Origin of the sequence: Algoriphagus marinus (assembly GCF_001936475.1) — a bacterium.
Taxonomy (GTDB): domain Bacteria; phylum Bacteroidota; class Bacteroidia; order Cytophagales; family Cyclobacteriaceae; genus Algoriphagus; species Algoriphagus marinus.
On the sequence record NZ_MSPQ01000001.1, the window covers coordinates 807,400 to 865,070 of the forward strand.

Here is a 57,671-nt window from a genome sequence, read left to right on the forward strand (position 1 = left end):
CACAGAATATTCAAAAGAGGTCCTAGGTTCCTCAGCTTTCGCCCCTTGGTTGAAAGTATATACTGCCTACCAGGGGGAGTTTAAAGAAGGCTGGATGCCAGACAATTACTTTGGGAGAGTAGTCTGTCCAAAAATAAATGGGGAATTTAGAAGGCTTGGGGATCTAAAGACTCTATCGAAACGAATACTCCAGACAGATACAATCCCTGATTTGGCCTATTATATCAATCGGGTATGGACTTCGGTAGAAGGGGAGATTTTGGTGAAAAGCAATTTGACCAACTTCTTTTTTTCAGAGCGTGAGTATGTTTTTCTGAAAAAGAATTATTCGCTTCAGGGAAACGGAATCATAAAACTCAACCGAGAGAGTTTTGAAAATTTAGATTTTCAAAAACTTGGGGATTTTGTAATACAGGAGCCCATTCAACAAGCAGATTGGTTTGATCAGATTGTGACTGGAAGTGTAGCTACACTTCGAATAACTACGGTGAAGCTTATTGGAGAAAAAGCTAAAAACAGGGTTTCTCAGCTTCGTGTAGGTAGAATTTCAAACGAATATATTAAAACAAAGGATTGTCTTAGAATTCCGATAGACCGACAGACAGGAACTTTTTATCCCAGAGCATTTGGTTCAGACTTTACCATTTTTGAAAAACATCCGGATACAGGCTATTCATTTGAAGGTAAAATATTACCAGAGCATGAGAAGGCGGTCAGGCTATGTGAAAAGCTTCATGATCAGGTGGGGATGTTTCAGATCATAGGTTGGGATGTGGCAATCAATCAAAAGAACGAAATCCAAATCATGGAGTGGAATACAGATCATCCCGGAGTAGTTTTTTCCGAAATGGCAACTGGACCTCATTTTCAGGGGTTGGGATGGGAGAACCTCTTGGTATGATTGCCTATTTAGATTCTGTATTTAGAAAGTTTTTAAAGCTTTTGGCTAAGTTTGGTTCGTGGAATTTTTCGCCATCGATTTATGAGTCTAAAACAAACTGTTAAGAACAAAATTAAAGCCCATCGACAAAAAAAATGGAGTAAAGACTTTGACTTACAGATCAACCAAAAAGAGAAAAAATTGTATCAGTCTCTGATCTCTCAGGATAAGAGCAGAATGGTTCTACCAATGCAGGAAAAAATGATTCGACAGTATTCGATGGATGTACTGGGATCATTGGATTTTGTCCCAGGATTGAAGTCCTATACTGCCTATTCACGCGAATTTAAAGAGGGTTGGATTCCTAATAATTATTATGGTAGAGTAGTATTGCCTTCCATCAAAGGAGATTTCTGTTGTATAGATAACTTAAAAACTCATTCCAAAAGGCTCTTGCAAACTGATTTAATCCCAGATTTAGCCTATTGTTTAGCAGGGGATTTTATGTTGACAGATGGTACCAAGGTTTGTGAAAATGAATTAGAAAGAATCCTTTTTGAAGTCAACGATTTCGTTTTTCTAAAAAAAAATAATTCCATGAGGGGTTATGGAGTTATCAAATTAGACCGTGAAAAATTTAAAAATTGTGATCTAAATTCTTTTGGAGATTTCGTAATTCAGTCTGCATTGACTCAGCACCAATTTTTTGAAAATATTGTCTCAGGTAGTATTGCAACATTGAGGGTGACCACAGTCAAGGCAAAGGGAGTGCTTACTAAAAATCGCCTTAGTTCACTTCGAGTGGGAAGGTATGGGGATGAATTTATTCGAGATACCACCACATTGGTAGTGGGTGTTTCCCCGAATGGCTTTTTGAGTGAAAATGCACTGGGGGAAAATTGGGAAATGTACCCTGCTCATCCTGATACAGGATATGTTTTTAAAGATCAGCAAATCCCTTTTTTCGAACTTGCTGAAAAGGTTTGCGAGGATTTACACGATAAGTTGGGTTTGACAGGAATCATAGGTTGGGATATTTGCATTACACCAAATGGTTCGGTTCAGATTTTAGAATGGAACGCACAATATCCTGGCATAAATTATTCTGAAGCTTTGGTAGGTCCAAATTTTAATGGACTCGGCTGGGAGAATTTGTGGAAATGAAAATAGTCGTATCTATCTCTCTTTTCGAGACTCCGTCCAATTGAAGAATTAAATTGATGTGTTGGCAACTTGATCTCTTATTTTAAGTTGAGTAACCACAGAAACCTAATAAAACTGAGATTTAAAAAACTGCTTTTTTACTTTGAAATCCTCTCATATTCGCCTTAACCAAAAAAACATCTCCACTCATTGGAAATTCTTTCAGTTGGATATCACTAAGGTTTTCCTGAGCCGTGGTAATCAACAGCATGTCAAGATTCTCTCCTCCAAAACAACAAGAAGTAACATGAGGGACTGGTAATTCGATTTTATCTAATAGTTCTCCAGAATTTGGATTCCATCGATACACGCCCGATCCACCATAATGTGCAACCCATAGCATTCCTTCTTGGTCTATACACATCCCATCTGGAAACCCCAACTCTTCCGGAATCTCAACGACTACTCTAGCAAATTCTATTTCACCGGACACTAGATCAAATTGAAATGCCTTGATCTGTCTGGTCGGCGTATCGATAAAGTAAAATGTCTGATTGTCTTCCGTCCAGGCCATTCCATTAGAAATGGTCAGATTAGTTAGTTTTTTTTGTGGTTTCAGATCCTGCTCGATGCAATAAAGTGAGCCAGCCCCTTCAGTAAATAAAGTGCTCAAAGTTCCAATCCAAACTCGACCATTGGAATCCACTTTTCCATCGTTAAATCTGTGCAGTGGAAGCTCAGGTTCTACTTCAAAAAGCCAGGTCAATTCTTCGCTCTCTAAATTAAATCTTGCCAGTTTTCGGTCTAATCCTAGAATAAGGTTGCCCTCCTTATCCTCTAAAACCACTGCCAAACGATGAGGGAAAATTCGTGTTTTGGTTTCCGCGGTCTCGAGATGATGTTCAAATAATTTTCCTGTTTCAATATCTACCCAGAAGAAACTTTGTCGTCCTGCATGCCAATAAGGCCCTTCACCGAGGAAGCATTGGGAAGGGATGGAAGTGTAGTTGTAGGTTTTCAAGGTTGTTTCGATTAAATGTTTTATAAACCTTCGAGGAGATTCCTCAGTCGTTCCTCCTTCGAAATGACACCTCAAAGGTTACTTAAAGAGCGTATTTCGTATTTCCCATTTCGTAAATCACTGATGCCAATACTGAGCAATTTTCTTTTTCAAAAATGCCACAGATCGCTGAAGTTGATCCATGCCATCGACACCATCCTCAATGCTGATCCAAGAATCAAAACCTACTCTTTTCAACTCGGCGAAAATGGCATCATAATCATTCATTCCTTGTCCGATTTCTCCATGACTCAATCGCTTAGCATATCCCAGTGCTCCTCCTTCTTCTTTTCTCAAATCTTCGATGGTCCCGTATTTTAAAAAACGGTCGCTTGCATGCATCGTAAGTACCCGCTCTGAAACGTCATACAATAAATCCAGAGGATCTTCGCCAGCCAAAAATGCATTGCTTGGGTCGTAATTCACTCCAAAATTTGGATGATGGATGCTGTTTACCAGTTTGGTGAAAATGGCTCGCTTTTGGGCAAATTCAGGAAATTCCCAAAAATCATCCTTGTAATGATTTTCAATAACAAGGGTAATTCCAAGTGATTTGGCGTAAGGGAGACAAGCTTCAATACAGTCTTTTGCTAGCTTGATTCCTTCCTCTACAGTAAGCTCGGGTCGATATTGCCCGGAAAGAACACGGCAATATTTTCCTCCAAGCTCGTCTGTCATTTCAATCCAACGCTTCTGCTTTTGGATTTCTTTCTCTCTGAAAGCTTTGTCACGGTGAGTAAAGTCAGGAGAGCAGCACATCATGGGAATGACCATTCCTTTGTCTTCTACCATTCTCCTGAAAACTGGCCAGTTTTTTTGATCCTCCATTTCAAGAAAACCGGCATACCACTCCAAACCGTCAATTCCCAGAGGGGCAGCAAGCTCGACCCATTCGGATATTTTCATTGTTCCGTCCTTGCAAAGTGCATTCATAAAAGCTTTTGGAAAGGCTGCTATTTTGGGCATTTGAGTTTTGTGTTAAGTTTAATTGTGTGGAATAGTCGTGGCGTCCTTTGGAACATTTCTGCCAATCATTGGATGTTGCTCAAGATCGACTACTTGACCACTGATTGGTCCTGATTCATCAGAAAGCCAATAAATAGCAGCGGCAGCAATTTCTTCAGGCTTTAAAATCCTTCCTGAAGGGGCATACATGGGAGGAATGTCTTCATACCAAGTATCTGAAAGTCCATGTTGTTTTTTTCGTTCCCGCTCCCTTTCGGTGAGCACCCAACCTGGGTTTATCTGGTTGACTTTTACACCATGCTCTCGCATCAAAACATCCCCTAGATTTTTGGTCATCGTCATCAAAGCTCCTTTGGAAATACTGTAAGCTAAAAGATTGGGCTCCCCACTCCAGGCATTTACCGAACCGATATTCAAAACGCATCCGCTGTTTTTACTCAATTCAGGTAAAGCAGCTTGAATCAAAAGGAATGGAGCAATGGTATTGATGTCCAGAACTTTTTGAAGGAATGCTCGATCGGTGGTATCGATGTTCGATGTTATGACCCAGGCGGCATTGTTGACTACTGCATCTAATTTCCCCCAGGTTTCTAAAGCAAGTTTTACAAGTCTTCCTGCACAGCCTTCCTCTGCCAGATCTTCATGATGAAAAACAGCTTTATCAGTTCCAATTTCCAGAAGTACCTCTTGTCCTAAGTTATACTCAAGTCCGTGTAAAACCACATTTGCGCCCTCTTCTATACAGCGTTTAGCGATTGCTTTTCCGATGCCAGTCGTACTACCAGTTACGATGATGACTTTTCCTTTGAGTCTCATATTAAACAGGTTTTAAAACAGATTTCACCACTTGGCCTTTATGCATTTTTTCAAAAGCTGCCTTCCATTCTGTAATCGGCCAGACTCCACCGATAATTGGTTTTACGTCTAAAGCACCGCTGGAAAGTAAGGCGATTACCCTTTCCCATATAGGCCAATTATGACTAAAACTCCCTTGGAGTCGAACGTTCTTTTGGATTATCGGGTCCAAGGAAAAATTACATGGCTGAGGTCCCCAGCCAACTTTGGTGATTTGTCCATTTGGGCGAACCAGTTTCATAGCGATTAGTAATGCATCACTGACTCCAGCCGCATCAACAACAAGATCTGCACCCATCCCATCTCTTTTTCTAGCCCAATTTTCCGCATCTCCGATGATGGTATCACATCCGTATTTTTTGGCGATTTCCAATCTGCCTTTATCAGCTTCCAAGCCTATAATAGCTACTTCAGCTCCGCATAGTCTGGCAACGGCTGCGCAAAGAATCCCAATGGTTCCCGGGCCAATCATGATCACACGATCACCGGGTTTGATGGATGAGTTTCCAACTACCGCATTGTAAGCCACGCAACAAGGTTCGGTAAGGCAAGCTTCCTCAAATGAGAGGTTATCGGGCACACTGTGTAGGCATCTTGCAGGGACTTTTACAAATCGAGTCATGGCACCATTGACACCGTAGCCAAATCCTTTTCGCGTTGGATCTAGATTATAAAGTCCCACTTTGCTCATGGGATTCTGACTATCTATCACGGCTGCCGTTTCACTGACTACGCGATCTCCAACTTTCCAGGTTTTTACATTTTGACCTAATGCTGCAATTTTTCCTCCAAACTCATGTCCCAAAACCACAGGATAATTTACAGGCCAACTGTGATCTGAGGTCCATTGGTGAAGATCACTTCCGCAAACACCCACATTTTCAACTTCCAATAAAATATCATCTGCTCCGATTTCAGGAATCGGAATTTCACGGATTTCAACCGAATGTTTTTTCTCAGAGAAGTTAACTACTGCTGCGTTTTTGGTGCTGGACATGGCTTAAGATCTTTTAGGTGAAATGGTTGTTTGTTTATGGATTGCTTCGCAAATCATCCGAAGTGAGGCTTCAAGGTCTCCGCTTGCCGTTTTGAATGAGTCAGCATCGATTGTCAAAGGAGCGCCAAGAACAACTAGCGGAGCCCCATATTGGGGACATTGAATTGCTTGTTCCAAGGAAAGTCCACCCACTGCCTGCACGGGAATGTTTACAGCTGCCACTACTTCTCGAAGTTGGTCCAATGGACTAGGCATCCTTTTTCCGGAGGCTGCAATACCCCGCCTTTCATCATATCCAATGTGGTGAATAACATAATCACAGCCTAAGTCTTCCAGAAATTTTGCCCCATCCACCATGCTTTCACAGACCATATTGTCTCCCATCACTTTTATTCCAAAGTCCTTACCGGCTTGGACCACACATTTGATGGTTTCGGCATGAGCTCTAGCCATTACGACCACATGAGTGGCTCCCGCTTTGGCCATCATTTCTGCCTCCAGATATCCTCCATCCATGGTTTTCAGATCCGCAACCAAAGGAACTCCAGGGAATGCCTCTCGTAGTTTTCTTACACCGTGTAATCCTTCGGCTAAAATCAGAGGAGTTCCAGCTTCCAGCCAATCTACTCCAGCTCTTATTGCCAAAGCTGCAGTTTCCAGAGCCTCATCAATATTTGTAAGATCAAGGGAAATCTGTACGATAGGTTTCATATGATTATAATTTATTTTTTAGCTATCGGGACATTCCCCTGTGTTAGAACTTTTCTAAAGGGCATTTCATAATTTTTGGGTTTAATTTTAAAAAAGTGAATGCTTAATATAATCCTTTTTTGAAAGTCAACTTTCTATCACTCACCTGAAAAAATAAGGTTTTGAAGATTTTTTCAGTTTTCCTCAAAATAAAAAACCTCAGCCATTTATGACTGAGGTTTTGGTTTTACATTGAATCTCTTACTGTTGGAGCCTTGCTTGAACTTCTTCGATTAGACCTTCATACTTTTTCAGGATTCTTGCCCAATCTTCGAATTTCTCATCGTCTTTGACGGTTACTTGATTTTGACCATCAAGATAAGCTTCCTGACTAATCAATTTAATCGCATATGCTAATTGATCAGAATTTCCACCGCTACTGACAATTACTCTAGTACGGATAATACTTGATTGGAAGTTCTGTACCTGCCAAGAAGTAGTCAAATAACCAGTGTTGTAATCCACTGTCTCCAAAATATCAAAATACCTTGTAATAATAGAACTCAAAATCCTCCAAGCTTCTTCGGAGCTATGGATGGTATTCACCGGGACTGTGATTCTTACATTAGCCAAATCCGATGAAACTGAAGAAGTGTAAGCTTCATCCACATTCATTTCTATGAAGTCCGTGGTAGGAGGCTCTTGCATATTGGTCTGGTTGCAATAGTTTTTCACATACCGGACAAATCCATCTTTGGATACTCTAACTTCAACGCAAGCATTTTTCGAAACTTTCAGATCATAGCTTCCAGTTCCTACTCTTTTTCCACCAATTTCGATTACCGCATCAGAGGGGTTGGTGGTGATTTTGACTAACCTGTCTTCCAATTTGGCTATTTCTCTGGTTGGTGGCTCTGGGTCAGATTCTTTGTTACAAAACACCTTGTTGTACTCCACAAAACCATCCTTATTCACAGTCACTGTGACGCAATCTCCCAGTGGAATTTGGATGTCCTGATTTCCTTTGCCCATAGAAATCCCATTTGAACTGACTACCGCATCGGCAGGACTTACTTCCAATCTTACTTCCCGATCCTTCAACTGAAAGTAATCTTTCATAGGAGGGGTTTCACGGTCAGAAGCGTTGTAATAGGTTTTTTCCATTTTGGCAAAACCAGGTTTTTTGACTTCAACAGTATGGAATCGATCTTTTTGAATAACCAGATAAATTGCTTTTTTCCCTATAAGACGTCCATCCACAAAAATTTCGGCATCATAAGGCTCTGCCGATATCTCTATTCTTCTGCTATCAAGGGAAACTCGCTGGTCTTTATCCCACTTTAAATCACGGTTATATTCCTTGATGACAGGTTCAAAACCAGGCTTAGTGACTTTGATGCGATTCTTTGAATCTTTCTCAAGTTTGTACTCTATTGTTCCTGTTCCAAGCTCTTGTTTGTCCGTATCATCATAGTCATTCAGCAAAATGAATTTTGCATCCGAATGATTAGCGGTGATTTGAATTTTTTGGGAGAAGGTGGGATGTATTAAAATAAAAAGTGAAAATAGGGTGAGTAGAAATCTATATTTCATAAGATTATTATTTGTTTTTTAAAGGACATATGGAATCTCGCAGCACTTAATCATCTCATTGTGTGACTTTTTAGTCATGCTCGATTTCATAAATATTTTTTATTGGAATGATTGACGCAAATAATTGATTAAAATGAACTTAAACAAAAAAACCAAAAGGATTAATTCAATTTTTCACCAAAAAACATAATTCCAAGGCTAGTATGATTGAAATAAGATCTTTATTTCCAGGAGGTTTCAAGAAATCTCAACCAATTTCCATGCATCACTTTTTCGATATCCTGAGGGCTGTACCCTCTTCCGGCTAAGATTGTTGGGATTTTTTGCAAATCAGCGATCGTATCCAAATCATGAGGAGATTGTTCTTTACCGAAAGCACCATCAAGATCCGAACCGATTCCTATATGATTCGCATTTCCTGCGATTTGGCAGATATGATCCATGTGATCAATAACGGTTTCCAAACTCACATTTCGTTCTTGTGGAGTAGACCTTCCCCGCTCCCAATTGGGACTGAGCATCCAGGCATCCATCGCTGATCCGATCACAGCACCACGCTCAATTAAGGCTTTGATCATCTCATCTGAAAATTGCCGGTTGTGATCCACTAAAGCCCGACAGTTATTATGACTTGCCCAAACCGGGCCTTTGTAGATTTCCAGTGCGTCCCAAAATGCCAAATCGCAAAGGTGGGTGACATCTAAAATGATTCCCAATTCATCCATTTTTCGGATTAAAGCCTTTCCGGTTTCACTTAGGGGCGCAGATGAATCTGTGCCAAAAGCATAGCGTCCTGGACCATAGTGAGCAGGTCCTAATGCTCGGAGTCCGCTTTCGTAGGCCTTTTCCAAATAATCCAGATTTACGATCGAATCGGCTCCTTCCAAAGAAAGAATAAAGCCAACTGGTTTCTTTTCTAGATTTCCCCCGTCTTTCCAATCTGCTAAATGCAGTTCCAATTCTGTCCAATTTCGGATCTGCCGCATTTCACCCTGGGCTACCATCGCTTGGTACCAAGCCAATTGTCCCTGCGTTTGTGCCCAAGCTTGTGCTGGAGAATTCCAGCCTGGAAGTGGATTATCCGGAGCCACAAAGCGAGCGATCTGGGTAGCTACGACTAAGCCGATATTTCCCTTTCGAAGTTCTGGCAAAGAAACCAGCGAATTTCCTCGATCAGGTTTGTCAGACATTCCTTTTTCACGGGCATTAATCTCGCTGGTAGGCCTGCTAAGGTCCCTGTTCCACTCGAGGGCATTCATACTGAGATCTAGGTGGGCATCGATCGTAAACATGGCTTAGAAACTTTGGAGGATAAAGACAGTGGGAATTTTATGCAGGTCAATCGGTAGTTTTTGCCATTCAGCTATGGTTTTGGTGAGAACCAACTCATCCGATGCGGTCAGATTTTTCGCAATGCAAAGCTTGGTTTGGGGAGCCAAAGTGCTCAGAATATCTTCCAAAAGTTGGTTATTGCGAAAGGGGGTTTCCATGAAAATCTGGGCTCGCTGTTCCTTGGCAGATTCAGTTTCCAGCTTTCGCAAAGCGGCAGTTTTCTCCTTTTTATCGATAGGTAAGTAGCCATGAAAAGCAAAAGACTGACCCGAAAAACCTGAAGCCATCAAGGCCATAAACATGGAACTGGGACCGGAAAGCGGCACGACTTGGATTCCCTTCACATGAGCGTGAGCCACTGCCAATGCACCTGGATCGGCAATTCCTGGGCAGCCTGCCTCGGAAATGATTCCCATATCTGCGCCATTGAGCAAAGGTTGCATTAGCCGATTAATGGTCTCTGGAGCGGTATTTTTATCCAAGATTTCCATATGGAGTTCTTCGATATTAACTCCAAGCTTTAGGCTACTAATGTAGCGTCGGGCAGTGCGTAGGTTTTCAACCAGATATACTTTAGTATGGCTGATGACCTCTTTGATCTGAGGACTGATGATGGATTGGGCAGTATTTTCTGCTAGTACATTGGGGATGAGGAAGAGTTTTCCTTTGGGCATTTCTTCGGATTCAAAAATTGAGCTTGACTCGAAAGTTAAAATTTAATGAGCAAAATCTTTAACTTATTCATTCAAATCCTCAAGTATCCATGAACATCAAAAATCTAATTATAACATTTTTGTCGCTCACCATTGGTTCGACATTAGTATTCTCACAAACTACCAAAGCCCTTGTCGGCGGTACCTTGATCGATGGTTTTGGAGGAGTGCCGATTCGAAATTCAGTGATTTTAATTGAGAATGATAAAATAACTGCGGTCGGTCAGGTTGGAAGTCTGGAAGTACCTGCTGGAGCAGAAGTGATTTCTACCGAAGGGATGAGTGTGATGCCTGGGCTTTGGGACATGCATGTGCACTTGATGATCAACGGGCATAGTGACTATGACCATTGGGATAAGACATACATTGATTTGTTTGAATCGGTAATTATGCCTTCTTCTGCGCATCAGCTTTTGATGGCTGGGGTGACGAGTGCTCGGGATTTGGGAGCACCCTTGGAAGCGAGTATTAATGTGCGAGATAAGATCAATCGCGGGGAAATCCCCGGTCCGACGATCTATGTGTCCGGGCCATTTATCCAAAAAACAGCTTATCCGGGGACTGAAGCTTTCCGCTGGGGAGTAAATGGCGTAGCAGATGCCAAAGCTAAAGTCAAAAAACTTGCAGATGCCGGAGTGGACGTGATCAAGTTGATTGATCAGGATCAGATGACTTTGGAGGAAGCACAGGCAGTGGTAGATGAGGCGCATAAATATGGCTTACCGGTCGTTGGGCATTCACATCGACCGGAGGAAATTCGTGTTGGATTGAAGATTGGTGTGGATTGTTTTGAACATACGGGGTTGAGTTCTGCTCCGGAATATCCTGAAGACATTATGTTGATGATTCAAGAGCGCTCAGCTCAAATGAATCGTGGTCCGCTCTTCTGGACTCCGACGGTGGAGGGTTTATACAATTATGAATCGGTGCGGAATAATCCCGAAAAACTGGATGATCCGAGTTGGCATTTGGGTTTACCTGATTCAATCATTCGAGACATAAGAGCTTCCCTTCGCTATCCAGGTAGGATGTCTTATTTCCAATTGACACCAGTGCGAAAGCCGACGCTGGAGCGGAAGTTTTCCCAACTCAAGCAAAGCGGCGTGGTGATGCTGATCGGAACAGATAGCGGGATTCCAATGAAATTTCACAGCCAAAGTACCTGGAATGAGTTGGATGTGTGGGTAAATGAGTTTGGCTATGATCCTTTATTAGCAATCAAGGCTGCGACCTATTGGCCGGCGGTGGCCATGAAAGTTGACCAAGATTATGGGACCATCTCCGAAGGAAAATATGCGGACATTATCGCCGTGCGCGGGGATGTGCTTCGACACATCTCCTTACTTCAGGATGTGGATCTGGTGATCAAGCATGGGAAGCGGGTGAAGTGATTATCCGAAAATCTCAATCACCTCTTGTTCTGCTGAGTTCAAGAACTCTTGTATCAATTCAAAATTTCTCAAAAGGATTTGAGTGATAGAATTTGTTGTCAAATTTCCGGTTCTCAGCCAAATAATTTTTGGAGGAGAACCGTACAAAATATTTAAATCAATAAAATCCGAATCGAAAGTTATAAGTGAAAAATCCAACTTTCTTGCAGTTTGGAAAATCAATAAATCTGAAGCATCCTCAAGTCCAAGAAACCTAACGTGGTTAGAGTTTGGGAAATTTGCCAAGAGTTGGTTGATTATTTTGGGGGATATGTTTTGATCAAAAAGTAATTTCAATTAGCTACAATTAATTTATGTTCTTTATCAGCTGCGAAAGCCAAGCATGCATTAATCATTTCCTCATTCAATTCCTCAAAATCATCAATGATTTCCTTTTTGGTCATTCCATTAGCAAGCCAGTTTAAAACATCATAAACAGAAATCCGGGTTCCTTTAATCGTAGGTTTACCAAAACGTTTATCTGGTCTGATTTCTAGAAAATCTTGATAATTCATATACTAAATATAAGTAATTCAGTTTGAAAATTTTAAGGCAATAGAAAGATTCAGAGCAAACAAATAAGCCCAATTGTTCTATGGGAAACTTTTGAAAGATTTTGGGCCTATTTCAAAAATAGAATCAGCTGGTTGATCCGATCTTCAATAATCCTTGCTCGGTCATTGTAAGCAAACATCAAATCATCCAATGGCACCGCCCCATTTGGTCCCGTAACAGAATCTAATTTTTGATTGATCAGCGAAAACTCGGGTTGTATTTCTATTTCCCATTCCTCTTGGCTTTCAAGAATTGCCTCTAATTTTTCTTGACTCGCATTTTCTTGAAAATCAAGTAAAATATGATTCATCAATTCTTCCAGTTGATCATAAAAATCCCTAGAACAATTCATCATAAACTTGCCCTCATCCAGACAATTCTGATAAGTCTCCTTCAGTGCTGCAAGTTGCTTTTTGTAGTCAGGAGCTTTTGTGAAAAACAACGAAAGGAGAAGAAGAAACTTAAGCATCATTTATTTCAAAAAACTTCGGATTTCTTCTACGACAGCTTTGGGTTGCTCCGCGTGAAGCCAATGGCCGGCATTGGAGATGGTTTTTAATTGGTAATTGGGGAAATGCTCCAAGATGCTTTCCATGTCTTTATCTTGAATGTACTTTGACTTTTCTCCTGCCAAAAACAAGGTTTCACCTTTATAGATCGCATCTTCTTCCAAAGCTTTTCCGACTTCCTCAATATTGGCGACAATTACCGGAAGGTTGATTTTCCAGTAAAATCCATCTGCGTTTCTTCCTAGACTTTTCAGTAGAAATTGTCTGGTCCCGAAGTCAGGAATATGTACGGCAAGTTTGTCATCTGCTTCTTTTCGGGATTGGATCTCTGGCAAATTAATCGCCCGAAGTCCATCCAAAATCACCTCATGATGAACTGGATAGTATCGAGGAGAAATATCGGCCACGATCAATCGCTCCACACGTTCAGGATTATTGACTGCAAAGGTCATGGCAACTTTCCCTCCCATGGAATGCCCCATCAAGAAGACTTTGTCCAAGCCTTCATCATCCAACAATTCCAGTATATCGGCTGCCATCACTTCATAGTTCCACTTATGGGAATGAGGTGAATCTCCATGATTACGCTGGTCTACCAAATACATGGTGAATTCTTTATCGAGCTCTCTGGAAATGCTGTACCAGTTGTCCGCCGAACCGAAAAGTCCGTGAAGAATAACTAATGGTGGCCCGGAGCCTATTTTTTTGAAGTTTAATTTCATCTGTTTATAATTGTTTTTTTAATGGTCAGATGGAATGCCCTGAATAATCATTCACCTGTGAGTCGACCGCTCGTCATGGGCATTTCATGTGTGATTTACGATTTACGAAGTGTGATTTACGAGATTTAGAGTAATCCCTACAATTTTCTAAATCAGTTTTTTTTTAATAAATAATGTGGAATGCCGAATAATGAATGTTGAAGTTTCAACCTTTCCCAACTTCCAACTTCCAACTTCCTACTCCTCCAACTTCCTCCGATACATCTGAATGGTATTCTCCAATCCATAATACAAGGCATCGCAGATCAAGGCATGGCCGATGGAAACTTCGTCTAAGTAGGGAATGCTTTTCTTCAAAAAGCCCAAATTGTGTAAGTCTAAATCGTGACCGGCATTTAATCCCAAACCCAATTCCCGAGCAATTTTAGACACTTCTATGTAAGGCTTTACTGCATTTTCAGGATTAATTGGAAAACCCACCGCATAAGGTTCAGTGTAGAGTTCCACTCGATCTGTTCCGGTAAGTTTTGCGGGCTCAAAGTATTTTGCCTCAGGATTGATAAAGATCGAAACCCGCACTCCAGCTTCTTTCAACTCAGCGACAATATCTTGGAGCATACTTTGGTGCTTAATCGTATCCCAACCAGTATTGGAAGTAATCGCAGTTGGCGGATCGGGTACCAAGGTGGCTTGAGCTGGCTTTACCTTTTTCACCAAATCCATAAATCGCGGGTCAGGGTAGCCCTCGATATTAAATTCTGTAGTCACGACTTTCGAAAGATCCATCACATCCTGGTAGCGAATGTGGCGCTCATCTGGTCTAGGGTGGACTGTAATGCCTTCCGCACCGAATCGCTCAGCATCCAAAGCGACTTGAACCACATTGGGATTATTGGCTCCACGGGCATTCCGTAGGGTGGCAATCTTGTTAATATTTACACTTAGCTTGGTCATATCCGATCTGAAAAGGTATTTTTGGATTAATTAATAACCTTGTAACACAAACTTAGGACTTATGAGTTTAAAGCAGAACATAGAAAGTGAAATTAAATCCGCAATGATCGCCAAGGATAAAACTCGACTGAGTGCCTTAAGAGCTATCAAATCCCTGATTTTGTTGGAAGAAACGAAGAGTGGAGCTAAAGCGGAAATCACTGAAGAGGACGAATTGAAAATCCTCACCAAAGCAGCCAAGCAGCGAAAGGACTCCGCAGAGATCTATGAGCAGCAGGGAAGAGCGGATCTTTTGGAAGTGGAAATGGCCGAACTAGCCATTATTCAGGAGTTTTTGCCAAAGGCAATGACTGAGGAAGAAATCACAGCAGCGATCAAAGCCATTATCACACAAACTGGAGCTTCAAGCCCAAAAGATATGGGAAAAGTAATGGGCGTTGCCAGTAAAGAACTTGCAGGAAAGGCAGATGGCAAGGTGATTGCTGAAAAAGTGAAAGCACTATTGAATAGCTAATTGGAAGCAGTTGACATTGTCATATTGATCATCTTGGGCCTAGGTGCTTATGAGGGATTCAAACAAGGGTTTCTCATGAGCATCGTAGGTCTAGTTGGTTTTGTGATCGCTATTGTTTTGGGTTTTTACTTCATGGACAGCATGGCCAATTGGTTGGGGGAAACAGTCAAAGAAGTCAATCTTGGATATCCTTTGGTGGGTTTCCTAGTTATTTTTATTATCACAATGCTATTGATTCGAATAGTGGGTTGGGCCCTGAAGCAAGTCATGGATTTGATCTTGTTGGGTGGAATTGACAGTGCTGCTGGAGGGATTTTAGGAATAGTCAAAGCAGGATTTTTTATTAGTTTGTTTCTTTGGTTTACCAACGAATTCAAAATGGATCTCCCTAAAAAGTGGCTGAAAAATTCAGAAATCCTGGGCTATATCAAACCTTTGGCGCCTGCGGTGATTGATGCTGTGGAGCCATTATTTCCTAGCGTAAAAAGTACCAGAGATAAGTTGGAGGAGTTTGTCGAAGACATTAAAGAAAAAGCCGAAGACATTTAAGAGCTCCGGCCATTTTTATTTCTCAGGACATGTTCAGTCAAACTGAAATCACTTAATTACCTCAAATCAATCACCTCTATTCCCGGATGCTGCTTCACATCAAAGCTGAAATAGTTTGCAGAAAGATTGACATTGGTTTTGAGATTAGTGAAGGCATAAGAGAAAACTCCACCTTGTCCATCATACATTTCCCAACCCAATAAGTTGTTGGTAGTCTTTTCGATTCTTAGCGTTACTTTTTCAAAAGGAGCTCCCGATTTGATCGCAGTAAGTTCTACAAGCTGTGCTGTTTTTCCTTGAAATTGTTTTTCCCCTAACAGTTTGTAATTGTATCCTGACTCATACATCCGATAAATGTTAGACGGAGTAAGCTCACCTTCCATTTGCGAAGCATCGTTGATCGTCACTTCCTTGTAGTCCTCAGTTTGGATGAAGGTCCAGACGGTTTTGGAATCATTGTAGATTTCCTGCTCTGGAAGCTTCAATCTGTATTGTTCACCTTTTACTGCTATCTCTCCTGTTTGGCGATCACTGGAACCTGTTTGATCCTGAAAAGTAAAATCAAAACTTGCCGTAAATCCATTCATTGCCTGAAATTTCTGGCTCATGGCATCTAAGAGGATTTTTGCTTTGGGGTCTTTTTGAGCGGTTGCTTCGAAACTGGATGAAACCGCAAGAAAGAGGAAAAAAAGAAGGATGATTTTTTTCATTGAATAGGTAAAGCGAAACTTTTGTAAGCTCCTACAAACTATTCAATAACCGTTCCAAACTAGCGTCATCTTGCACGAGTACCTCTCGCGCTTTGGAGCCTTCAAAGGATCCTACTATACCTGCAGCTTCCAATTGGTCAATAATTCTTCCAGCACGGTTGTATCCTAACTTCAACTTTCGCTGAATCAGGGAAGTGCTGCCTTGCTGGTGCATCACAATTAGTCTAGCCGCATCATCAAAAAGTGGATCTCTGTCCGAAAGGTCTATTTCACCAACGCCACTATTACCATCTTCACCTTCAAATTCAGGAAGTAAATAGGCGTCAGAATACCCTTTTTGCTCTCCGATCCAGTCACAAATTGCATCCACTTCCGGAGTATCCAAAAATGCGCATTGGATTCTTGTGATCTCCGATCCATGTGAAAGTAACATGTCTCCCATACCAATCAATTGATCTGCTCCCCCGGTGTCTAAGATAGTTCTTGAGTCAATTTTGGAGGTGACACGGAATGAAAGTCGAGCTGGAAAATTGGCTTTAATTATACCCGTGATTACGTTTACAGATGGTCTTTGGGTAGCCACTACCAAGTGAATTCCAATCGCTCTGGCCAACTGTGCAAGTCTGGCAATCGGACCTTCGATTTCCTTTCCAGCAGTCATCATCAAATCCGCCAACTCATCAATCACTAAGACAATGTAAGGCATGAAATAATGCCCTTTGTCCGGATTGAGTTTACGTGCAATAAACTTCGCGTTGTACTCCTTGAGATTTCTCGTACCAGCTTCTTTGAGCAAATTGTATCGATTATCCATCTCGATACAGAGGGAATTCAAGGTATAAATCACCTTCTTGGTATCGGTGATAATAGCCTCCTCAGAGCCTGGCAGCTTAGCCAAAAAGTGACGTTCTATTTTATTGAACAAGGTTAATTCAACTTTCTTCGGATCTACTAAGACAAACTTCAACTGGGAAGGATGTTTCTTGTAAATCAAGGAAGCTAGGATCATATTCAATCCTACGGACTTTCCTTGACCTGTTGCACCTGCCATGAGTAAGTGAGGCATTTTCGCCAGATCTGCCACAAAAACTTCATTGGAAATAGTCTTACCCAAAGCAATCGGAAGATCCTTGTCCGATTTCATGAATTTCTCTGTACCTAAAACAGCACGAGCAGGCACAAGCTCCCTGTTTTTATTTGGCACCTCGATACCGATCGTTCCTTTTCCTGGGATAGGAGCTATGATTCGGATTCCCAATGCCGCCAAACTCAAAGCAATGTCATCTTCTAGATTTTTGATTTTGGAAATCTTTACGCCGGGTTCAGGGACGATTTCATAAAGTGTTACCGTTGGACCTATGGTCGCTTTGATTTCCTGAATTCCAATCTTGAAGTTCTCAAGCGTCTCGACAATCTTGTTTTTATTATCCTCAAGTTCCTGTCTGGATACCGTTACTTTTTGGACATCGTACTCATTCAGTAAGTCCAGAGTGGGGTACTTGTATTTTGGAAGATCCAGAGTAGGATCATAGGCATCTAAGTTTTGGACTTCTTCAGCTGTTTTTTCTTCACCGGCAGGTTTTACGACAGAGAAGTTTTTGTCGGCTATTTCGAGCTCTTCTGGTACGTTATCTAGTTCAGGATCCAGGATATTTAATTGCGGTACCTCAAAAGCTATTGGAGCCTTTACTTTTTCTGTAGCTTTTTCTTCCTCTTTACCTTTGATTATCCAGGCACTACCATCGTCGTCGATAAGATCTTCGTCTTCTTCCTCCTCATTTTCTTCCAAGTCAAGCTCCTCCTGAAAAGGATTTTTGACCGGAAGGGGTTCTTCTAAAGAGGAATCGAAAGAATCTTCATCAGCTGTTTTGGAGCTGAACCATTCCAGTTTGTCTATGTCAAAAAAGAATACAACGAATATGAGTAAAGCGCCGCCAATGAGGATGAAAGTCCCCCAACCTAAAAAATCAGAGGATAATTTAGCAAGTTCGTAACCAAAGCCTCCTGAAAGAAAACTCCAATACGAGTAACCCTGTACCAAAATCACGATATAGCCTGTAAAAAGACCAATCCAGAAAGTAAAGAATAATGCAAATGTCGTGTAACGTGTCAAAGAAACCAGCGAGATTTTGAAAGCCCATCTGAATCCAAGCAAAAACAAGAAAGGTGGGAAAAGGAAGGCAGCGACACCAAACCAGCGGTAAATGAGCCAATTAGAAGCTTGAGCGCCTAAATACCCAAGCAAATTCTTGGTTTCTCTGGCAGTTTCTCGAATAGCCTCATCTGGATTATTCATGACCAAACTTTGATCCGTAGGTCCACTGAGCAGATAACTGATAAATGCAATAAATAAAAATATCGATGCTGACATCAATAAGATCCCCAAGGTTAAGACTAGCTTATTACTCTTGAATTTTCCGAATGAAAATCCAGTCCCATTAGGCTTAGACTCCTTCTTTTTTTGGGGTTCTCCTTTTTTACGAAAAGTATTGGTCCTGGGTGAATTGGTGGCCATGTATGCGATTCAGATCCGATTTTAGTTTAAGATTAGTGAAAATAAATTGACAATTTATCTCGAAAAATAAGCCAATAATCCTTTTTTAATCTTTTTAATCAACCCAGGTCCCTCATAAATCATGCCTGAGTAAACCTGAACTAAGCATGCTCCCGCCTTTAGTTTCTCGATAGCATCCTCAGCGGAATAAATTCCTCCCACTCCAATAATAGGAAAAGCACCAACGGATTTCCTACTCAGATAGCGAATTACTTCCGTGCTTCGTTTGGCAAGGACTTTACCGCTGACCCCGCCGGCACCGATCGCCTCAATTTTTTCTTTTGAAGTACTTAAACCTGATCGGTCAATGGTTGTATTGGTTGCGATTACTCCCGCAATATTGGTGTCCATTACTATTTCTACAATATCGTCAAGCTGTCCATCAGTCAAGTCAGGGGCGATTTTTAATAGTATAGGCTTTGGTTTTTCTTTCAGATCATTTGCGGATTTGACCGCTTGAAGCAAAGCTTTTAAGGGTTCTTTCTCCTGCAAATCCCGAAGGTTTGGCGTATTGGGTGAGCTGACATTGACTACAAAGTAATCCACATAATCATGAAGTGCTTCCAAGCAAAACAGATAATCGTCTACCGCATTTTCGTTCGGGGTGTTTTTATTCTTGCCAATGTTTCCACCAATGATCACATCCGATTTTCGATTTTTTAATCGTTCAACTGCCTCAAGGACTCCACCATTGTTAAAGCCCATTCGATTGATGAGTGCTTCATCTTGAGGAAGTCGGAAAAGTCTAGGTTGAGGGTTTCCTTCTTGAGGCTTGGGAGTTAGCGTTCCGATTTCTATAAATCCAAAACCCAGCATCGCCATCTCATCGATAAGTTTTGCATCCTTGTCAAAACCAGCAGCAAGTCCTACCGGATTTTTGAATTTCAATCCAAAAACTTCTCGCTCTAATCTCGGGTCATCAAACTGGAAAGTTGATTTGATCAATGACTTAATTATGGGGAGGTTAAAAGTCAGCTTAGTCAGATCAAAAGTGAAATGATGTGCGTCTTCTGGTTTTTTGAGAAAAAAGAGTGGCTTTAGAATGGATTTGTACACAGCTTATTCAGGTTGGGGTCAAACGCTCAAAGTTACTTATTCAGGGTTTGAAAAGGATTCTTTCCAGGAAAAAAGATGATTCAATAAAACAAAGAGTCCACCGACCACAGTCGATCGTCGACTGTGGTTGGTGGACAGTTTTACTTCTTCATTCCCATATAATCCACTACAAAATAACTCAAAGTCCGAACGCCAAGTTTGAATCCACTTTCTTCTAGATAGAAATCCGGAGTATGGTGAGAGGCAGTAGTCAAGGGGTCACCTCCGATTTTCATTCCACCTAGCATGATGAAAATTCCTGGCTTTTCCCGCTGGAAAAAGCTGAAATCCTCCGAACCCGTAATCGGATCCATTGCGATGACATTTTCTTCGCCTGCTGCAGCTTGGATTGAAGGAAGCATTTGTGCCATGAATGCAGGTGGGTTTACAGTAGAAGGATACAGCTTCCCAATATTGACATCCGCAGAACCTCCTGCACTTTTAGCGATATTGGTTGCTATTTCAGTGATTCGTTTGTGCACCAAGGCTTGTTGCTCATCACCGAAAGTTCGGATAGTTCCTATCATCTCCACTTTTTCAGGAATAATATTGGAACGAATTCCGCCATTTATCGCTCCTATTGTCACGATTGCAGGGTTTTGAGTGACATTGACGCTTCTGGAAAGAATGGTTTGAAGACCCATTATAATCTGGGAAGAGGTGACGATGGGATCCACTCCAGACCATGGAGTGGCACCGTGAGATTGTGTGCCATTGACAGTGATTTTAAGATTATCCACCGCAGCCATAAATGGGCCGGATCGATAACCTACTTTACCAGCTTCAACTTGTGCCCAGATATGTAAACCGAAGATCGCATCTACGTCCTTCATGACTCCTTCTTTCACCATTAGTTGAGCTCCTGCCAGACTTCCATCATAGACTCCTTCTTCAGCAGGTTGGAAAATAAACTTAACCGAACCCTCCAATTGGTCTTTCATTCCAGCCAAAACCTCAGCAACTCCCATCAGAATTGCCATGTGGGAATCGTGTCCACAGGCATGCATGACACCAGTTTCCTGTCCATTATAGGTGGTTGTCACGGTAGATTTAAAAGGGACATCTGCTCGCTCAGTTACCGGTAGCGCATCCATATCCGCGCGAAGGCCAACCATCGGTCCTGGCTTTCCACCTTTCAATACACCTACCACTCCGGTGACTGCTACGCCTTCGGTTACTTCCATGCCGAGAGAGCGGAGATGTTCGGCAATTACCTTTGCGGTACGAACTTCTTGATTACTCAACTCTGGATTTTCGTGAAAATCCCTTCGCCATTCGATGACCTTGGTTTCAATTTTATCTGCTGACTGATCAATTTTTGGTCTCAAACTGGATTGGCCGAAGCTTGCTATCGAAAGAAAGAGAAATGGTAAAACTAGCTTTTTCAAAATTTTATATTTTAATGTTTAGATAACTCGATTTAGAATTTTGCTTTTTGTGAATTTCTCTAAAAAGCAGTTTGATTTTCCAAGTTATATAAATCTGCTTTATTCTTAATGGATTTGACCTTTCTTGTTTTCGGCGAGGATTTTCATTTTTTGGAAATAAAAAATACCCAGACCACTTAGATCCGGGTATTTTTCAAAATCGACTTTATTAATTAGGACAAATCCGATGTCCAAAATCTAAAATCTTATATTATTTCATTCCCATGTAATCCACCACAAAGTAGCTCATCACGCGCATTCCAAGTACAAATCCGCTCTCATCAATGTAGAAATCCGGAGTGTGATGTGATGGAGTTTTAGTCGGATCGCCTCCTTTTTTCATTCCGCCTAAGCCAATAAATAATCCTGGCTTCTCTCTTTGGTAGAAGCTGAAATCTTCTGCCCCGGTTACCGGAGGATTGTAGTTGATATTTCCTTTGCCGGCAGCTGCTTCCAGTGTAGCCACCATTTTAGCTGTTAGCTCTGGATCATTTATAGTAGAAGGATAAAGCTTGGTAATATTTACCTCTGCAATCCCACCAGCACTCTTGGCGATATTTGTAGCAATCTCTGTAATCCGCTTATGGATTAAGGCTTGCTGCTCGTCCCCGAAGGTTCGAATAGTGCCAATCATTTCGACTTTCTCAGGAATGATATTATGGCGAATTCCGCCATGAATAGCACCGATAGTCACTACCGCTGGGTTTTGGGTAATATTAACATTTCGGGAAAGAATGGTTTGTAGCCCTGTAACAATTTGTGAGGAAGTTACAATCGGATCCACACCAGACCAAGGAGATGCCCCATGTGCTTGTGTACCATGTACGATGATTTCCAGATTATCCACGGCAGCCTGAGCTGGTCCCGAACGGTATCCTATTTTTCCAACTTCAGTCTGCGCTGAAATATGTAAACCGAAGATTGCATCTACATCCTTCATGACTCCCTCTTCCACTAGCTGTTTAGCCCCCCAAGATGTTACACCAGGTTCGTATATTCCTTCCTCTGCAGGTTGGAATATGAATTTTACATTTCCCTGTAACTGATCTTTCATACTGGCAAGGACTTCTGCCACTCCCATCAAAATAGCCACGTGGGTATCATGTCCACAGGCATGCATGATGCCTGTTTCTTGTCCGTTGTAGGTAGTGGTTACAGTGGATTTGAAAGGGAGGTCAGCGCGCTCAGTGACTGGAAGAGCATCCATATCCGCTCTTAATGCCACGGTTGGCCCGGGTTTCCCCCCTTTTAAAACCCCAACTACGCCTGTCACTGCCATACCTTCAGTGACTTCGATTCCTAAGGAGCGAAGGTGGTCAGCGATTTTTTTTGCTGTCCGGGTTTCTTGATTTCCCAGTTCGGGATTTTGGTGAATGTCTCTTCGCCATTCAATGACTTTTTGTTCGATGGAGGAAGCTTGTTTATCGATCGCTGGCCTTAGGCTTGATTGTCCAAAGGCTGTCCCCGAAATTAGGAGTAGAGGAAGTAGAAATTTTTTCATAGTTGAGGGTTTTGTTCTATTCCAAATTTAGAAAAATGATCAAGTCGACAATCAATTATGTTCAATTGTATCAAAAACTTGATCTGAAAGAACTATTTCGGCTCAGAATCCTTTTGTAAAGGCAAACACTAGAATTTAATTTTATGGAACTCACCAACAAAATCGCAGTAGTCACTGGAGTCAGCAAAGGCATTGGACTCGAATTGGTCAAACTTTTAATCGATAAAGGCACCGTAGTAGCCGGCTGGGGAAGAACTGCTCCAGAATTTAGTCATGCCAATTTTCACTTTTTCACTTGTGATGTAGCGAAAGAAGAATCAGTGGAAAATGCATTTCAGGAAACCACAAAGAAGCTAGGGACAGATATCCGCATCCTTGTGAATAACGCTGGATTTGGCGTAGCCGGAGCTACGGAGACTTTTTCCTCTGAAGATTGGAAGGCCATGTTTGACACCAATGTGCATGGGATTTTCTACACGGTCAAGCGGCTGATTCCTGGGATGAAGGCTGCAGACGAAGGACACATTCTTAATGTCGCTTCTATTGCAGGACTAAATGGAGTTAATCAATTTGCCGGATATGTAGGTACTAAGCATGCGGTTAGAGGGATTTCTCATTCACTCTATATGGAGCTTAGAGACTTTGGAATCAAAGTATCCACAATCTATCCTGGTTCAATCCAAACCAACTTCTTCGATGATATCCCTGGTGTTCAGGCGAATGAAAATATGATGCGTCCCATTGATGTGGCCACGACTATGCTTCAGACACTTGAAACTCACCCAAATTATTTTGTCGCAGATGTGGAGTGTAGACCACTAAGACCCAAAGGCAAGAAGTAATAGAGTACTTGGGAAAAAATTTAGAAGCGCTGAGTTTATTCTTAGGCTTGAGAATTCCTCCTGCGTTCCAGGATAGTTTTAAACTATATAAGTTTGAACTCAGCCTTTCTAAGACCCAATTCTTAAAGACATACTGGCCTAGAATTTTACCGCTTAAAAGGTTTTAAAATTGTTTTGATTAGGTTATGTGTTTACTTTGATCATTCATTTATCAAGTCCTTTCATGAAAAAACTTAATCTGATTATTTTAATTGCGGTACTGATTGGAGGTACTGCTTATATCAGTTTGCTGGCCAAGAATGAGCCTCCCGTACAAAAGCCTGAGATTGCAGCTCCTGGTATGCTTCCAGACTTCACGTTGAATGATATTAATGGGAAAATGAGCTCTATTCATCAACTAGCAGCAAATAAGCCAACTCTCTTTATTTATTTCAGCTCGACCTGTCATTTATGTCAGGATGAGCTTGGCGCAATCTCAAAGCGGATCGAGGAGTTTAAAGATTACAATCTAATCCTTACAACAGTGCAGCCGATTGAGGAGATGATCGGATTTGTGAATGGTCTGGGAATTAAGGACAAAAGCTATGTTCATTTTTTGCTTGATGCTGAAATGAAAGTGGCGAGTTACTATCAGATAAGAAGCGTGCCTTCCATCTATTGCTACAATTCAGAAAAGCAACTTGTAGCTGAATACGTAGGGATCACTGATATTAATCTTTTATTGGAGAATTTAAGCCAAGGCAAGTAAAGCTTAATGTGATCTTTGGATTGCTATTACAATAAAAAGAACCACTAGTAGTATTCATTTTAGGAAGAACATTTTTCTTTACTTTTGAATGACAATAAAGACCAATGTCTCTAGAAGTAAGCCAACTCACGAAAATTTACGGTTCCCAGAAAGCACTTGATGAAGTGTCATTTTCGGTTACACCCGGAAGGATTTTAGGTTTTTTGGGACCGAATGGAGCAGGAAAATCGACCACCATGAAAATTATTTGTGGCTACTTAGCTCCTGATGGTGGATCGGTTTCTGTTTTGGGCAAAAATGCAATTGATTCCCCAAAACAAGTCAGTCCATTGATTGGCTATCTGCCTGAGCATAATCCCCTATATCTGGATATGTATGTGCGGGAGTTTCTAGAGTTCTCAGGTGGTTTGTATGGGCTGGCTGGAACTAAGCTGAAGCAAAGAGTAATTGAAATGCTTCATAAAACCGGTCTCGAGCCTGAGCAACATAAGAAAATCGGACAACTTTCTAAAGGCTACCGACAGCGAGTAGGGCTGGCAAGAGCATTGATCCATGATCCACAAGTCATTATTTTGGATGAGCCAACCACCGGTTTGGATCCCAATCAATTGGTGGAAATCAGAGCTTTGATTAAAGAAGTTGCTGCAAATAAAACGTTGATTCTATCTACTCATATCATGCAGGAAGTGGAGGCTATCTGTGCTGATGTCGTGATCATCAACAAAGGAAAAATCTTAGCGGCTGATTCTTTAGATAATCTTAAATCAAAAACTTCCGAAGTTCAACTCATTTTGGAAACAGAGGAAGAGTTGAAGTTGGAATGGTTCCAGCACTTCAATGGAATTCAATTCGGATCTAAAGGTAAGAATGAAGTTTTGATCAGCGCTTCTCATGCTGGAGATGCTAGAAAGGAAATCATGCAGCTGATTCATCAAAAGGAATTGAATCTGATTAGTCTAAATCAAAGCAAGAAGAATTTGGAACAAATTTTCCGGGAAATCACGAAATGAGCAGTCTATTTTGGAAAGAGATCAATGCGTTTTTTGGAAGCCTTTTGGGCTATCTGGTGCTTGCTTTGTTTCTGGTTGCCTTAGGACTGATCGTTTGGGTGTTTCCAGAAAGCAGTATCCTCCAATATGGATTTGCAGATTTAGAAGTGCTCTTTAGCTACACCCCATACGTATTCACTTTTTTGATTCCGGCACTTTCCATGCGCGTCCTTGCGGAGGAGCGCAAAACTGGAACCTGGGAACTTCTTAGGACTTCTCCACTTTCTATATTTCAGATTGTGGTTGCAAAATACTTGGCGTTGCTTGCCTTAGTTTTTGTGGCTCTTTTGCCGACCTTGATTTATTATTTCAGCGTGATTTCCTTGGGAGACCCGGTAGGGAATTTGGATCAGGCAGGATTCTTTGGAAGCTGGATTGGTTTACTTATGATTGGTGCAGTATTCACTTCAGTAGGGATTTTTTCGTCCGCCTTGACTTCTCAGCAAGTGCTCGCTTTTGTGCTTGGAGTATTTTTATGTTTTGTGATTTACTTCGGGTTTTCGGCAGCAGCGGATTTGCAATTGGGTGACTTCGCTTACTGGTTGGAAGAGTTAAGTTTAAGTTATCACTACATAAGTTTGAGTAGGGGAGTGATTGATTCGAGAGATATTTTCTTTCTTTTCGGGATGATTTGGTTGTTTTTGGGAGGAACTATTTTGGTTTTACGCAACAAATGAAAAAACCATTTCTCCATATCGCAAAGCCTTGGATTCTCCTTTTCGGAGGAATTTTGGTTTTCGTAATACTCAGCCAAGTTCTTCGCTTTAGAATTGATCTCACTGAAGAAAAGCGCTTTTCCCTCCATCCTGGGACTGAGAAAGTACTTGCTCAATTGACAGAGCCACTTCATGTGGATATACTTTTGGTTGGTGAAAATCTGCCAGGTGGGATGCGAAGACTTCAAAAATCCATCGAAGAGACGGTGAGAACTTTCAATGCTTACAGTCCAAAAGCGATCACCTATTCTTATTTCGATCCATTGTCTGTAGATCAGGAAAAGCAAGAGGAATTTATTGTTGATTTAGTGGATTATGGAATCAATCCGACCAATCTTTTTGTCAACCAAAATTCGGGTCAGCAGGCTCAGCTGATCTTTCCGGGGTTTTTGGTAAGTGATTCAGAATATGAAACCGGAGCCTTGGTGCTAAAAGGCGAACGTGGAATGAGCCCCGAACAAATTTTAAATCAGTCAATTGAGAATCTTGAATTTGAGCTCATCGCTGCGATTCAAAAATTAATTTCTCCTGAATCTTCCTCCATAGCTATGATTATTGGGCATGGGGAAAATGGCAGAGATGATGGTTATGGAATCGTGGAGGCGCTGGATGGTGAATTTGAGATTTTCAAAGTTCCTTTGGAGCAAGCTAAAAAACCTGCTGATCTCTCAAGTTTTAAAACAGTAATCATTCAATCTCCAAAGGAAAGCTACTCTGACCGGGAAATTTACTTATTGGATCAATATGTCTTGAATGGAGGGAATCTGGTCATTCTATTGAATGGTGTTGCCGTGGAGGAGCAAGCCCTTTCCGGAGGAACTACGATTGGAATGCCATTTGAAACCGGACTGGAGAATCTGCTTTTCCGATATGGCCTTCGTATCAATAATGATTTGATCCAGGACATGAATTTTGGTTTGATTCCAACCATGGCTGGGAATTTTGGGAATCAGGAACAAATGCGTCCCATGCCTTGGCTCTATTATTTTCAAGCTGGTCTCATGCAAAACCATCCGATCACCAAGGGTTTGGATGTGGTGAGTTTTGAATTTGCCAGTAGTATGGATACCGTAAAGGCTGATGGCGTGAAGAAGATTCCTTTAATTTTTACTTCAGACTATTCTAAAATAATTCCTGCTCCCATGCAGATCTCGTTGTCGGAAGTATCCATTGAACCGGATCCCAAGACTTTTGATTTAAAGAACCTTCCATTAGGCTACTTACTTGAAGGGGAGTTTACCTCAGTTTTCAAAAATCGTTTTGCTCCGGAAGAATTTGACAAAGCAGATTTCAAGGAAAGTGGGAAAGGAAAAGTTGTGGTTTTTGGTGATGGGGAGCTTTTTCAAAGCCAGTTGAACTTTCAAGACGGTTCGCCTCTAACATTAGGAGAGGGACAACTCAGCCAAACCACTTTTGCCAATAAGATCTTGCTAAAAAATATGGTTAAGTACTTGGCTGATCCAGAAGGAATTATTGCTTCCCGAACCCGAACTTTCCAAATTCGACCTCTGAATAAAGTGAAGGTGGCTGAAGAAAAAACGTTTTGGCAATTGATCAATGTGGTCTTGCCGGTTTTGGTTCTTTTGGGAATAGGAGGGATAGTTTGGACCATCCGTAGAAATAACTACGGTCGCAAGAACTGACCGTATTTAGGAATTATTCAAGCAGCCTTTTTGGCAAGATTGTAACTCTAAAAAGAAAAAAATTACATCGAATGTAAATTCGTTTGAGCAAATTCAACTTTACAGCCGTTCGAATTAGATTTTATTTATAAATTTACCCCCATTCAAAAGTTAAAATTAAATAAGCCTTAGATATGAAATTTATTGTTTCCTCTTCTGCATTACTGAAGCAGCTTTCCGCCATTAATGGTGTGGTAACGACAAACCCGGTGGTGCCAATTTTGGAAAACTTCCTTTTTGAAATTAAGGATAGTCTTTTGACCATTACCGCTTCTGATTTGCAGACTTCTATGATGACTGAGATCAATGTGGAGGCTAAGGAAGATGGAAATATTGCGGTACCTGCCAGAATTCTAATCGAGACCCTCAAGAATCTTCCTGAGCAGCCAGTGACATTTAGCATCGATCATGATACCTATGCGGTAGAAATCAGCTCAGATAATGGTAGATATAGACTTGCGGGTGAGAATGCGACGGATTTCCCTAAAATCCCAACTGTGAGCAATGCGACAACTGTTGATATGTCCACAGAGGTGCTTTCTAGCGCTGTTTCTAATACAATTTTCGCAACTAGCTCTGACGAATTGAGACCGGCAATGACTGGTGTTTACATCAATTTGAGTGCAACCAATACTACTTTCGTCGCTACTGACGGGCATCGATTGGTAAGATATAGAAGAGTGGATATCGCGTCAGCTGATGCTGCTAGCTTGATTATCCCAAGAAAAGCACTGAATTTATTGAAGTCTACCCTGCCTTCTGAAAATGTGCCGGTAACTGTGGAATTCAATCAGTCTAACGCGTATTTCAAATTCAACAATATTAAAATGATCTGTCGATTGATCGACGAGCGATTCCCAGATTACGAAAATGTAATCCCTACCGAGAATCCAAATCGAATGAATATCGATCGTCAGGAGTTGTTGAGTTCACTGAGAAGAATTGCAATCTATGCGAATAAGACCACGCATCAGGTTCGATTGAAATTAACAGGTTCTGAATTGATGATTTCTGCAGAAGATTTGGATTTCTCCAACGAAGCAAACGAGAGACTTTCTTGTGATCACGATGGAGAAGACATCGAAATCGGATTCAACGCGAAATTCTTGGTGGAAATGTTGAATAACCTTTCTTGCAAAGAAGTAAGCTTGAGATTCTCTGCACCAAATAGAGCAGGTTTGATTCTGCCTGCTGAGCAAGATGAAAATGAAGACATCTTAATGCTGGTAATGCCAGTGATGTTGAATAATTACGTATAAACTTACCACAATCCATAAATCAAAAGCCCGGAGATTCCTTCGGGTTTTTTTTGCGCAAAGATTCTCTGCAGAAGTGAAAAGTTTATTTCTCGCGGTGGCGCAACGTCGCAGCGAATTTTAAACCCTTAAAATATTTAACAGATCAAAAATTTTTTCTCGCTGATTCTCTTAGAAAAAATAGTAGAGGAACTCAGATTTTAATCTCCAGATTTCGCTGCACCGCAGCGTCGCCGCGAGAAAGTAAACTTTAAGTTTGTGGGAAATTGTCTATTCTTTCTTCGCATCCCTCAGCGATTTCAAATACAAACCTTCTACCCGCTCACGGGCCCAGGGGGTTTGGCGGAGGAATTTCAAACTGGAATTGATCGAAGGATTATGAGTAAAGCAACGAATCGTGATCCGCTCGCCAAGTTCTTTCCAGCCATAAAACTCCACCAAATGCTCGAGAATATGATCTAGGCGAATTCCATGGAGCGGATTATTAGGTTGACTTTCTGTGCTTGGTTTTTCTGACATGTTTGGTTACTTCTTGAATATACTTTTTCCCTCCTTAATCGTCTCCAAAACTTGAATATCTTTCAGTAGCATTGGATCAATTTTTAATGGATTTTGATCCAAAATAACTAAGTCAGCTAGCTTTCCAGCTGCCAAAGTTCCTTTTTTCTCCTCTTCAAAATGCTGATAAGCTCCCCAGATGGTGATGGATTTCAAGGCCTCATAAGGAGTCAAGCGCTCCTCAGGCCCGATGATCTCACCACTTCGGGAAACTCGATTGACGGTAGTCCATAGGATCATCATCAGGTTGGGAAGTGCTACCGGAGCATCGGTATGCGAAGTTACTTTCATTCCGCGATCCAAAGCTGAGCGAATCGGAGAGATCCGATCAGCCTTTTCTTTGCCAATAATCTGACGATGCCAATCTCCCCAATAAAAGGTATGCATTGGAAATAAGGAGGCGATTACATCCATATCCGCCAAACTGTCCAACTGGTCCATTCGGACGTACTGACCATGAATAAGTACATTTCGGCGATCCTTATTTCCATACTTCGCGATTGCAGGCCGAAGTACTCGGATCAATTGATCTACGGCCGCATCTCCATTTGCGTGAGTGAGGAGTTGCCAGTTATTTTCAAAAGCCATATTAACTATTCGCTGAACCTCGGAATCTTCCGCGATTGCAGGATAGCCTTTGTAATCTTTATTCTGACCATCTGGCGGAATCAAATAAGGCTCAGTTCTCCAGGCTGTTCTTCCCTGGGGAGAGCCATCAAGAGTCATTTTCATTCCACCTATTCGGTAGCGATTTGTATAATCCTTACCATACCATTTGGACTCAAAATATTGAGGTGCAGAATAATCGATATAGGAAACTACATCAAGATAAAATTTTCCTTGTTCGGCATAATTTGCCAATAATTCATGATTGCCCATAGCTCTGCCTTCTTGAGCAGTAGTATAGCCAAACTTTGCAGCCATCTCTTGAGACTTATCGAGGTAATAAAAAGCTAGCTCAGGATCAGTAGGGCCAATTATTGGGAAAAACAGCGGGATCGCTGCCATTTCTTCCAGAACACCATTGGGTTCTTGACTTCCAGGCATTCTCCTTATTATTCCTCCGGCAGGATCTATTGATTCAGCAGTGACATTACTCATTTCCAGCCCTTTGGAATTCATCACCGCAAAGTGACCGGAGATATGAAGGATGCAAATTGGAACTTCAGTAGAAACCTGATCCAAATCTTCTTTGGTAGGGAAACGATTTTCAGCCAAAACAGCATCGTCAAATCCTAAACCAACAATCCAGCCCTGAGTTTTATCAGTGCCATTTTCGGCATACCAGGATTTCAATTCTGCAATTAATTCCGGGATTGAATTGACTTCGCCATCAGGGCTTGCCAGTAAATTGGCAGAAATAGCCTGCGCTCCAAACCCACCAAAATGTGCATGGCCATCAATGAAGCCAGGGACTAAGGTCTTCCCATTCAGATTTTTCATCTGGTGTCCTTTTCCAGCGATTTCCATCGCTTCATCCATCGCCCCGACAAAAAGTATTTTTCCTTCCTTCTCCACCAATGCTTCAGCATACACGGGTTCTTCGCTTTCCATGGTAATGATGTCACCTCCAAAGTACATGGTGGCTACAGGTCCACTTTCTTCTTTTTGACTACAAGAAAAAGTGAGGATTAAAAAGCAAAGTAATCGAGTCAGATCTTTCATATTCATTTGTTAAACCTAAAATTAATTTCATTTCATCAAGAAATAACCAGCAAAGATTATTTTTTCGCCTTAATATTAGCCAAATGAGATTCAAGTTCTAGATCGACTTGAAAATAGCCAATGGTGCCACTGAGGCATTCCAGTAGCAATGTGCCACCTTTGTTCTTTTTAATAATTTTTTGCAGGGCTTCTATCGTATGAATTTCCTGATCATTGGCTTTGATGATTAATTCACCAAGTGGCCACTCCATCTCATCAGCCTGAGTTCCCTGGTAGATATGTGTTACGACCAGCATCGGTTTGTCCTGATCGATAGTTTGTAGCATTTCGATTTGTGCAAAGGGATCAACGAATTGGATCGCTTGGATAATTTCATAACTCAAAGGTTGAATGATCATTCCAAACACTTCCAAATACGTTCTTTCATTTAAAATCGGGTTGGAGATAATGCCTTTTTCAGGGTTACGCATTGCAAGTGCTTTGGTCTTTTTGATCACACCATTTCGCATAAAATGAATTTCGGCTTCTTCCCCGATTGGCACCAGCTTCATTACATCAAAAATATTTTTGTGTCTATATAGTCCTTCTTTACCAATGACAATGCCATGCCGGTCAAATTCGACCTTGTTGATGGCAAGGATAACATCCCTTGCATGAACTTTTGCTGCCTCAAGAAATCCATTTTCCAAGACCTTAGAGACGATCACACCTTTTGCATTCGATTGCTTTAATAGTGGATTAAAGTTTTCAGCATTTTTCTGCAGTTTTCCTCCTATATCGGCAAAGTGAGGTTCATTTTGGAGCAATAGGTTTTCGATGATTATTTTCACAAAACTAGCCGGAGTGATAAAACCGATATTTTCGGCATCTACCATTACTGCAGTATTCAGGCCTACCACCTTTCCCTCTTCATTGATACTCGGTCCGCCTGAGTTTCCCGGATTGATGGCTGCATTTGTTACAAAACGTTCTGTGGTGAACTCAGAACCTGAGATAAAATTCGTGATTTCCCCACCGGTGATATTGGGTTCTATCATTCCCATAGGGTATCCGATTGCCTTAATCGCCTCCCCACGCGATGGGCTTGTCCCCTCTCTTAACTCTAAATATTCGATGGGTTGGATTGCAAGTTTTTTAAATCGAACTAGCTCTTCTTTTGTTAGTTTGATCAAAGCTACATCTGGTTCGAGCTGTTTTACCATCCCAACTACTTCTGCTTCAAAGCGCTCTTCGCTAGTAAGCATAGAACTGATTTCGACTTTTACAGCATTTCTTACGACATGGGCATTGGTAACCATGTACCCTTCGAGATCTTTTATTTTCACGAAGAATCCTGAGCCTGACCATTGACCAGGAATCTTAATCGAGGGATTCAGTACCGACTGAATATCCTCTTCTATGTATCCTTCGACTTGTATTTGTACGACACCGCTCATCATCTGACGGGCGACATCTGTAAGTTTGCGTTTAGTTTTTGTCATAGATTGCTTAATTAAACAAAATGCTGGACCAATGACAATTTTTTAACTATCCCGCTCAATCAAATCCCACAAATTCCCATAGATATCCTTAAAAACAGAAACTATCCCAAAATCCTCTTTTGCGGGTTCTCGGATAAATTCAACCCCTTTGGAGCGATAGTTTTCATAATCTCGATAAAAGTCATCGGTATATAAAAACAAGAAAACCCGACCACCAGCTTGGTGTCCTATCTGAGTGATTTGTGTTTCGTTTGCGGCTTTTGCCAATAGCAAATGACAAGTAGATCCAGGAGGTGAAACCCGCACCCAGCGTTTGGTTTCTGAAAGTTTGGTGTCTTCTAAAAGCTCAAATCCAAGGATCTGAGTATAATAGGCGATTGCTTCGTCGTAGTCTCTGACGAGAAGCGAGAGCTGTCCGAGTTGTTGGGTCATGGAATAAAAATAAGGGTTATTCGGGTAATTTGCTGGTGTGTCGAACTTGTAGTGTGTCGAAGTGTGAAAGTCAAGAGTTAATTCCATTGATGTTCAGGAAAATTAGAAAAATAATCTTCGTACATCTACTATAAAAACTAAATTAGATTTTGAACTCCCATTTTTTTTTTTTTCTCATTTGAGAGAACTATTTTTCTAAAACAATAAGAATTTATGAAAGCCAGACATCTGTTTATTTTTATAGGACTTCTTTTCTCCTGCCAAAATGAGAAATCGAAAGAAGCGGAATCTCTTCAATTAGTGTCTTCAGGTACCTTTCTAACTTTTGATTTGGATGATTCCACTGCAAATATCAGTACTGGATTGCAGTATTTTAAAGGCGATGAAGAATACCTTTTCAATGCAAATTGGGAAACCAACAGTCTTCAAAGCTATTCCCTAAAAGATGGCAAAATGGTTAAAAACCTCGTATTTGATCGAGAAGGTCCAAATGGAGTAGGGGATGTTTTTGGTTTTTATGTGCAAAGCATGGATAGCATCTTTCTTTTCAATCCTCCTTTTACTTCGAGGATTAATCTGGTGAATTCGGAAGGAAAAATTCTTCAACGAATAGATTATCAAATTCCGGAAGGCGGTGGTTCAGCCTTTGTCCACAATGCCTTTATGATTTCTCCTCCGGTGGTAACTGGGAATCTTCTAGCGGTAAATCATCGATTTCCGGCTAATATAAGAGAGATGACATCGGAAGAATTGTCAACAAATACTTTTGGTTATCAAATTGATCTCAGTAGTGGCGAGACCACTTACTTTAATCATTTTTTTCCAGTCGACTATTTGAAATCCGGCATCAAGTCAATTGATTTTAGTCGTGCTCAAGGAAAGGATAAAGTCGTCTATTCCCTCCATGGAGATCATCAGCTCTACTATTCGTCTGCATTTGATCTGCCTTTGCGATCTATAGCGGCAAGTAGTTCTTATTTGGATGAAAATTTGTCAAGTATCCAGCCTGGTGGTAGCCCAGAAGAGTTCCAGCGCTATGCTTTTGCCTCCTCTCGGTATGGGTCGATTCTTTATGATTCCTATCGAAATGTCTATTATCGATTTGCTTTTCCTACCCTAACTGATATTACTTCCGAGGAAATCCGAGAACTCCGAAATGCACCAGGGCCATTTGCGGTGATGGTTTTTGATAAAGACTTGAACTTGATTACAGAGCGATTTTTTGATGGAGGAAGCTACTGGCCAGACAATTCCTTTGTAGGAGAAAAAGGCTTGTATCTATCCATCAATCATCCCGATAATCCTCAGAATAAAGAGGATCAGATGAGTTTTGAATTATTGGAATTGAAGTAAAAATAGGGAGGAAACGAATTACTCCCCAAGTCTAAGTTCCTCCAAATTCTCAATTACTCTTTCTTCCTTTCCCCTCTAAATGTCCCATTCGGCTGGACGAAATTCACTGCCACGATTTCCCCGTCTTTTTCCTCGAATTTGATTTTGAATCCTTCTAAGGTTTTGAAATTGAATTCGTTATTTCCCACCGGAATCTGCTCGTACTCAGGCTGACCGGGGACGAAGGCATAGAGTTTTCCTTCTTTTACATAGATTTTTACCTCCTGAACACCCATGAGCAAATAAGCACCTTCATATTTAGCAAGATCTTCGGCGCTGATATCGAGGATTTTTGGAGTTCTCTTAAATTCAATCGGGTCTAAGGCTGGTTCCACTTGAGACTCCATTCCTGAGATATCGCCATTAATGGCTGTTTGAAAGCTTACTTTAATTGGGTTCTCCATCTTAATTTCGCCCTGATAGATCAGATGGAGATTAAAAATGTCGTAATGCTCATGGAGAAGCACTGCATCGTAAAGACCAGTTTTGGCGCGAAGGGTATCATTGACTAGCTCAAGTTCAAGTTTTCCATAACCTGAATTTTCGTAAGTCCCAGTGTATTCAGCGAGCACATGCGAAGGTTTGGTCGTACTGATTTTGGTGGAGTCAGCGGCTTTTTTTGCTTTTTTCTGCATGGCTTTCGCTTCTTCTAACCGTTTTAATCCTTCGCCAGACCAGTCAGCAGGATCAAGTTGCAGCATGCGATCTGCTATCATGTTTCGAACGATGCCTGGCACTTGTGAACCATTCTGATTGGCCAAGACGACAATCCCCAAGCTATCCGTAGGGAAAAAAGAAGCACTTGCCGAGAAGCCATCGATGTTTCCACCATGCTCTACTCGATAATGTCCGCGATAAGAGGAGAGGAACCAGCCATAGCCATAATTTGCAAAATGGGCGTCTGGATGCTCCTTGGATGGAGTCCCAGCCGAAACCACCATCTGCGCACTCATCGCCTCGGTTACATAGGAGGCAGGAATGATTTGTTCATCCTTAAACTTTCCACCATTGATCCAGGTGATCAGCCAGTTGGACATCTCAGTGACGCTACTGTTGATCGCTCCAGCTGGGGCCATAGCGGCAATATTGTAATAGTCCATTTTGGTGCTAATTCCTTCCTCATCGGTTTGATAGCCGTAGGAAAAGTCGGAATCCTTGGGTAATTCTTGTGCTTTAAAGGTGCTTCGGCTCATGCCTAATTGATCAAAGAACATGGTTTTGACATTTTCCTCCCAAGTTTTACCGGTAATTCGCTTGCCGATTTGTCCCTGAAGGAAAAACATCCAGTTGTTGTAATACCATTGCTGGCGCAATCCTGTGAATGGCTCTTGAAATCCGATCCGCTTGATCAGTTCCTCATCTGAATCAGATGGAAACATGTACCAGGAAAGATCATGACGGGGCAAACCGGTCCGATGAGCCATTAGGTCCTTGATAATGATTTGCTCATTCATATAGGGCTCCGCAAATCTGAGTTCTGGGATATACTTCGCAGGGCGCTCATCGAAATCAATTTTCTTATCCTCGCGAAGTACACCTAAAACTGCTGAGGTAAAGGCCTTGGAAGAAGAGCCGATGGCAAAAAGCGTATTTGGAGTCACGGGAGCCTTCTGATCTTGGTCTTTGTATCCAAATCCGCTGGAGTAAATGATTTTGTCTTTTTCGACGACGGCCACCGCAAAGCCAGGTGCTCCCCATTCGGTTCGGACTTTCTCTAGCAATGCATCAATATTAGCGAGGCGAGTGTCTTTTTTCTGCGCAAAAGTGGGATTAAGAATAGAGATCAGAAGGGCGAAAAGTATCAGTTTTTTCATAGGAAGTTGGTGTATGGTCTTCGATAAGTAAAATCGTTTATTCCAGTGGTCGATATTTTATTGAATTATCAATTTAAAAATCAAGATAAACCAAAAATCAAAAAAGCTGGCTTCAAGAGCCAGCTTTTCTTTAGTTCAATACTGAGTCTATTATACTTTCTCATTCGCCAGGGTCCTCCGGACAGTATCTAGATTTACCCGGATCTCCTCGATGCTTTCCCACTCGCGACCATCGGTGCCATGCTCGATTCCTACGTAGCCGTTGAAACCATGCGAGAGCACAATCTTCATCATTCGAGTATAGTCCAACTGAGTTTCATTTCCTCTGTCATCCCAAACGGTAGGCTTAAGACTCACTCCTTTTGCATAAGGCATTAGCTCATCCACTCCTCGATAAGAGTCATAGCTAAAAATCTTATCCCCCACTGTATTCATTCTGAAGTTGCCAAAGTCTGGTAAAGTACCTGCTCGCTTATGTGCCGTCTGTCGGATCATTTCTGCCAGCCACTTGCCATTACTCGAGAAGCCTCCATGGTTTTCGATGATCACATTGATATCAAAATCATCCGCAAACTCACAGAGTTGACGGAGACCGGAGCTACAGACATTGATTGCCTCTTGCTCAGCATCTTTTTCGGTGGAGAAAGGCACTGCAGTGTAAGAATTCACGCGTATAGAATGGCAGCCCAGGAATTTAGCAGCTTCCACCCATTTTTTGTGATTTTCCACGGTTTGCTTTCTGCCTTCAGAAGTAGCTGCTCCGAGCATTCCTTCTCCATCGCACATGATCAAGACCGAGGTGACTCCTTCTCCATCAGCCCGGGTTTTCATTTCTTTCAGATAGGCCATGTCCTGAGCCTTATCCATGAAAAATTGATTCACATATTCCACTGCATCGATATTGGCTTTTTTTGCAAGCTTCGCAAAGTCCAGATGATCCATTCTACCTGCAAAAAGTGGTCGATTCAATGACCATTCTGCTAAAGAAATTTTGAACAGTTCGTCAGCTGGACGTTTGGCCAAAGCAAAATTTGGGAGCCCCAAGCCGATAGCTGCTGCAGCTAATCCGGTTGTTTTTAAAAATTCTCTTCTGTTGTTCATGATATTGAGGTTTGTTTGGTTCAAAAATTTAAGTATAAGTCATTAGGTTAATGCGATTATCCTCGTTTACTAGGTTTGGTTATTGGTCTTCTGTCTTCCGTCTTCCGTCCCTTTTTTTTCTCAGATTTCCCAGCCAAGGCGGTATTCCCGAGTCAGGAAGTCATTTGCTTTTTCATTGTTGGTAATTTTTAGAGACGCTTCATCAAAATTGATTTTCGATTTAGCTCTTAAAGCTACAGCACCAAGATTAATGGTGTCGGTGATAGTTTGTGCTCGGACAAAGCTTCCTGGTGTTTGCTTTCCTTCTAGCATAGCATCTATCCAACTTGAAGTATTTCGTTCGACTTCACGAGAATTAATTCGCTCGGTATCCCGACCTGTCATCATCGTACTTTCCGGCAACAGCACTGGATTTTCCCCTCGGAATCCACCCAATATTTTTCCTTTGGTACCGACGATTAGTAATCCTTCATCCGGCGTGTCTTTTCCATCCCGTTCCAATTCTTCTGGAGCAAAAGGCTTCATCCCACCATCATACCAGAACAAGTCAAAGGCTGGGAGCGAGGTTTGCGCTGGGAAATTCCACTTAATCATACAACTCGCTGGGAAGGCTACATTATTGTCCACCCATTGATAGACTTGGTTGACTTCCTCTCGGGTGGTCGTGCCAAAAGCTTTTGCTGCGAGTGGGGATTTGTTGATTCCTAGAGTTTCGAAAAGTGGGAACAAGCTGTAATGTCCCATATCCGCCACCGATCCGCCACCGAAATCATACCAGCCACGGAAGACATTATGGGTGTAATTCTTATGGTAAGGCATTTCAGGGATTGGTCCGAGCCAAAGATCCCAATTGAATCCATCTGGAATGGGCATGGCAGGCGAGGGTCTTTTGGTCCATTGCTGCCAAACTGGTCGATAAGACCAATTGTGAATTTCTTTCAATTCTCCGATCAAACCTGCATCCATCCAAGCTTTGATCTGTCGGTATTCCGGTCGATCCGACCAAGCGAGTAAATGTGTGATTGCTCCAGAACTTTTAGCTTTCTCGATTACTTTCCGGCCTTCAAGCAGCCGATTGGAGATTGGTTTATGGGTGACCACATGGATTCCTTTATTCATTGCTGCGATCGCAATCGAAGCATGCGTATGATCAGGAGTCATGATTTTCACCGCATCGATTCCTTTTTCTTTGGCAAATAAGTCCCGAAAATCCTCATAGCTCGTACATCCCTTATACTTTCCGGAAGGTTTGTTTTTGGCGTAGTATTTTTCCACGTACTCCTGACCTATATCTCTTCCTCCGGGGATTCCTGGTTTGCCTTCCCACCAAGTATCGTCACCCAGGGTTTCCCGAATATCATTCCGGATGCCAAAGGGCGACCAGTCGTAGTAGTCGGTAGAGAATTTATTTGAGTCACAGACAGCGACCACACGTACTTTTGGATTGAGAAGAAGAGAACCCATTTCTCTTAAGCCCTGTGTTCCACAACCAATATTGGCTACAGTGATTTGGTCTGAAGGAGGAATTTTACCTAAGCCGGCGATAACATTAGAAGGAACAATGGTAAAAGATGCGGCAAAGGCAGCAGCCGAAGCCATAAATTCTCTGCGGTTAAGTGCGTCAAAAGTGGACATGTAGCGATTTTGGGAATAAACATTTTAATTTACTACCCAATGACTTGAAAGCCAAATAAATCAACCGAGATTATCGATTCAACTGCAAGTATATTTTTCTCTTCTCGGACCATTTTCAAGTGAATACTTTCAGATTTTAAACTTTAAAAAGCCGCTTATTTATAAATTAATTTGAATTAAGTGCTGTCGGGAGCTTGATGAAATGAGATTCAGAATTCGCTATTATTCAAAGTTTTGTACTGAAAATAGGGTAAAAGATGCTAAATTATTTGCTTTGAAAAGCCCACACCATGAAGCCAAACCTAATCAAAATTTCCTTTTTTATCCTTTTGGTAAGTTTTGCCTGCAAAGCACCCCAAGAGGATGTAAATTCTACAATCACTTATCCTGACCGACCCAATATTGTTTGGATCGTTGCCGAAGACCTTTCCCCGCAGCATTTGGGAGCTTATGGAGGTACTGGTGGAAAAACGCCTTTTTTAGATTCTTTGGCAGCCGATGGAGTGATTTATTCACAAGCCTATTCCACTGCCGGAGTCTGCGCGCCTAGCCGGGCTGCCTTGATTACTGGAGCTTATCAAACTGCTGTGGGTGGGCATCATATGCGAACCTTAGGAATGTCAGCTAATGCCTTGGATGCCTATCCTCCAGGCCACAAGTCTTATTCAGCGGTGATCCCCGCCGATATGAAAACTTACCCCGAACTACTTCGAATGGCTGGCTATTATACCAGCAATAATTCAAAGGAAGATTATCAGTTTCGAGGTCCGGTGACCATGTGGGACGAAAGCAGCAATAAGGCACATTGGCGAAATCGGAAAGATCCAACTCAGCCATTCTTTTCCATTTTCAACTTTACTACATCCCATGAGTCGCAGGTCTGGATGCGAGCAGATGAGCCGCTCTTGGTTGATCCGGTGGATGTATTTATTCCTCCATATTATCCGGATGATTCGATTAGCCGAGCGGTGATGGCGCGGTTCATCACCAATGCCATGCGCATGGATATGCAAGTGGGAGAGGTTATTGCCCAACTCAAAGAAGATGGGCTCTATGAGAACACCATCATCTTTTTCTATGGAGATCATGGGGATGGGATGCCTTATGCCAAGCGCGAACTCTATGATCGAGGATTGAAAGTGCCTTTGATCATTAAAGCGCCATTTTTGGAAAAGGGCGGGCAAAGAGATGAATTAGTCAGCTTTGTGGATTTTGGGCCGACTGTACTTTCGCTTGCGGGAGTGGAGGTTCCAAAAAGTATGCATGGCCAGGCTTTTTTAGGAAAACAAAAAGCTGATCCCCGAAAATACATCTATGCCGCACGGGATCGGATGGATTCGGAATACGATCGCGTTCGGGCTGTTTCGGACGGCCGATTCAAATACATCCGAAACTACATGCCCGAGAAACCCAACTATCAAAATATCCAGTATCGCCTCAATAATCCATTGATGATCCATCTGCTGGAATTGAATGAAGCTGGTAAGCTCGATGCGAATCAAGCCAGATGGTTTGCAAAGACAAAACCAGTAGAAGAACTCTATGATACCAGTATTGATCCCTACGAGTTCAATAATTTGGTGAAAAATTCGGACTATGCAAGCAAGCTCACTGAACTCCGAGCCGCTCATGAGCAGTGGCTGTTAGACTATCCGGATCTGGGAGCCATGAATGAGCAGGAGATGGTTAGAAATTGGTGGGGAGGAAAAGATACGCCGCCAGTTACGGCAGTGCCCGAGATTGCTTTTAATGGTGGGAAAGTGAGTATTAATGTCGATATGCCTGGCGCATCCATTGGGTATCGTAAATCTACCAAGGATACCTGGTCGGTATATGTAGGACCTTTTGAAGCAGTTGCAGGAGATTCGCTCTATGTAAATACGCATCGGATAGGGTATGAGCCTAATGGTGGGGCGATGGTTTTGGAGTAAAATGGGGTTAATAATTTCTAGTCATAATTTGATCTTTGATTCTCAATAATTCTTCCACGAGGCGTTTGGGTTCTTCGCTCGGGATCTCATGAGTCGATCTCTCAAACCAAATCAATTCTTTGGCTGGAGCTTTAATTAAGTCGAAATATGACTCAGTGACCTTATAATTGGCAACCAAATCTTTTCGGGATACCATGAAAAATATTGGGCAATCGATCGAAGGTGTACTTTCTCTGAAATCCTCATACGACGCTGCCGAAAAAACATCAAGCCAGGTTGGTGCCCAGTGATCGAATAGATTTCTCGGATAAGACTTTTTGGAGTTTTTACCATTAATAAAATAGGCTGTCCATTTGCGCTGAAAATACAATTCGTCGATACTTGAGAAAGGAATTGACACCCGTGATAGTTCTTGAATTGCTTCGGGCAAACTTTCTTCTTGAGCTTTGGCTTCAATCAACTCTAACGTTTTTTGTTCAGAATCCCAATTCGAAACCATTCCTGATATGGAAACATAGGCGTGAAGCTTTTCAGCTTGATTTCGAGCGTAAGTCAAGCCGAGATACCCTCCCCAGGAAAAGCCTACCAGATAGATTTTCTTTTGATCAAAACGGTGGAGTAGATAGGCGATTACCTCCTCAGTATCTTGGTGCATTTGTATGGTGGAAATAGGCTTTGGCGCAATGTTCCAAGCTTTGGTGATACCGGTCTCTCGTTGATCCCATTGTACCAAGATGAAGTCATTCAAAAGCCCCTTTTTAATCGAATTGAAGTATGACCGCGAACTAAACCCTGGACCTCCGTGGAGGAATAATAGAACTGGTTTGCTGGAATCTTTTGCCTCAACCTCGATATACTGCTTAAGTCCATTTATTTGTACTCCGTCCTTCGTTCTGATTTTCTCCTGAGAGAAGGCATAGGTAGAACAGAAAAATAGGACTGCTAAAAAAAAACGACCTGGTATTAGCTGCACGGTATCCCCTCCTTTGCATATTTCCCAAAAGGAGGCATAATCCGATATTCTTCGATTTGTTTTTTCCAGTCTAAATCTTTCATCTGATAGTCGGGCGTATACCTCACCTGATCCCAAAAGGTCGATCTTGGGTCTTTAAATCGGGGATCATTCGTTTCTTCCATCCAGGTTACAAGTTGATGACGAAGCGCGGTTTTGACTTCGGCAAAAGCCGGGTCAGCGGCCAGATTATTCAGCTGATAGGGATCTTTCTTTACGTCGTAGAGCTCCTCTTCAGGTCTTTGTCCAAAGCTGAGTTGGAATAAATCAGGTTGTCCAGGTTTAGCTTTTCCTTCCATTTCCATGATTAGAAACTTGGTGATTGAGTGATCCACATCTCCATATTGGCCTACTGATTGGTGAACGGTGGGATTACCGGCTGGATTTCGCTCAGGCATTGGATTCCATATGTAGAGATAGTCCTGATTTCGGATCGCTCGCATGGGATAGCTAAGATTACCTTTTCGCACGTTGGCATGGCGCTCTCTTTCCAGAAAAACTTGGTTTCGATCCTGTTTTTCTCCTGCCAAAAGTGGCCAAAGCGATTGTCCGGACATGGAATTTTGATCCAATCCTGCTGCGGCTACAAAACTTGGTGCAAAGTCCACAAAATTCACAAAATCATTCACCACAGTTCCGGATTTCACTTTTTCCGGCCAGCGAATTGCCAAAGGCATTCGGGTACCAAAGTCGTAAAGATTGGCTTTGGCCCTTGGGAAGGGCATGCCATTGTCACTTGTCATCACAATGATGGTATTGTCCAATTCGCCGAGTTTTTCAAGCATAGCGATGAGTTGACCTGCTTCTCTATCAAAACGCTCGATTTCAAAATAGTAATCAAGGATGTCATTCCTGACGCAATCATTATCGGGGAAAAATCCGGGAACGGTGACGTCCTGAAGTTTCATCCCGGTTTGTATTCCTGTATTTGGAACATATTCCCGATGTGGGTCTGTGCTACCAAACCAAAATGTGAAAGGTTGATCTTTAGGTCTCTCAGTCAAAAAGGATTCAAAATCTTCAAATGACTTACCGGCAGGATTATGAGAAAAGCCAGTTACTTGGAACTCCCCAGGTCCCCAACCTTTACGAGTGGAGCCTGTGAAATAGCCATTTGCTTCCAGAATCTGAACATAAGTTGGATTGGCATTTGGGAATTCTGACCAGAGATTCCCTCCATCCCCATTTTGATGTGGGTATCGGCCAGTCAAGACGCTGGCTCTGGAAGGGGAGCAGGAAGGAGAAGCCGTGTAGGCATTGGTAAATAATGCCCCTTCGGCTGCTAATCGGTCAAAAGTCGGAGTTCGGACCACTTGATCTCCATACACTCCAGCATGGGGAAACGACCAGTCATCGGCGATAAGGAAGAGGATATTGGGTTGCTTCGTTTGGGAAATCCCGGAAAAAGAAGCGAGAAATAAAAGGGAAAGCAGGAAGTATAAATTTTTCATAAAGTGCCGATCTCACTTGAAATTAAGGGCTTTGGATGGGGAATCCAATTTCAGGATGAGACCTCATAAATTTTTCATAAATAATTCTCGTAGCGGCGCGGCGATGAAACGAGCAGTTAGAATCCTCTGCGCCCTTTCGGGAGATCTTTCTCAGATAAAATGACTATCTCCCGCTAAGGCGCAAAGGAGCAGTTTTTCTAAATCAGTCCCATTATGCATGAAAATGATCTTTCAGAGAACATTGAATGCTTTGCTTTTTAGATTTGCGAAAAAAAGAAGTCGCTCGATCTTTAGTATAAGTATAAGATTGCGCTTCCGCGCCTTCGCGGGAGAATAGTTATCTCAATTCCGAGCCCACAGCTTCAAACCCCCTACGCCACTGAGAGACCTTAAAAAGCCTTTGCGAATCTTAGCGTGCTTTGCAGTTAGAAAAAAACTTTTTCGCATCTGCGCCACTCCGGGAGAATTTACTTCCTACTCAATTAGCAAGCTCTTCAAAGTCTTCTCTCCACCCCGCAACAAATTCAAATCGACTTTTTCGGGGATTCCTTTGATTCTTCCCTTTTCGGAAAACTGCCAGATCACCCAGTCATCGCTTTTCGGTTTCATCACGGGATTGTAATTCGCTACCCAAAGCGGGTAGTCCTCAAATCCATGTCCTTTCAGCACATGCTCAAAAAATGCATCTCCGGTGTAAATGATTGGCTTCACGCCATAATGGCTCTCTACCAGATTGAGCCAATTTCGGATTCCTTCCCGAAGGCGTTCTTTGGATTGGATGGAAGATTGCTTTTCGATATCTAAAATCGGGCGAAAATCACCTTTTTTTAATTGAACTGTTCGAATGAAATTTTCCGCCTGTTTGGTGCTATTCTGATTCGGGCGGTAATAATGGTAAGCACCTCTAGCAAGACTCATGGTATCGATCGCTGCCCAATTTGAAGCAAATAAATCATCCCGATCATCACCCATTGTAGCACGGATAATCAGAAATTCAATTGGTCTATTCTTGAGTGTGCGGTCAAACTGTTTCCAGTTGATCCGACCTTGATACTGAGAAATATCGATCCCTAGAATTCCTGTGATATTGGAGCGGAAGACGTGCTCAAACTTCAAATCTTCAAACTCGGAAAGTGGTTGATTGGCGTAGTAGGGAAGTTTATGGAGTGTCTTCCAAGTGGAATAAACCAAGTAACCTGTCCCTCCGATTAAAAGGATAAACAGCAAACTGATTCCTAACCAAAGTGAGGGTTTCTTTTTCTTTCGAGGCATTGAGGTGGATTACTAAATCAATCTACTTTTACCTTCCAAATCCCCGATTCCAGCTTTCCCAATTGAAAATTGATATAGCCATACCCATCTTTGACTTCAAGGCTGGCGTTGGAGTTACCCAGTTGATCCGTGAGTTCATAACTCCCGTCGGCCAGTCCCCATTCGCTGGTAAGTTCCTGGGATAAGTTCAAGCTACCGAGTAGGTCATGTTCCGAATCAAAGTTTGCGGCGATGATCAGCTTTTCAGTTTCTGACCAGCGGGCGAAAGCAAAGGCTTTTCCACCCAGTCGATTTGGACCGTTATCGGGATGATGTAGCTGCTGATACTTGCCCATCAGAGCACTACTCTTGCGAGTCAAATTCAATAATTTTACATAAGTTGCTCGGAGATTTTTCTCATGTTCATAAAGTTGTCCCCCATCAAATTTCCCCCCATTCATCCAGCGCTGATGGGCTGGAATTCCGATGTAGTCGAAGATGGAAGTTCTCGAAGGGTCTCCAAATCCTGCTTTTTCGGATGCATTTTCCCCAACTTCCTGTCCGGAATAAATCATGGTCGGAGAGGTGGAAATTGTAGCGGAAACTACCATGGCTGGCATAGCTTTCCAAGGATCATTGGCAAATTGTGGGCTGGCGATTCGCTGCTCATCGTGATTTTCAAGGAAGTGAAGCATGTGATGCTCAATATCTGCCAATCCATCCTGAATCGCAGCAATATGCCAAGTCGTCCCTCGATCTTGGATCACATTTCGAAGTGTATCGTAGAGCTCCACTTTGTCATAGAGGTAGTCCATTTTTCCCTTTCGGATGTAATCCCGGTAAAGACTTGGGTTATACACCTCAGCCAAAAGAAATGCATCCGGATTGGTATTTTTGATATGGGAATTCAAATAGGACCAAAACTCCACTGGCACCATCTCGGCCATGTCGAAGCGGAAACCGTCAACATTTTTTGTCAACCAAAACTGAGTGATGTCTTTGAATTTAATCCAGCTATCGGGCACTTCTTTTCCCTGCCAAAAATCAAAATGCGCTTTCCAATCCAAGGAATCCGCTCCAGTCGGTAATTCCGGAAAGTCTTTGCTGCCATCTGGCTTGATTCCATAATTCACCTTCACGGTCTCATACCAATCGTAAAAGTCTGGCTGAGCCATTCGAGAGCCATTCCCAGTCCATTTGGCAGGATTTTCATCAAATTTTCCATCAGCCAAGGGATGCTTTTCCCCTCCCAGAGGCCGGTAATTATCCCGAGGTTCTGGTACTCGAAAAGGCTGTCCGGGAATGTAATAGAAGTTGTTATTTCGGGCATATTCCACAGACTGATCATCACTGGCTCCAAAATCAGAAACGCCTTCTGGATTATTTTTTCCTTCATAGCGACGAGCCACATGATTAGGGACGATGTCAATGATGACTTTCATGTCATGTGCATGGGTTCGAGCGATTAGGGCTTCAAATTCCTCCATTCGCTTAGCAGGATCTACTGCCAGATCGGGATTGACTTGGTAGTAATCCTTGACGGCATAAGGCGATCCAGCCCGGCCTTTCACTACGTCCGGATCATCAGCTGATACTCCGATTGCTGAATAATCTCCAATCAAGGCATGATGTGGAACTCCCGTGTACCAGATATGACTTACACCCAACTTCTTGATTTCCTCCAAAGCCAAATCGGTAAAGTCATTGAACTTTCCAGTCCCATTTTCTTCAATCGTGCCCCAAGGTTTATTAGTAGTATTCGTGTTGCCAAAAAGGCGGGGGAAAACTTGGTACACAACAATCTTTTGTGGTTTCATGGCTTCTTCAGCAATAGGTTCAGGTTGATTTTGGCAGGCAAATAAAATAGCTAAGCACGAAAGGAAGAGAATCAATTTATTTCGCATGCATTGATGTTTTAATCATGGATAAAGAAATAAAAAACTTTGAAAAGACTTAATAGAAAATTACCGAAACTAGTTAGGGAGACCGTTTTCAACTATTCTGCTTTTTTGATCCGCCTTCAAAGATTTGGTGTAATTTCATTTGTAATATTTTCTTGTCAGGAAGTTGGGTTTTATATTCAGAAACCAAAGTAGGAGATAAGCTTCTACTCAATGCATATTCTACCACTTCATTGTCTTTGTCCTTACACAACAGGATTCCGATACTAGGGTTTTCATTTGGTTTTCGAACATCCCGGTCTAAAGCCTCTAGATAGAAATTTAATTGACCGAGGTGCTCAGGTCGAAATTTGTCTGTTTTTAATTCAAACGCCACTAGGCATTGAAGTCCACGATGATAAAAAAGGAGGTCGATGTAGAAATCGCTGTTTCCTACCTGAAGCTTGTATTCCTCAGAAATAAATAGAAAATCTTTACCCAACTCAAGGATAAAAAATTTCATCTGCTTTACAAGCTCCAATTGTAATTCAGATTCACTGTGGATTTCCGGTAATCCTAGAAATTCAAAGATGTAACTATCCTGAAATGAATTTGAAATATTACTTGTAGAATCTCTCAACACCGTTGAGGGATTTACCGAACTAATCATTTTTCGTTCAAAGAGGCTGGAGGATATTTGTCGATCCAGTTCCCGTACACTGTAATTCTCAGATTTAGAGGCGTTTAGATAAAACTCTCGCTCTTCCGAAGATTTACAACGAGAAAATATTGATAAATTATGAGACCAGCTTATTTGTCTCAACGCTGTTGAGAGTTTTGGAAGATCCTTGTAGGTTTCATAAAATTGCTTCATCCGCCAAATATTCTTGTCGGAAAATCCTTTGAGTTCAGGTTCTGTCTTTTTTATAAATTTGGCTAATTCTGAGACAACCGAATCCCCCCATTCAGAATTCTGGATTTTTATGCTAATGTGCTCTCCTATGTTCCAATAAAGGTTAATCAACTCATAATTTACAGCTTTTATGGCATCAGCACGAGATCGTTTTATCAGTTGGATTATTTCAGAAAAACGACTGTCCATATGCTCCTTTGATTTTAATTAAGCTTTTAAATTAGAACAAAAACTTATCGAGTCAATCTATAAATCAACAAGGTACTTCTCTTGATCAGATTTGGATATTCATTAAGCCTGATGGTTTCCCCTGGAGCATGGGCTCCAGAACCTGAAGCGCCTAATCCGTCAATTGCATCCAGGTAATCCGCTACATAAGACACATCACCGGCGCCTCGGCTTCCTGGATCACCTGGCTTTACTTCTCCATAGCCCATATCAATACTGAGCTCATTTAGAATTTTCGCCAAGCGAAGATTTCCTTCTGTTGGGGGCATGGATGGGATTCCATCTTTAAAAGTGATTTCCGCATCGGTTTGATTAAGATTTCGATCTACTATTTCCTGCATTTTGGCTCGGGTCCGCTCTTTTTGTTCCTCGCCTAGAAAGCGTAGATCGCCTGTAACCAAGGCTTCTCTTGCTACGATATTTGTCTTCCCGAGTGCTTCGCCAGCTCCGGTGATTTCGTCATAGCTGATATCAGATCCGCCGATAATTTGACCTGGATTGAAAGTCAAATATTGCTCTCCAGCGAGCTCCTCTCTGAATTCAGTTAAAATTCTGGCCGCTTCATAAATCGCTCCATAGCCGGTCGACTCTCTGAAAACCCCAGAGGAATGACTTTGTCTCCCGCTTGTTTTCAGTCTCCAGCCACTTGATCCTCTTCGTGCTACGGTCACGGTGCTGAAACCTTGTGCGGTTTCGTAAGCTAAAGCCAAGTCATGGTTCTTTGCTCGCGCAATAAAATCTCTTCTTGAAATATCTTCATTTCCCGAGCGTTCCTCATCACCATTGTAATAAACCGTGATCGTCCGATCTTCCAAATAGCCCAGGTCATGCAATGCCTTTAAGCTGGCAAAAGCCATCACATCGCCGCCTTTCATATCATTGAGTCCTTGGCCTGTGGCGGTGGAATCATTGAGAATAGTATATGGGGTAAAAGGCATGTCTTTTTCAAATACCGTGTCCAAGTGACCGATGATAAAGATTTTCTTGCCTTTGCTGCCTTTTCGAGTAGCCACAAAATGCCCAGCACGATTCACTTCAGTTGGGAGCTCAACCCATTCCGTTTCGAACCCGATCTTTTGAAATTCACGGGCAAAAACATCCCCTACGGCTTTGACGCCTTCTTTATTGAGCGAACCTGAGTTGATGTTGACGACTTCTTCGAGCAGAGCTAGCGTAGAAGCGTAGTTTTTTTCAACTTCAGCGATAAGTTTTTTCTCCTCCGGAGAAAGCTTTTGCGCAAAGCCAATTGAAACGATAAGGAAAAAGGCTAGAGAAAGGAATAGGTTTTTCATACCTGAAAAATAGGGTAAAAAGTGGGAGAGGGCAAGGAAATAAGGGGCATCAAACTATTTAAAGCCTTTTATTCGATCAAAATAATCTGGGAGAGGACTTTGGTTTTTGATTTTACAGATCGTGCCTTTGGCACTCTCGAAAATAATAAATTTTGGTCAATGCATTTGGGGGGCATGATTTCCCAGCATTGCATGCTAAGCTGGTACAGGATGTGCCTTTGGCACAAAATCTATTTTAGGGAAATATACTAGCATAAAATCCAACATTCCCTATGATGATTTGCGTCGGGCTCTGGGTGCATTTCTTTGCTTTCAAAAACTCAGAATTCCATTCTAGACTGAAATTAGTTGAGTTTTTGGCACAAAATGCAGTTTGGAAATTATTCTGGAAACAACTCAGCATTCCCTATAATGGTATAGGTAGATACAAGGGTGTCCTAGAATTAGCGCTGAAGGCGCATCTTGTATCAACCCCAAATGCAATTTGGGGTCAAATCAGAAACCATAGATCCTGAGCCCTGAAGGGGCGATCTTTTTTTCTAATCAATCCCAAACATATTCTTCATCATAGGTAACCTGATATTCTTCTAAAAATTTCCTGTATTCCGATTGGAAATCAATCTTGCTATGATGATTCTGTTGATTTTGAATATACCTTTTTACTATTTCTAATTTGGATTGACTGACTGAAAAGACTCCGTATCCTCTTTGCCAGGAAAAATTCGGGACCCCGAATTCTTTCATTTTTGCTGAGCTAGCTATTTTGACATTTTTCACTAAATCAGCAATGGTTTGTGTACGAGAGATTGTACAAAGCCAATGAATATGATCGGGCATCATGAAAATTTCCTCGGTGTAGCTTCCTAGGTTAGCACCTACCTCCACAAAATATGCCTGAGCATTTGGTCGGAAAGCTTCCGTGATCATAGAAACTCTGTTTTTGGTTGAAAAAACGATGTGTATGTAAACTTTTGATAAAGACTGGGGCATAGGTGGAAAAATTGCGGTGGAAAAATTGATTACAGATCGTGCCTTTGGCACTCTTGAAAATAATGAATTTTGGTCAATGCATTGGGGGGCATGATTTCCCAGCATTTCATGCTAGGCTGGTACGGGATGTACCTTTGGCACAATAAAAAAAAATAGCGCTGAAGGCGCGTTTTGTAAAGCCTCAAATACAAATTGGGGTTCGGGGAATAAGAATAATTATCAGAGCCCGGAATGGGAGATTTGGTTAGTGGATGAAAACGGATCATTCCTTTGGCATTCTCGGGGCAGAGCAGTTTCCGGCTGACAAGCACTACATGCTTGGTTAATACAGGTTTTTGCTTTGGCAAAAGTGAATTGCTGAATAGAACTTAATTGAAGGGATAGGTATCGTTCCTTTGGATCCTCCGTGAAAATCTCTGTGTCCATTGTGGTTAAAAAAAAATTTGATTGCTTTTCGTAAAGACATCAACCTCGGCAAGAACTGAATAAGCGCTGAAGGCGCGTTTTGTAACTTCCCCAAATGCAATTTGGGGTTTGGGGAATAAGAATATTCATCAGAGCCCTGAAGGGGCGATCTGTAATTCATTCAAAAAATCCTTAATATTAGCTATCTAATAAACCTATTGTAAATGGCCAATTTTAATATCGATGCAGACAAAGCCCTAACCTATGATGCGATTGTCATCGGATCTGGAATCAGTGGAGGCTGGGCTGCAAAAGAACTCTGCGAAAAAGGATTGAAAACCCTCGTGCTGGAGCGAGGAAGAATCGTGGAGCATGTTAAAGATTATCCAACCATGAATCTAGATCCTTGGGATATGGAATTCAGAGGAGGATTAACCCCAGAGCAAAAAGAAAAGCATCCCATCGGATTGCGTACTGGCTTTATTGGAGCAACTAACGAGCATTTTCACGCGAATGATCTCGAAAATCCCTACACGGAAGTGAAGCCTTTTCTCTGGGTGAGAGCTCATCAGATGGGTGGTCGATCGCTTCTATGGGGCAAGCAGACTTACCGTTGGTCGGATTTGGATTTTGAAGCAAATGCCAAAGATGGGCATGGGGTCGATTGGCCAATTCGCTACAAAGACATCGAATCTTGGTACACGTATGTGGAGAAATTTGCAGGGATCTCTGGAGAGGCTTTAGGTCTTCCTCAGCTTCCGGATAGTCATTTCTTGCCTCCAATGGAGTTGAACTGTGTGGAAAAGCATGTAAAGCAACGAGTCGAAAAGGAATACAATGGCAGAAACATGATCATTGGTCGTGTTGCTCACTTGACCGAACCGCTCAATGGTAGAGGCAAATGTCAATTCCGAAACCGCTGTGATCGCGGTTGTCCTTATGGCGCTTATTTCAGCAGTAATGCAGTGACTTTGCCTGCAGCAAATGCGACTGGTAATTTAACGATCAGACCTTTCTCCATCGTCCAGTCCATTGTTTACGATGAAGCGCTAGGCAAAGCAACTGGGGTGAGAATCATCGATTCGGAAACAAATGAGGAAATCATCTATAAGGCGAAAATCATTTTCTGCAATGCTTCTACCTTAAGCACCACGCAAATTTTGATGAATTCCACTTCAAGCCGGTTCCCAAATGGCCTGGGCAATGACAGCGGCGAACTTGGCCATAACTTGATGGATCATACCTATCGGGTAGGAGCCAGTGGTTTGGTGGATGGTTTTGATGATCAGTATTACAAAGGTCGAAGACCGAATGGAATCTACATCCCACGATATGTCAATTTGAAAGACGGGCCTCAATCTGATAAATTTGTCAGAGGCTTTGGATACCAAGGTGGAGGAAGTCGTGCAGGTTGGGGTCAAGGCACCAATATGGAAGACTTCGGGGGAGAATTTAAAGACAAGATCATGAACCCAGGACCTTGGGAATTTTTCATTACTGGCTTTGCGGAGGCCTTGCCGAACCATGAAAATAAAGTTTACCTCAATAAAGAAGTGCTGGACAAATGGGGGCAGCCAACCTTGTCCATCGATGCAGAATGGGGTCCAAATGAATTGGCGATCAATGCCCAAATGCGAATCGATGCCAGAGAAATGCTGGAGCGAGCGGGATTAAAAGAAATCGTGGACTTCGATAACAAACATGAAATGGGCTATGGCATCCATGAAATGGGGACTGCACGAATGGGTAAGGACCCAAAGACTTCCGTGCTCAATGGCATGAACCAAATTCATGCTTGTAAAAATGTATTTGTGACCGATGGTGCAGCAATGGCTTCTTCCTCCTGCGTGAACCCTTCCCTTACTTACATGGCCTTGACTGCGAGAGCAGCAGATCATGCGGTAGCTGAACTTAAAAAATCAAATCTCTAAGCTATGAATAGAAGAGACGCACTTCGAAAAACAGGGCTTTTGGCTGGATCTGCGGTAGCAGCACCAAGCTTGCTTTCCTTACTCCAAGCTTGTAGCCAGACTCCTAGACTGAATTGGACTCCGATCTTCTTGGATGAAAATCAGGCTTCATTTATCAGTTCCTTTGTGGATACTATTTTACCAAAGACAGAAACACCAGGAGCTTTGGATGTGAAGACGGATATCTTCTTGGATATGGTCTATGCAAAAACCTATTCTCCCGAAGGACAGGCAAAAGTGAAAGCAGACATAGACCAATTCAATGCAGACTGCAAAGCCAAGTATGGAAAAGTTTTCGCCGAGTTAAGTCCGGAAGATAAAATTGCTTGCCTTAAAGATCAGGAAGCAAATACTGCCACCTTCAATCGGGGAGTTTGGGGTACAGCAGTAGGCGAGCAAAAGCCTGTGGGATTCTATCGACAGCTGAAATCCCAAGCCCTTTGGGGGTATTTCAGTTCTGAGGAAATTGGGAAGAATGTCTTGAATTACGATCCGATTCCAGGAGAGTATCTGGGTTGTATTCTAGTTTCTGAAGTTGGTAAAGTCTGGAGTTTGTAACTGGATTTAAAATTCCTTAACTAGTAAAAGCTGCTCAATGGTAAATTGAGCAGCTTTTTTTAGGATAAATCATCCTTAACTCTTCCAGACTTTTCTGCCAAAAATCAGAGTGAGTAAAAATAATACCACGAAGATAAAGAAGAGAATTTTTGCGATGGAAGCTGCTCCGGCAGTAATTCCACCAAAGCCAAAGATTGCAGCAATGATGGCTACAATAAAGAATCCTAATGCCCAGCGTAACATAGTTTTTATGGTTTTAGTTAATGATATTTCTCTTAATTCTGAAAATAAAGTGCCAAAGCTAAAATCTCTCTATTCCTCATTTTTTAACCAATTTGCTGTTAATCGCTGTGTAACCCAAACCGCAAAAAGAGTCGTTTTTTCCCCATCTTACCTTTAGTTCCGCCTAGAAATTGCCCTTATCGAGCTGTATTTGACTTGGCATCTTGATTGAATTGATATTTGAAAAGATAGTTAACCAAAACAGTAATAAAAATGAAAACTGACGAAAAATTAAAAATCAAGGGGTCTTGGAATGAGCTAAAAGGGAAATTGAAGCAAAAATACGCATCACTTACAGATGACGACTTGATGTACACTGAAGGTAAGGAAGATGAATTAATGGGGAAACTTCAAAAGAAATTGGGGAAATCCATTGATGATATTAAGAATGAGATCAATGAACTCTGAAACATTAACCTGATTAATTTAACTGTTTACCAACATCAAAATGAAAATTAAACTAATTGTATTGGCATGTGTATTTTCAACGGGAATAGCCACTAGCTCATGCAATGAGAAAAAAGCCGAAAAAAATGAGGATGATATAGTAGAAGTCCGAATTGATTTCGAAGCTGAAAGGAACGAAATGCGTCAAGAAATAAATAAACTTGAAGCTGAAATCGACAAAGAAATAGAACGGCTTGAGACCAATCGCGAGAAAGCATCAGCTCAAATGAATGCTGAAATAGACGAAAAGCAAGCAGAACTTAGAGTTCAAAAGTCCAACTTGAAAAAGGCAGCAGACGATCTGGAAAAAGCTTCCGAAAACACATGGGATGATGTCAAAACTTCAGTGAACAATGCAACTCGAGATATAGAAAAAGAGTGGAATGACTTAAAATCCAATCTTGAGAAAAATTTTGAGAAGGAAAATAATTAACAAGAAAAATTTAAAATTTAAGTCTGTTAATTAGTCTTTTTCATTTTCAACCCTCCGACAATTTTATGCATTTTGCCAAAACACCGAAAAGACTGTGGCAAATACTTAAGAAGTCAACCCGCAGTTTCTTTAAGGAGGATGTATTTACCTATTCAGCCTCCATTTCATTTTATACAATGTTATCCCTGCCTGCGGTGCTACTTATTGTGGTATCTGTGGCAGCGACATTTTATCAGGAAAATCGTATTGAGGAGGAGTTGATCGCTCAGATTTCCGGTTTGATAGGAGTCGACACAGCAAAGCAAATTGAAATGATTCTCGCAAAAGCAGCATTAAAAGAGGATTCTGCATTTTTAGCCAAAGTAGTGGGAATAGGAACTTTGATCATCAGTTCTACGACCGTGTTTTTTTCCCTTCAGACTGCAATCAATAAAATCTGGAACTTGGAAGCAAGGCCCGGAAAAAGCTGGATTAAATACTTGATAAAAAGACTTCTTTCTTTGTCTATGGTGATTAGCATTGGGTTTCTTTTAACGGTATCCTTGATAGTCGAGTCACTTTTGATGATTTTCAAAAGAAATCTTCAAGCTTTTCTTGGAGATGTTTCCTCGACTTTGGTTCATATTGGTTCCGAACTGATATCATTTGGGCTAATGTGGTTGATTTTTTCCCTTATGTTTAAGGTAATCCCCGATGTCTCTATCCGCTGGAGGAATGTTTGGATTGGGGGTTTGATTACGACCTTTTTGTTTGTTGTGGGTAAGTTCCTTATTGGCCTGTACCTTGGTTCTGCCGCTATGATGGACCTGTATGGGGCTAGTGGATCTTTAGTTGTGATTTTGGTTTGGACGTATTATGCTAGTCTTATTTTCCTTCTAGGATCAAAAATAACCCAAACCTATACTCAAGAGACTGAAGGGAAACCTCTAGTCTATGATAATGCAATAGAAGTGGAGACTGTCATAAAAGAGAAGAAATAGTCTTGAATATTTAATTCTGCCGCCTTACAAACAATAGAAGAATCATTGATTTATCTTTTTCTCCTTTCTTCGTTTTATTTCCCAAAGAATAGCACCTCCTATAGCACCCAATGCAATCCCTCCTGGGCCTGTGATAAGAATCCCAAGTAGTGGCCCTTGATTAGATTCTGGCATAAAAATCAAAGGACCAAAAAAACCTATTATGAAAGCAAATACTCCTAGTCCAAGTGCTACTGTAAATATGTAAGTGCCTTGGGAGGGTTTGGTGTTATTATTAATACCAGTTTTTTTCCAAACTGTGTAAGCTAAATAACTCGCTAAAACGAAGCTTGCTATTCCTGAAATCACAATAATCCAATTTGGCGGATCGCTACTAAAGGGTATTGAAAGTAGTCCTCCTAAAATCAAGGAGAAAAAATAGTAAGAAGCAATAAAGGTTAAAAATGAAAAAAGCAGTTGCTTTATTTTTTGCATAGTAGGTTTGTGTGAGCCCTACAAGGTACACTAAAAAACATGTAACGAATTACCACTTGGAAAATGAGTGACTGCAACTTCGGGGATATTCTTCGAAATCCATTCTGCCATAAAAGCGGAACCGCCTTCCTCACTTGCGGAATGACCAATCACAACTAAGGAAAGTTTTTCACCCATTTCATTGGCATTGCGCACGTATTCGGGAGTTTCCCATTCGGGCGATTCCCCCACGATGATTACGTCAGGTTTTTCCTGCATCAGCAATTCGATCTGCCTTCTGCCGCCAATCGCACCTGGAAGAAGCAAAATCTTACTTACGATTTGATCCAAATCTCCCACATATCGAATTGATGGAACACCCATTTTATCCTTGATCTCATTGATCAGATTTTTCAGGGAAGTTTTCGGTAAATGTAAGACAGCATTTTCTTGATAGTAATCATTCCATCCCAATTCATTAACCACTCCGGCTTGGACACCATCTATAGTTAAGGAGTGTACGTAGTCATGATTCCGCCATACAGCAATTCCATGTTTTTCCAGCAGATCTGCTTTGAATTTGTAGACCGGATCATTTTCCAGCCATTCAGTTTCATCTAGATGATTGTAAAAAGTGGGTTCGTGGACAATGATAAAATTCGCATTCAATTCAATTGCTTTTTGAATCACGGTGATGGTCGCAAACATCGTAGTCATAATTCCTGTCACGACTTGATCTTTGCTTCCTGATTTCAAAGTGTCTACGGTTTTCTCAAAAGGAGCATTTGGAACGCCGGCGATGAATTTATCCATAATTTCCTCCACGGTATATTCCTTTTTTGTTTGCTGAGCAAATAGCGAAAAGGGTTGGGAAAAAAATCCAGTTGCTATCCAAGCGGAAGTTTTCAGGATAAAGTCGCGACGTTGATTTGGATTTTGGGCTTTCATTTTGGAATTGATTTCCTCTAAAATATAAAAACCGAAGACGGAAAGGTCTTCGGTTTTTATATTATTTTGAAATAATACAATATCAGATAAGCAGAACTATCAGTTCACAGATAGACCAGAGATCCAGATAAATCGCTTTCCCTCTGCGTTCATATGGTCCTGAGCGAAAGTCAAGGGGCCTACTTTTTTCTCATTTTCCCAAGTCCAAGTAGCACCTTGTTCCCCATTTCCTCTTCTGAAAGTCCATTCCAGAATCTTATTATTTTCATCCAGATACAGGTCATAAGCATCTCCTGGTGTGTAGCCATCCGCGGAGTTATAAATGATGGTTAGCTTCGTAGAAGTGGTTCCTTTCAGGGGAGAGCTAACTCCTTCCTCAGTCTCAAAAGTGTAACCAGAATCCCAGCCGAGCTGGAACGGCATCATCGCCCAATACTTATCATTGATAAACGCCTTATCAGCTGGAGGAAGAGAGTCAGAAAGTAGGCTATAGGAATAGGTCGTATCCGGATCAGAATAGTCTACAGTTTGATCTTTCATATTCCATAGGTAAGATCGGGAAAGAACATTAACGGAGTCCCGCTGCACGTTCCAAGTGAAGCCTAGTGTATTTACTTGATCCATTTGATCAAACCCATAAGCCATGGCGACTTTCATAGGAAGTGTGTCCGGGGTAGTTTCTTTTGGCTGGCAAGCCACTAGAAATCCGACAAATAATAAGGCAAGAATTAAGTTTTTCATAGGAGATGGTTTTTGTCAAAGTTAACAGGATCAGGGATTAGTTTGTTTTTGAAGCCAATTTTTATACTTCTGGTATTCAAAGATTCCATAGCCGGTTTTTAGGAATCTAAAGAATCGAGTAAGGATTAGCATTCCTAAAAACAGCTTGGATGGAAAGATTTTCTTTTTCCTTTTGGCTGTTCCAGATAAGATTGTTTTTGCCACCCAGGCTGCAGTTTGTCTAGGGTAAGCTTTGGGAATATTGTGGCCTGCAGTATCAAAGAAATTTGTCTCGGTAGAGATCGGAAATGCCAATGTTACCCAATCTCCGGTTTTTTCAGACCAAATAGTTCTGGCCCATTGGAGCAAAGCGGACTTGGTGGCGGCATATAAGCTATAGCCCGGAA

The 57,671-nt window shown here is 41.7% G+C and carries 55 protein-coding genes (2 of these 55 only partly in view); 18 read left to right on the plus strand and 37 right to left on the minus strand.

All coding sequences use genetic code 11. The features are described from left to right. Positions 1-901: the 3' portion of a sugar-transfer associated ATP-grasp domain-containing protein gene (locus tag BVC88_RS03445; protein WP_075349222.1), read on the plus strand. The gene continues 164 nt to the left of window position 1, outside the view; 901 of the gene's 1,065 nt are visible here — the last part of the coding sequence; the start codon falls outside the window, past its left edge; the stop codon is at positions 899-901. 81 nt (positions 902-982) lie between these two features. Continuing rightward, entirely contained in the window at positions 983-2,044 is a 1,062-nt protein-coding gene (locus BVC88_RS03450) for a sugar-transfer associated ATP-grasp domain-containing protein (protein WP_075349223.1), read from the plus strand. A 121-nt stretch (positions 2,045-2,165) separates the two neighbouring features. On the opposite strand, the gene BVC88_RS03455 is transcribed toward BVC88_RS03450, so the two are convergent. From BVC88_RS03455 to BVC88_RS03490, 8 genes are all read right to left on the minus strand, one after another. Further along, positions 2,166-3,044, minus strand: coding sequence for an SMP-30/gluconolactonase/LRE family protein (locus tag BVC88_RS03455; protein ID WP_075349224.1), 879 nt, complete (start codon positions 3,042-3,044; stop codon positions 2,166-2,168). A 117-nt stretch (positions 3,045-3,161) separates the two neighbouring features. Then, positions 3,162-4,049, minus strand: coding sequence for a sugar phosphate isomerase/epimerase family protein (locus BVC88_RS03460; protein WP_075349225.1), 888 nt, complete (start codon positions 4,047-4,049; stop codon positions 3,162-3,164). An 18-nt stretch (positions 4,050-4,067) separates the two neighbouring features. After that, positions 4,068-4,865: an SDR family NAD(P)-dependent oxidoreductase gene (locus tag BVC88_RS03465; RefSeq protein WP_075349226.1), complete on the minus strand. Its 798-nt coding sequence runs from the start codon at positions 4,863-4,865 to the stop codon at positions 4,068-4,070. Position 4,866: 1 nt separating this feature from the next. Next, positions 4,867-5,901 (minus strand): zinc-binding dehydrogenase, encoded by a 1,035-nt coding sequence (locus BVC88_RS03470; RefSeq protein ID WP_075349227.1) that lies wholly within the window; start codon positions 5,899-5,901, stop codon positions 4,867-4,869. A 3-nt stretch (positions 5,902-5,904) separates the two neighbouring features. Next, positions 5,905-6,612 (minus strand): orotidine 5'-phosphate decarboxylase / HUMPS family protein, encoded by a 708-nt coding sequence (locus BVC88_RS03475; protein ID WP_075349228.1) that lies wholly within the window; start codon positions 6,610-6,612, stop codon positions 5,905-5,907. 240 nt (positions 6,613-6,852) lie between these two features. Then, on the minus strand, positions 6,853-8,184 hold the full coding sequence (locus BVC88_RS03480; protein WP_075349229.1) for a PEGA domain-containing protein: 1,332 nt from the start codon (positions 8,182-8,184) through the stop codon (positions 6,853-6,855). A 221-nt stretch (positions 8,185-8,405) separates the two neighbouring features. Then, the gene (locus BVC88_RS03485; RefSeq protein WP_075349230.1) at positions 8,406-9,476 is read right to left on the minus strand and encodes a dipeptidase; all 1,071 of its coding nucleotides are present in this window, start codon (positions 9,474-9,476) and stop codon (positions 8,406-8,408) included. Positions 9,477-9,479: 3 nt separating this feature from the next. Then, entirely contained in the window at positions 9,480-10,190 is a 711-nt protein-coding gene (locus tag BVC88_RS03490) for an SAM-dependent methyltransferase (RefSeq protein ID WP_075349231.1), read from the minus strand. 89 nt (positions 10,191-10,279) lie between these two features. Here BVC88_RS03490 and BVC88_RS03495 point away from each other — a divergent pair, with 89 nt between their 5' ends. Further along, on the plus strand, positions 10,280-11,620 hold the full coding sequence (locus BVC88_RS03495; protein WP_075349232.1) for an amidohydrolase family protein: 1,341 nt from the start codon (positions 10,280-10,282) through the stop codon (positions 11,618-11,620). Here the strand turns inward: BVC88_RS03495 and BVC88_RS03500 are convergent, their stop codons facing one another. From BVC88_RS03500 to BVC88_RS03520, 5 genes are all read right to left on the minus strand, one after another. Further along, positions 11,621-11,956: a DUF5615 family PIN-like protein gene (locus BVC88_RS03500; RefSeq protein ID WP_075349233.1), complete on the minus strand. Its 336-nt coding sequence runs from the start codon at positions 11,954-11,956 to the stop codon at positions 11,621-11,623. Next, positions 11,953-12,174 carry a DUF433 domain-containing protein gene (locus tag BVC88_RS03505; RefSeq protein WP_075349234.1) on the minus strand — a complete coding sequence of 74 codons (222 nt, stop codon included), beginning with the start codon at positions 12,172-12,174 and terminating at the stop codon, positions 11,953-11,955. The genes BVC88_RS03500 and BVC88_RS03505 overlap by 4 nt, the downstream gene beginning before the upstream one ends. Before the next feature lie 107 nt (positions 12,175-12,281). Then, positions 12,282-12,686: a hypothetical protein gene (locus BVC88_RS03510; RefSeq protein ID WP_075349235.1), complete on the minus strand. Its 405-nt coding sequence runs from the start codon at positions 12,684-12,686 to the stop codon at positions 12,282-12,284. Then, positions 12,687-13,445 carry an alpha/beta fold hydrolase gene (locus BVC88_RS03515; protein ID WP_075349236.1) on the minus strand — a complete coding sequence of 253 codons (759 nt, stop codon included), beginning with the start codon at positions 13,443-13,445 and terminating at the stop codon, positions 12,687-12,689. 237 nt (positions 13,446-13,682) lie between these two features. Continuing rightward, the gene (locus tag BVC88_RS03520; RefSeq protein ID WP_075349237.1) at positions 13,683-14,399 is read right to left on the minus strand and encodes a pyridoxine 5'-phosphate synthase; all 717 of its coding nucleotides are present in this window, start codon (positions 14,397-14,399) and stop codon (positions 13,683-13,685) included. 61 nt (positions 14,400-14,460) lie between these two features. On the opposite strand from BVC88_RS03520, the gene BVC88_RS03525 reads away from it, so the two are divergent. Further along, positions 14,461-14,913, plus strand: coding sequence for a GatB/YqeY domain-containing protein (locus BVC88_RS03525; RefSeq protein ID WP_075349238.1), 453 nt, complete (start codon positions 14,461-14,463; stop codon positions 14,911-14,913). After that, the gene (locus BVC88_RS03530) at positions 14,914-15,462 is read left to right on the plus strand and encodes a CvpA family protein (RefSeq protein WP_075349239.1); all 549 of its coding nucleotides are present in this window, start codon (positions 14,914-14,916) and stop codon (positions 15,460-15,462) included. It begins immediately after the preceding gene. 56 nt (positions 15,463-15,518) lie between these two features. Here BVC88_RS03530 and BVC88_RS03535 read toward each other — a convergent pair whose 3' ends face one another. From BVC88_RS03535 to BVC88_RS03555, 5 genes are all read right to left on the minus strand, one after another. After that, a complete protein-coding gene (locus tag BVC88_RS03535; protein ID WP_075349240.1) occupies positions 15,519-16,172 on the minus strand; it encodes a LolA family protein in 654 nt (217 codons plus the stop codon). Between the two features lie 31 nt (positions 16,173-16,203). After that, on the minus strand, positions 16,204-18,687 hold the full coding sequence (locus BVC88_RS03540) for an FtsK/SpoIIIE family DNA translocase (RefSeq protein WP_075349241.1): 2,484 nt from the start codon (positions 18,685-18,687) through the stop codon (positions 16,204-16,206). A gap of 54 nt (positions 18,688-18,741) precedes the next feature. Then, entirely contained in the window at positions 18,742-19,782 is a 1,041-nt protein-coding gene (locus BVC88_RS03545; protein WP_075349242.1) for a quinone-dependent dihydroorotate dehydrogenase, read from the minus strand. 140 nt (positions 19,783-19,922) lie between these two features. Beyond that, positions 19,923-21,209 (minus strand): amidohydrolase, encoded by a 1,287-nt coding sequence (locus tag BVC88_RS03550; RefSeq protein WP_075349243.1) that lies wholly within the window; start codon positions 21,207-21,209, stop codon positions 19,923-19,925. A gap of 250 nt (positions 21,210-21,459) precedes the next feature. After that, positions 21,460-22,749, minus strand: coding sequence for an amidohydrolase (locus tag BVC88_RS03555; protein ID WP_075349244.1), 1,290 nt, complete (start codon positions 22,747-22,749; stop codon positions 21,460-21,462). A gap of 143 nt (positions 22,750-22,892) precedes the next feature. Between BVC88_RS03555 and BVC88_RS03560 the strand changes: the two genes are divergently transcribed. From BVC88_RS03560 to dnaN, 6 genes are all read left to right on the plus strand, one after another. Next, complete coding sequence (locus BVC88_RS03560; protein WP_075349245.1) at positions 22,893-23,591, plus strand: SDR family oxidoreductase; 699 nt, start codon at positions 22,893-22,895, stop codon at positions 23,589-23,591. Between the two features lie 223 nt (positions 23,592-23,814). Continuing rightward, positions 23,815-24,339 carry a peroxiredoxin family protein gene (locus tag BVC88_RS03565; protein WP_075349246.1) on the plus strand — a complete coding sequence of 175 codons (525 nt, stop codon included), beginning with the start codon at positions 23,815-23,817 and terminating at the stop codon, positions 24,337-24,339. Positions 24,340-24,443: 104 nt separating this feature from the next. Next, positions 24,444-25,349 carry a gliding motility-associated ABC transporter ATP-binding subunit GldA gene (gene gldA, locus BVC88_RS03570; protein ID WP_075349247.1) on the plus strand — a complete coding sequence of 302 codons (906 nt, stop codon included), beginning with the start codon at positions 24,444-24,446 and terminating at the stop codon, positions 25,347-25,349. Beyond that, a complete protein-coding gene (gldF, locus tag BVC88_RS03575) occupies positions 25,346-26,065 on the plus strand; it encodes a gliding motility-associated ABC transporter permease subunit GldF (RefSeq protein WP_075349248.1) in 720 nt (239 codons plus the stop codon). Before gldA ends, gldF begins: the two co-directional genes overlap by 4 nt. After that, positions 26,062-27,747, plus strand: coding sequence for a gliding motility-associated ABC transporter substrate-binding protein GldG (gene gldG / locus BVC88_RS03580; RefSeq protein ID WP_075349249.1), 1,686 nt, complete (start codon positions 26,062-26,064; stop codon positions 27,745-27,747). Before gldF ends, gldG begins: the two co-directional genes overlap by 4 nt. Positions 27,748-27,920: 173 nt before the next feature. Next, complete coding sequence (dnaN, locus tag BVC88_RS03585; protein WP_075349250.1) at positions 27,921-29,045, plus strand: DNA polymerase III subunit beta; 1,125 nt, start codon at positions 27,921-27,923, stop codon at positions 29,043-29,045. Between the two features lie 267 nt (positions 29,046-29,312). Here dnaN and BVC88_RS03590 read toward each other — a convergent pair whose 3' ends face one another. From BVC88_RS03590 to BVC88_RS03605, 4 genes are read right to left on the minus strand one after another with little or no spacing between them, the layout of a single operon-like run. After that, positions 29,313-29,561, minus strand: a complete 249-nt coding sequence (locus tag BVC88_RS03590) for a VF530 family protein (protein WP_075349251.1) — start codon at positions 29,559-29,561, stop codon at positions 29,313-29,315. Between the two features lie 6 nt (positions 29,562-29,567). Next, positions 29,568-31,265: an amidohydrolase gene (locus BVC88_RS03595; RefSeq protein ID WP_075349252.1), complete on the minus strand. Its 1,698-nt coding sequence runs from the start codon at positions 31,263-31,265 to the stop codon at positions 29,568-29,570. Between the two features lie 56 nt (positions 31,266-31,321). After that, positions 31,322-32,746 (minus strand): S1C family serine protease, encoded by a 1,425-nt coding sequence (locus BVC88_RS03600; protein ID WP_075349253.1) that lies wholly within the window; start codon positions 32,744-32,746, stop codon positions 31,322-31,324. A gap of 42 nt (positions 32,747-32,788) precedes the next feature. Further along, positions 32,789-33,178, minus strand: a complete 390-nt coding sequence (locus tag BVC88_RS03605) for a VOC family protein (RefSeq protein ID WP_075349450.1) — start codon at positions 33,176-33,178, stop codon at positions 32,789-32,791. Between the two features lie 213 nt (positions 33,179-33,391). On the opposite strand from BVC88_RS03605, the gene BVC88_RS03610 reads away from it, so the two are divergent. After that, positions 33,392-34,531, plus strand: coding sequence for a DUF4221 family protein (locus BVC88_RS03610; RefSeq protein ID WP_075349254.1), 1,140 nt, complete (start codon positions 33,392-33,394; stop codon positions 34,529-34,531). 53 nt (positions 34,532-34,584) lie between these two features. On the opposite strand, the gene BVC88_RS03615 is transcribed toward BVC88_RS03610, so the two are convergent. From BVC88_RS03615 to BVC88_RS03625, 3 genes are all read right to left on the minus strand, one after another. After that, on the minus strand, positions 34,585-36,384 hold the full coding sequence (locus tag BVC88_RS03615) for a serine hydrolase (protein ID WP_075349255.1): 1,800 nt from the start codon (positions 36,382-36,384) through the stop codon (positions 34,585-34,587). A 150-nt stretch (positions 36,385-36,534) separates the two neighbouring features. Beyond that, positions 36,535-37,485, minus strand: a complete 951-nt coding sequence (locus tag BVC88_RS03620; RefSeq protein WP_075349256.1) for a TIM barrel protein — start codon at positions 37,483-37,485, stop codon at positions 36,535-36,537. A 120-nt stretch (positions 37,486-37,605) separates the two neighbouring features. Further along, positions 37,606-39,120: a Gfo/Idh/MocA family protein gene (locus tag BVC88_RS03625; RefSeq protein WP_075349257.1), complete on the minus strand. Its 1,515-nt coding sequence runs from the start codon at positions 39,118-39,120 to the stop codon at positions 37,606-37,608. 290 nt (positions 39,121-39,410) lie between these two features. On the opposite strand from BVC88_RS03625, the gene BVC88_RS03630 reads away from it, so the two are divergent. Next, on the plus strand, positions 39,411-41,051 hold the full coding sequence (locus tag BVC88_RS03630; RefSeq protein WP_075349258.1) for a sulfatase-like hydrolase/transferase: 1,641 nt from the start codon (positions 39,411-39,413) through the stop codon (positions 41,049-41,051). A 7-nt stretch (positions 41,052-41,058) separates the two neighbouring features. On the opposite strand, the gene BVC88_RS03635 is transcribed toward BVC88_RS03630, so the two are convergent. The 7 genes from BVC88_RS03635 to tnpA all read right to left on the minus strand — a co-directional run bounded on the left by BVC88_RS03635 (position 41,059) and on the right by tnpA (position 50,173). Then, positions 41,059-42,024 carry an alpha/beta fold hydrolase gene (locus tag BVC88_RS03635; RefSeq protein WP_075349259.1) on the minus strand — a complete coding sequence of 322 codons (966 nt, stop codon included), beginning with the start codon at positions 42,022-42,024 and terminating at the stop codon, positions 41,059-41,061. Further along, entirely contained in the window at positions 42,015-43,514 is a 1,500-nt protein-coding gene (locus BVC88_RS03640; RefSeq protein WP_075349260.1) for a sulfatase family protein, read from the minus strand. The genes BVC88_RS03635 and BVC88_RS03640 overlap by 10 nt, the downstream gene beginning before the upstream one ends. Positions 43,515-43,988: 474 nt before the next feature. Beyond that, a complete protein-coding gene (locus BVC88_RS03645; RefSeq protein WP_075349261.1) occupies positions 43,989-44,786 on the minus strand; it encodes a glycoside hydrolase family 25 protein in 798 nt (265 codons plus the stop codon). Between the two features lie 17 nt (positions 44,787-44,803). Beyond that, on the minus strand, positions 44,804-46,669 hold the full coding sequence (locus BVC88_RS03650; protein ID WP_075349262.1) for an alpha-amylase family protein: 1,866 nt from the start codon (positions 46,667-46,669) through the stop codon (positions 44,804-44,806). An 88-nt stretch (positions 46,670-46,757) separates the two neighbouring features. Continuing rightward, positions 46,758-47,747, minus strand: coding sequence for a PDDEXK nuclease domain-containing protein (locus BVC88_RS03655; RefSeq protein WP_075349263.1), 990 nt, complete (start codon positions 47,745-47,747; stop codon positions 46,758-46,760). Positions 47,748-47,791: 44 nt separating this feature from the next. After that, complete coding sequence (locus BVC88_RS03660) at positions 47,792-49,078, minus strand: M20/M25/M40 family metallo-hydrolase (RefSeq protein WP_075349264.1); 1,287 nt, start codon at positions 49,076-49,078, stop codon at positions 47,792-47,794. Between the two features lie 543 nt (positions 49,079-49,621). After that, a complete protein-coding gene (tnpA, locus tag BVC88_RS03675; protein WP_083638992.1) occupies positions 49,622-50,173 on the minus strand; it encodes an IS200/IS605 family transposase in 552 nt (183 codons plus the stop codon). Between the two features lie 524 nt (positions 50,174-50,697). On the opposite strand from tnpA, the gene BVC88_RS03685 reads away from it, so the two are divergent. Further along, positions 50,698-52,404 (plus strand): GMC oxidoreductase, encoded by a 1,707-nt coding sequence (locus BVC88_RS03685; RefSeq protein WP_075349268.1) that lies wholly within the window; start codon positions 50,698-50,700, stop codon positions 52,402-52,404. 3 nt (positions 52,405-52,407) lie between these two features. Further along, on the plus strand, positions 52,408-53,001 hold the full coding sequence (locus tag BVC88_RS03690) for a gluconate 2-dehydrogenase subunit 3 family protein (protein WP_075349269.1): 594 nt from the start codon (positions 52,408-52,410) through the stop codon (positions 52,999-53,001). 75 nt (positions 53,002-53,076) lie between these two features. Here BVC88_RS03690 and BVC88_RS03695 read toward each other — a convergent pair whose 3' ends face one another. Continuing rightward, positions 53,077-53,244 carry a DUF1328 domain-containing protein gene (locus tag BVC88_RS03695; RefSeq protein WP_075349270.1) on the minus strand — a complete coding sequence of 56 codons (168 nt, stop codon included), beginning with the start codon at positions 53,242-53,244 and terminating at the stop codon, positions 53,077-53,079. A gap of 252 nt (positions 53,245-53,496) precedes the next feature. Here BVC88_RS03695 and BVC88_RS03700 point away from each other — a divergent pair, with 252 nt between their 5' ends. From BVC88_RS03700 to BVC88_RS03710, 3 genes are all read left to right on the plus strand, one after another. Next, on the plus strand, positions 53,497-53,691 hold the full coding sequence (locus tag BVC88_RS03700; protein ID WP_075349271.1) for a CsbD family protein: 195 nt from the start codon (positions 53,497-53,499) through the stop codon (positions 53,689-53,691). A 40-nt stretch (positions 53,692-53,731) separates the two neighbouring features. Further along, positions 53,732-54,163, plus strand: coding sequence for a sll1863 family stress response protein (locus BVC88_RS03705; RefSeq protein ID WP_075349272.1), 432 nt, complete (start codon positions 53,732-53,734; stop codon positions 54,161-54,163). Between the two features lie 65 nt (positions 54,164-54,228). Beyond that, positions 54,229-55,143 (plus strand): YihY/virulence factor BrkB family protein, encoded by a 915-nt coding sequence (locus tag BVC88_RS03710; protein ID WP_075349273.1) that lies wholly within the window; start codon positions 54,229-54,231, stop codon positions 55,141-55,143. 42 nt (positions 55,144-55,185) lie between these two features. On the opposite strand, the gene BVC88_RS03715 is transcribed toward BVC88_RS03710, so the two are convergent. The 4 genes from BVC88_RS03715 to BVC88_RS03730 form a co-directional block, all read right to left on the minus strand. Then, a complete protein-coding gene (locus BVC88_RS03715) occupies positions 55,186-55,617 on the minus strand; it encodes a hypothetical protein (RefSeq protein ID WP_075349274.1) in 432 nt (143 codons plus the stop codon). 30 nt (positions 55,618-55,647) lie between these two features. After that, a complete protein-coding gene (locus BVC88_RS03720; RefSeq protein WP_075349275.1) occupies positions 55,648-56,544 on the minus strand; it encodes a Nif3-like dinuclear metal center hexameric protein in 897 nt (298 codons plus the stop codon). 99 nt (positions 56,545-56,643) lie between these two features. Continuing rightward, positions 56,644-57,285 (minus strand): hypothetical protein, encoded by a 642-nt coding sequence (locus tag BVC88_RS03725; protein WP_075349276.1) that lies wholly within the window; start codon positions 57,283-57,285, stop codon positions 56,644-56,646. 30 nt (positions 57,286-57,315) lie between these two features. After that, a protein-coding gene (locus BVC88_RS03730; protein ID WP_075349277.1) for an SDR family NAD(P)-dependent oxidoreductase crosses the window boundary here: on the minus strand, positions 57,316-57,671 show its 3' portion. Its footprint extends 439 nt past the window's final position; only the last 356 of its 795 coding nucleotides appear in the window; its start codon lies beyond the right edge, outside the window; its stop codon occupies positions 57,316-57,318.

Bases quoted from the DNA above. Each gene is read 5' to 3' on its own strand.
- BVC88_RS03450 (WP_075349223.1), top strand. From the start codon at position 983: ATGAGTCTAAAACAAACTGTTAAGAACAAAATTAAAGCCCATCGACAA.
- BVC88_RS03460 (WP_075349225.1), bottom strand. From the start codon at position 4,049: ATGCCCAAAATAGCAGCCTTTCCAAAAGCTTTTATGAATGCACTTTGC.
- BVC88_RS03465 (WP_075349226.1), bottom strand. From the start codon at position 4,865: ATGAGACTCAAAGGAAAAGTCATCATCGTAACTGGTAGTACGACTGGC.
- BVC88_RS03470 (WP_075349227.1), bottom strand. From the start codon at position 5,901: ATGTCCAGCACCAAAAACGCAGCAGTAGTTAACTTCTCTGAGAAAAAA.
- BVC88_RS03475 (WP_075349228.1), bottom strand. From the start codon at position 6,612: ATGAAACCTATCGTACAGATTTCCCTTGATCTTACAAATATTGATGAG.
- BVC88_RS03480 (WP_075349229.1), bottom strand. From the start codon at position 8,184: ATGAAATATAGATTTCTACTCACCCTATTTTCACTTTTTATTTTAATA.
- BVC88_RS03485 (WP_075349230.1), bottom strand. From the start codon at position 9,476: ATGTTTACGATCGATGCCCACCTAGATCTCAGTATGAATGCCCTCGAG.
- BVC88_RS03490 (WP_075349231.1), bottom strand. From the start codon at position 10,190: ATGCCCAAAGGAAAACTCTTCCTCATCCCCAATGTACTAGCAGAAAAT.
- BVC88_RS03495 (WP_075349232.1), top strand. From the start codon at position 10,280: ATGAACATCAAAAATCTAATTATAACATTTTTGTCGCTCACCATTGGT.
- BVC88_RS03505 (WP_075349234.1), bottom strand. From the start codon at position 12,174: ATGAATTATCAAGATTTTCTAGAAATCAGACCAGATAAACGTTTTGGT.
- BVC88_RS03510 (WP_075349235.1), bottom strand. From the start codon at position 12,686: ATGATGCTTAAGTTTCTTCTTCTCCTTTCGTTGTTTTTCACAAAAGCT.
- BVC88_RS03515 (WP_075349236.1), bottom strand. From the start codon at position 13,445: ATGAAATTAAACTTCAAAAAAATAGGCTCCGGGCCACCATTAGTTATT.
- BVC88_RS03520 (WP_075349237.1), bottom strand. From the start codon at position 14,399: ATGACCAAGCTAAGTGTAAATATTAACAAGATTGCCACCCTACGGAAT.
- BVC88_RS03525 (WP_075349238.1), top strand. From the start codon at position 14,461: ATGAGTTTAAAGCAGAACATAGAAAGTGAAATTAAATCCGCAATGATC.
- BVC88_RS03535 (WP_075349240.1), bottom strand. From the start codon at position 16,172: ATGAAAAAAATCATCCTTCTTTTTTTCCTCTTTCTTGCGGTTTCATCC.
- BVC88_RS03540 (WP_075349241.1), bottom strand. From the start codon at position 18,687: ATGGCCACCAATTCACCCAGGACCAATACTTTTCGTAAAAAAGGAGAA.
- BVC88_RS03555 (WP_075349244.1), bottom strand. From the start codon at position 22,749: ATGAAAAAATTTCTACTTCCTCTACTCCTAATTTCGGGGACAGCCTTT.
- BVC88_RS03560 (WP_075349245.1), top strand. From the start codon at position 22,893: ATGGAACTCACCAACAAAATCGCAGTAGTCACTGGAGTCAGCAAAGGC.
- BVC88_RS03565 (WP_075349246.1), top strand. From the start codon at position 23,815: ATGAAAAAACTTAATCTGATTATTTTAATTGCGGTACTGATTGGAGGT.
- gldA (WP_075349247.1), top strand. From the start codon at position 24,444: ATGTCTCTAGAAGTAAGCCAACTCACGAAAATTTACGGTTCCCAGAAA.
- gldF (WP_075349248.1), top strand. From the start codon at position 25,346: ATGAGCAGTCTATTTTGGAAAGAGATCAATGCGTTTTTTGGAAGCCTT.
- gldG (WP_075349249.1), top strand. From the start codon at position 26,062: ATGAAAAAACCATTTCTCCATATCGCAAAGCCTTGGATTCTCCTTTTC.
- dnaN (WP_075349250.1), top strand. From the start codon at position 27,921: ATGAAATTTATTGTTTCCTCTTCTGCATTACTGAAGCAGCTTTCCGCC.
- BVC88_RS03590 (WP_075349251.1), bottom strand. From the start codon at position 29,561: ATGTCAGAAAAACCAAGCACAGAAAGTCAACCTAATAATCCGCTCCAT.
- BVC88_RS03595 (WP_075349252.1), bottom strand. From the start codon at position 31,265: ATGAAAGATCTGACTCGATTACTTTGCTTTTTAATCCTCACTTTTTCT.
- BVC88_RS03600 (WP_075349253.1), bottom strand. From the start codon at position 32,746: ATGACAAAAACTAAACGCAAACTTACAGATGTCGCCCGTCAGATGATG.
- BVC88_RS03605 (WP_075349450.1), bottom strand. From the start codon at position 33,178: ATGACCCAACAACTCGGACAGCTCTCGCTTCTCGTCAGAGACTACGAC.
- BVC88_RS03610 (WP_075349254.1), top strand. From the start codon at position 33,392: ATGAAAGCCAGACATCTGTTTATTTTTATAGGACTTCTTTTCTCCTGC.
- BVC88_RS03615 (WP_075349255.1), bottom strand. From the start codon at position 36,384: ATGAAAAAACTGATACTTTTCGCCCTTCTGATCTCTATTCTTAATCCC.
- BVC88_RS03620 (WP_075349256.1), bottom strand. From the start codon at position 37,485: ATGAACAACAGAAGAGAATTTTTAAAAACAACCGGATTAGCTGCAGCA.
- BVC88_RS03625 (WP_075349257.1), bottom strand. From the start codon at position 39,120: ATGTCCACTTTTGACGCACTTAACCGCAGAGAATTTATGGCTTCGGCT.
- BVC88_RS03630 (WP_075349258.1), top strand. From the start codon at position 39,411: ATGAAGCCAAACCTAATCAAAATTTCCTTTTTTATCCTTTTGGTAAGT.
- BVC88_RS03640 (WP_075349260.1), bottom strand. From the start codon at position 43,514: ATGAAAAATTTATACTTCCTGCTTTCCCTTTTATTTCTCGCTTCTTTT.
- BVC88_RS03645 (WP_075349261.1), bottom strand. From the start codon at position 44,786: ATGCCTCGAAAGAAAAAGAAACCCTCACTTTGGTTAGGAATCAGTTTG.
- BVC88_RS03650 (WP_075349262.1), bottom strand. From the start codon at position 46,669: ATGCGAAATAAATTGATTCTCTTCCTTTCGTGCTTAGCTATTTTATTT.
- BVC88_RS03655 (WP_075349263.1), bottom strand. From the start codon at position 47,747: ATGGACAGTCGTTTTTCTGAAATAATCCAACTGATAAAACGATCTCGT.
- BVC88_RS03660 (WP_075349264.1), bottom strand. From the start codon at position 49,078: ATGAAAAACCTATTCCTTTCTCTAGCCTTTTTCCTTATCGTTTCAATT.
- tnpA (WP_083638992.1), bottom strand. From the start codon at position 50,173: ATGCTGGGAAATCATGCCCCCCAATGCATTGACCAAAATTCATTATTT.
- BVC88_RS03685 (WP_075349268.1), top strand. From the start codon at position 50,698: ATGGCCAATTTTAATATCGATGCAGACAAAGCCCTAACCTATGATGCG.
- BVC88_RS03690 (WP_075349269.1), top strand. From the start codon at position 52,408: ATGAATAGAAGAGACGCACTTCGAAAAACAGGGCTTTTGGCTGGATCT.
- BVC88_RS03695 (WP_075349270.1), bottom strand. From the start codon at position 53,244: ATGTTACGCTGGGCATTAGGATTCTTTATTGTAGCCATCATTGCTGCA.
- BVC88_RS03700 (WP_075349271.1), top strand. From the start codon at position 53,497: ATGAAAACTGACGAAAAATTAAAAATCAAGGGGTCTTGGAATGAGCTA.
- BVC88_RS03705 (WP_075349272.1), top strand. From the start codon at position 53,732: ATGAAAATTAAACTAATTGTATTGGCATGTGTATTTTCAACGGGAATA.
- BVC88_RS03710 (WP_075349273.1), top strand. From the start codon at position 54,229: ATGCATTTTGCCAAAACACCGAAAAGACTGTGGCAAATACTTAAGAAG.
- BVC88_RS03715 (WP_075349274.1), bottom strand. From the start codon at position 55,617: ATGCAAAAAATAAAGCAACTGCTTTTTTCATTTTTAACCTTTATTGCT.
- BVC88_RS03720 (WP_075349275.1), bottom strand. From the start codon at position 56,544: ATGAAAGCCCAAAATCCAAATCAACGTCGCGACTTTATCCTGAAAACT.
- BVC88_RS03725 (WP_075349276.1), bottom strand. From the start codon at position 57,285: ATGAAAAACTTAATTCTTGCCTTATTATTTGTCGGATTTCTAGTGGCT.